At 44.0% G+C, this 57,671-nt stretch carries 48 protein-coding genes (1 of these 48 running past the window's edge); 29 read left to right on the forward strand and 19 right to left on the reverse strand.

Annotated features, from left to right (window positions below; translation table 11 throughout):
• Positions 1-314: 314 nt before the first annotated feature.
• Positions 315-611 (reverse strand): hypothetical protein, encoded by a 297-nt coding sequence (locus tag A7D14_RS09250; protein WP_067033158.1) that lies wholly within the window; start codon positions 609-611, stop codon positions 315-317.
• A 214-nt stretch (positions 612-825) separates the two neighbouring features.
• The gene (locus tag A7D14_RS09255) at positions 826-9,135 is read right to left on the reverse strand and encodes a T9SS type B sorting domain-containing protein (protein WP_067033160.1); all 8,310 of its coding nucleotides are present in this window, start codon (positions 9,133-9,135) and stop codon (positions 826-828) included.
• Positions 9,136-9,291: 156 nt separating this feature from the next.
• Here A7D14_RS09255 and A7D14_RS09260 point away from each other — a divergent pair, with 156 nt between their 5' ends.
• Positions 9,292-10,410 (forward strand): PQQ-dependent sugar dehydrogenase, encoded by a 1,119-nt coding sequence (locus A7D14_RS09260; protein ID WP_067033164.1) that lies wholly within the window; start codon positions 9,292-9,294, stop codon positions 10,408-10,410.
• Between the two features lie 3 nt (positions 10,411-10,413).
• Here A7D14_RS09260 and murQ read toward each other — a convergent pair whose 3' ends face one another.
• Both murQ and A7D14_RS09270 read right to left on the reverse strand, forming a co-directional pair.
• Entirely contained in the window at positions 10,414-11,226 is an 813-nt protein-coding gene (murQ, locus tag A7D14_RS09265) for an N-acetylmuramic acid 6-phosphate etherase (protein ID WP_083158046.1), read from the reverse strand.
• Positions 11,227-11,231: 5 nt separating this feature from the next.
• Positions 11,232-11,981, reverse strand: a complete 750-nt coding sequence (locus tag A7D14_RS09270; protein ID WP_067033513.1) for a DeoR/GlpR family DNA-binding transcription regulator — start codon at positions 11,979-11,981, stop codon at positions 11,232-11,234.
• 174 nt (positions 11,982-12,155) lie between these two features.
• Between A7D14_RS09270 and nagB the strand changes: the two genes are divergently transcribed.
• The 5 genes from nagB to A7D14_RS09295 all read left to right on the forward strand — a co-directional run bounded on the left by nagB (position 12,156) and on the right by A7D14_RS09295 (position 19,650).
• A complete protein-coding gene (gene nagB / locus A7D14_RS09275; protein ID WP_067033168.1) occupies positions 12,156-14,102 on the forward strand; it encodes a glucosamine-6-phosphate deaminase in 1,947 nt (648 codons plus the stop codon).
• Between the two features lie 93 nt (positions 14,103-14,195).
• Positions 14,196-15,680 (forward strand): glycoside hydrolase family 10 protein, encoded by a 1,485-nt coding sequence (locus tag A7D14_RS09280; RefSeq protein ID WP_067033171.1) that lies wholly within the window; start codon positions 14,196-14,198, stop codon positions 15,678-15,680.
• 10 nt (positions 15,681-15,690) lie between these two features.
• The gene (locus A7D14_RS09285; RefSeq protein ID WP_067033174.1) at positions 15,691-16,971 is read left to right on the forward strand and encodes an MFS transporter; all 1,281 of its coding nucleotides are present in this window, start codon (positions 15,691-15,693) and stop codon (positions 16,969-16,971) included.
• The gene (locus A7D14_RS09290; RefSeq protein ID WP_067033177.1) at positions 16,964-18,565 is read left to right on the forward strand and encodes a glycoside hydrolase family 3 protein; all 1,602 of its coding nucleotides are present in this window, start codon (positions 16,964-16,966) and stop codon (positions 18,563-18,565) included. The genes A7D14_RS09285 and A7D14_RS09290 overlap by 8 nt, the downstream gene beginning before the upstream one ends.
• Positions 18,562-19,650, forward strand: coding sequence for an anhydro-N-acetylmuramic acid kinase (locus A7D14_RS09295; protein WP_067033182.1), 1,089 nt, complete (start codon positions 18,562-18,564; stop codon positions 19,648-19,650). Before A7D14_RS09290 ends, A7D14_RS09295 begins: the two co-directional genes overlap by 4 nt.
• On the opposite strand, the gene A7D14_RS09300 is transcribed toward A7D14_RS09295, so the two are convergent.
• The 5 genes from A7D14_RS09300 to A7D14_RS09320 all read right to left on the reverse strand — a co-directional run bounded on the left by A7D14_RS09300 (position 19,647) and on the right by A7D14_RS09320 (position 24,915).
• On the reverse strand, positions 19,647-20,855 hold the full coding sequence (locus tag A7D14_RS09300; RefSeq protein ID WP_067033185.1) for a multidrug effflux MFS transporter: 1,209 nt from the start codon (positions 20,853-20,855) through the stop codon (positions 19,647-19,649). The two genes, A7D14_RS09295 and A7D14_RS09300, sit on opposite strands and share 4 nt — an antisense overlap.
• A gap of 179 nt (positions 20,856-21,034) precedes the next feature.
• Positions 21,035-21,355: a GIY-YIG nuclease family protein gene (locus A7D14_RS09305; RefSeq protein WP_067033187.1), complete on the reverse strand. Its 321-nt coding sequence runs from the start codon at positions 21,353-21,355 to the stop codon at positions 21,035-21,037.
• A gap of 77 nt (positions 21,356-21,432) precedes the next feature.
• Entirely contained in the window at positions 21,433-22,974 is a 1,542-nt protein-coding gene (locus tag A7D14_RS09310; RefSeq protein WP_067033189.1) for an acyl-CoA carboxylase subunit beta, read from the reverse strand.
• 5 nt (positions 22,975-22,979) lie between these two features.
• A complete protein-coding gene (accC, locus tag A7D14_RS09315; protein ID WP_067033526.1) occupies positions 22,980-24,422 on the reverse strand; it encodes an acetyl-CoA carboxylase biotin carboxylase subunit in 1,443 nt (480 codons plus the stop codon).
• 7 nt (positions 24,423-24,429) lie between these two features.
• Positions 24,430-24,915 (reverse strand): acetyl-CoA carboxylase biotin carboxyl carrier protein subunit, encoded by a 486-nt coding sequence (locus A7D14_RS09320; RefSeq protein ID WP_067033193.1) that lies wholly within the window; start codon positions 24,913-24,915, stop codon positions 24,430-24,432.
• A 187-nt stretch (positions 24,916-25,102) separates the two neighbouring features.
• Between A7D14_RS09320 and udk the strand changes: the two genes are divergently transcribed.
• From udk to A7D14_RS09375, 11 genes are all read left to right on the forward strand, one after another.
• Positions 25,103-25,711, forward strand: coding sequence for a uridine kinase (gene udk / locus A7D14_RS09325; RefSeq protein WP_067033197.1), 609 nt, complete (start codon positions 25,103-25,105; stop codon positions 25,709-25,711).
• Between the two features lie 2 nt (positions 25,712-25,713).
• A complete protein-coding gene (locus tag A7D14_RS09330) occupies positions 25,714-26,046 on the forward strand; it encodes an FtsB family cell division protein (RefSeq protein WP_067033206.1) in 333 nt (110 codons plus the stop codon).
• A complete protein-coding gene (locus A7D14_RS09335) occupies positions 26,039-27,448 on the forward strand; it encodes a methylmalonyl-CoA mutase subunit beta (protein ID WP_067033214.1) in 1,410 nt (469 codons plus the stop codon). Before A7D14_RS09330 ends, A7D14_RS09335 begins: the two co-directional genes overlap by 8 nt.
• Entirely contained in the window at positions 27,441-29,549 is a 2,109-nt protein-coding gene (gene scpA / locus A7D14_RS09340) for a methylmalonyl-CoA mutase (RefSeq protein ID WP_067033225.1), read from the forward strand. The genes A7D14_RS09335 and scpA overlap by 8 nt, the downstream gene beginning before the upstream one ends.
• A gap of 135 nt (positions 29,550-29,684) precedes the next feature.
• Entirely contained in the window at positions 29,685-30,458 is a 774-nt protein-coding gene (locus A7D14_RS09345; protein ID WP_067033231.1) for a ParA family protein, read from the forward strand.
• Entirely contained in the window at positions 30,459-31,364 is a 906-nt protein-coding gene (locus A7D14_RS09350; RefSeq protein WP_067033235.1) for a ParB/RepB/Spo0J family partition protein, read from the forward strand.
• Positions 31,357-32,013, forward strand: a complete 657-nt coding sequence (locus A7D14_RS09355) for a DUF5683 domain-containing protein (protein ID WP_067033241.1) — start codon at positions 31,357-31,359, stop codon at positions 32,011-32,013. The genes A7D14_RS09350 and A7D14_RS09355 overlap by 8 nt, the downstream gene beginning before the upstream one ends.
• A 3-nt stretch (positions 32,014-32,016) precedes the next feature.
• The gene (gene dapB, locus A7D14_RS09360) at positions 32,017-32,718 is read left to right on the forward strand and encodes a 4-hydroxy-tetrahydrodipicolinate reductase (RefSeq protein WP_067033280.1); all 702 of its coding nucleotides are present in this window, start codon (positions 32,017-32,019) and stop codon (positions 32,716-32,718) included.
• Positions 32,719-32,766: 48 nt separating this feature from the next.
• Entirely contained in the window at positions 32,767-34,509 is a 1,743-nt protein-coding gene (lepB, locus tag A7D14_RS09365) for a signal peptidase I (protein WP_067033288.1), read from the forward strand.
• Between the two features lie 21 nt (positions 34,510-34,530).
• Positions 34,531-35,163 (forward strand): WbqC family protein, encoded by a 633-nt coding sequence (locus A7D14_RS09370; RefSeq protein ID WP_067033292.1) that lies wholly within the window; start codon positions 34,531-34,533, stop codon positions 35,161-35,163.
• Positions 35,156-35,464, forward strand: coding sequence for a DUF6122 family protein (locus A7D14_RS09375; RefSeq protein WP_067033295.1), 309 nt, complete (start codon positions 35,156-35,158; stop codon positions 35,462-35,464). Before A7D14_RS09370 ends, A7D14_RS09375 begins: the two co-directional genes overlap by 8 nt.
• Here A7D14_RS09375 and A7D14_RS09380 read toward each other — a convergent pair.
• The 7 genes from A7D14_RS09380 to A7D14_RS09410 all read right to left on the reverse strand — a co-directional run bounded on the left by A7D14_RS09380 (position 35,453) and on the right by A7D14_RS09410 (position 41,701).
• The gene (locus tag A7D14_RS09380; RefSeq protein ID WP_176712396.1) at positions 35,453-36,364 is read right to left on the reverse strand and encodes an endonuclease/exonuclease/phosphatase family protein; all 912 of its coding nucleotides are present in this window, start codon (positions 36,362-36,364) and stop codon (positions 35,453-35,455) included. The two genes, A7D14_RS09375 and A7D14_RS09380, sit on opposite strands and share 12 nt — an antisense overlap.
• Positions 36,365-36,493: 129 nt before the next feature.
• Positions 36,494-37,357: a rhomboid family intramembrane serine protease gene (locus tag A7D14_RS09385; protein ID WP_067033299.1), complete on the reverse strand. Its 864-nt coding sequence runs from the start codon at positions 37,355-37,357 to the stop codon at positions 36,494-36,496.
• Between the two features lie 9 nt (positions 37,358-37,366).
• A complete protein-coding gene (locus A7D14_RS09390; RefSeq protein ID WP_067033302.1) occupies positions 37,367-38,101 on the reverse strand; it encodes a rhomboid family intramembrane serine protease in 735 nt (244 codons plus the stop codon).
• Complete coding sequence (gene mutL / locus A7D14_RS09395; protein WP_067033305.1) at positions 38,102-39,952, reverse strand: DNA mismatch repair endonuclease MutL; 1,851 nt, start codon at positions 39,950-39,952, stop codon at positions 38,102-38,104.
• A complete protein-coding gene (locus A7D14_RS09400; protein ID WP_067033308.1) occupies positions 39,952-40,236 on the reverse strand; it encodes a riboflavin synthase subunit beta in 285 nt (94 codons plus the stop codon). The genes mutL and A7D14_RS09400 overlap by 1 nt, the downstream gene beginning before the upstream one ends.
• Positions 40,237-40,453: 217 nt before the next feature.
• Positions 40,454-40,936, reverse strand: a complete 483-nt coding sequence (gene ribH, locus A7D14_RS09405) for a 6,7-dimethyl-8-ribityllumazine synthase (RefSeq protein WP_067033311.1) — start codon at positions 40,934-40,936, stop codon at positions 40,454-40,456.
• Between the two features lie 3 nt (positions 40,937-40,939).
• Positions 40,940-41,701: a tetratricopeptide repeat protein gene (locus A7D14_RS09410; protein WP_067033314.1), complete on the reverse strand. Its 762-nt coding sequence runs from the start codon at positions 41,699-41,701 to the stop codon at positions 40,940-40,942.
• 126 nt (positions 41,702-41,827) lie between these two features.
• Between A7D14_RS09410 and recF the strand changes: the two genes are divergently transcribed.
• Genes recF through A7D14_RS09425 form a run of 3 tightly spaced genes read left to right on the forward strand, consistent with a single transcriptional unit; the run spans position 41,828 to position 43,627 of the window.
• Positions 41,828-42,907 carry a DNA replication/repair protein RecF gene (gene recF, locus A7D14_RS09415; protein ID WP_067033322.1) on the forward strand — a complete coding sequence of 360 codons (1,080 nt, stop codon included), beginning with the start codon at positions 41,828-41,830 and terminating at the stop codon, positions 42,905-42,907.
• A gap of 1 nt (position 42,908) precedes the next feature.
• Positions 42,909-43,331, forward strand: coding sequence for a hypothetical protein (locus A7D14_RS09420; RefSeq protein ID WP_067033326.1), 423 nt, complete (start codon positions 42,909-42,911; stop codon positions 43,329-43,331).
• Positions 43,331-43,627 (forward strand): DUF721 domain-containing protein, encoded by a 297-nt coding sequence (locus A7D14_RS09425; RefSeq protein ID WP_067033338.1) that lies wholly within the window; start codon positions 43,331-43,333, stop codon positions 43,625-43,627. Before A7D14_RS09420 ends, A7D14_RS09425 begins: the two co-directional genes overlap by 1 nt.
• Positions 43,628-43,680: 53 nt before the next feature.
• On the opposite strand, the gene A7D14_RS09430 is transcribed toward A7D14_RS09425, so the two are convergent.
• Both A7D14_RS09430 and A7D14_RS09435 read right to left on the reverse strand, forming a co-directional pair.
• On the reverse strand, positions 43,681-44,100 hold the full coding sequence (locus A7D14_RS09430; protein ID WP_067033341.1) for a nucleoside-diphosphate kinase: 420 nt from the start codon (positions 44,098-44,100) through the stop codon (positions 43,681-43,683).
• A 50-nt stretch (positions 44,101-44,150) separates the two neighbouring features.
• Entirely contained in the window at positions 44,151-45,164 is a 1,014-nt protein-coding gene (locus A7D14_RS09435) for an alkaline phosphatase D family protein (RefSeq protein ID WP_067033344.1), read from the reverse strand.
• Positions 45,165-45,239: 75 nt separating this feature from the next.
• Between A7D14_RS09435 and A7D14_RS09440 the strand changes: the two genes are divergently transcribed.
• The 6 genes from A7D14_RS09440 to A7D14_RS09465 all read left to right on the forward strand — a co-directional run bounded on the left by A7D14_RS09440 (position 45,240) and on the right by A7D14_RS09465 (position 53,429).
• Positions 45,240-46,256 (forward strand): DHH family phosphoesterase, encoded by a 1,017-nt coding sequence (locus tag A7D14_RS09440; protein WP_067033347.1) that lies wholly within the window; start codon positions 45,240-45,242, stop codon positions 46,254-46,256.
• The gene (gene gldI, locus A7D14_RS09445) at positions 46,253-46,801 is read left to right on the forward strand and encodes a gliding motility-associated peptidyl-prolyl isomerase GldI (RefSeq protein WP_067033350.1); all 549 of its coding nucleotides are present in this window, start codon (positions 46,253-46,255) and stop codon (positions 46,799-46,801) included. The genes A7D14_RS09440 and gldI overlap by 4 nt, the downstream gene beginning before the upstream one ends.
• 14 nt (positions 46,802-46,815) lie before the next feature.
• Positions 46,816-47,922 (forward strand): peptidylprolyl isomerase, encoded by a 1,107-nt coding sequence (locus A7D14_RS09450; protein ID WP_067033353.1) that lies wholly within the window; start codon positions 46,816-46,818, stop codon positions 47,920-47,922.
• Positions 47,923-47,996: 74 nt separating this feature from the next.
• Positions 47,997-49,061: a DUF3810 domain-containing protein gene (locus A7D14_RS09455; RefSeq protein WP_067033358.1), complete on the forward strand. Its 1,065-nt coding sequence runs from the start codon at positions 47,997-47,999 to the stop codon at positions 49,059-49,061.
• Between the two features lie 63 nt (positions 49,062-49,124).
• On the forward strand, positions 49,125-52,064 hold the full coding sequence (locus A7D14_RS09460) for an amidohydrolase family protein (protein ID WP_067033361.1): 2,940 nt from the start codon (positions 49,125-49,127) through the stop codon (positions 52,062-52,064).
• Positions 52,065-52,154: 90 nt separating this feature from the next.
• Positions 52,155-53,429: an amidohydrolase family protein gene (locus tag A7D14_RS09465; RefSeq protein WP_255307426.1), complete on the forward strand. Its 1,275-nt coding sequence runs from the start codon at positions 52,155-52,157 to the stop codon at positions 53,427-53,429.
• A gap of 59 nt (positions 53,430-53,488) precedes the next feature.
• Here the strand turns inward: A7D14_RS09465 and A7D14_RS09470 are convergent, their stop codons facing one another.
• Positions 53,489-54,292: a DUF6503 family protein gene (locus A7D14_RS09470; protein WP_067033364.1), complete on the reverse strand. Its 804-nt coding sequence runs from the start codon at positions 54,290-54,292 to the stop codon at positions 53,489-53,491.
• Between the two features lie 68 nt (positions 54,293-54,360).
• Here A7D14_RS09470 and A7D14_RS09475 point away from each other — a divergent pair, with 68 nt between their 5' ends.
• The 3 genes in view from A7D14_RS09475 to A7D14_RS09485 are tightly spaced (at most 44 nt apart) and all read left to right on the forward strand, a layout consistent with a single transcriptional unit that may run on beyond the window.
• Positions 54,361-55,161 (forward strand): TrmH family RNA methyltransferase, encoded by an 801-nt coding sequence (locus A7D14_RS09475; RefSeq protein ID WP_067033367.1) that lies wholly within the window; start codon positions 54,361-54,363, stop codon positions 55,159-55,161.
• Between the two features lie 3 nt (positions 55,162-55,164).
• On the forward strand, positions 55,165-56,397 hold the full coding sequence (locus A7D14_RS09480) for a M48 family metallopeptidase (protein WP_067033371.1): 1,233 nt from the start codon (positions 55,165-55,167) through the stop codon (positions 56,395-56,397).
• 44 nt (positions 56,398-56,441) lie between these two features.
• Positions 56,442-57,671: the 5' portion of a RelA/SpoT family protein gene (locus A7D14_RS09485; protein WP_067033374.1), read on the forward strand. 975 nt of this gene lie beyond the right edge of the window; 1,230 of the gene's 2,205 nt are visible here — the first part of the coding sequence; the start codon lies at positions 56,442-56,444; the stop codon falls past the right edge of the window.

Consider the following 57,671-nt stretch of genomic DNA (forward strand, 5'->3'; position numbering starts at 1 on the left):
AATTAGTTCATTGGTTTTCAGAGGTAAAACATAGCACCCCATGCGCGTACGCTACCAGACTGCGCCACATCCCGAAATCAGCTAAATGCTGATAAAAACTCAAAAAAACAATACCCAAATTTCAATTCCGCCTACTGCTAAGCAGTATGGGTACCAGACGGAGTCCCTTCCTACCGGCTGGCAGGTATCCCGACCCGAGCGTGGCCGAAGGGCCACATCCCGAAAACGGACTGCAAAAATATAAATTTTAGCAAAACTATATCTCCATTTTCAATAAATATAAATGTTGGAGATAAAAAGAGTGGTATACCTTTCTAAGATCCCGAAAGGAACTCCCTGATTTCCATACAAAAAGCTTCTCTGGCCTCTGCGGAATCATTGGATGGATTCAATAAAAAATAACCTATGGTCTGATCTTGGCAAAATTCATCAATATCGCCACCATTCCATTGACGAAAACTCATCAACAATACATTATAATCAATCTTGTAAGGCTTTTGACCCTCACTGTATGCGTTGAGGAAGAGATTCAGTTGAAAAATGGAGTAATCAAGATTTTCAAATTCGGGTGCCAAAAATGATGAAGCGTTAGTAGGTTTTAAGTTATCCATTAAGGTAGTTTGTTTAAGATTTGGTGATTAATCCTTTCTATTTTCAGCCTTCGCAGGAATTGATTTCCATTGACTTTCACCTAAGTCAACTCAATTCCATCGTTACGTATTGGCTTATTATTTGAAACTCCATGGTGGGGGAAGAAGGTTGAATTTTCAAATAATGGTAACCCATACATCGTCCGAGTAAATATAAACAAAAAGCCTTAAAATACTATCTATACAATGTAAAATGACCTACATATCGCTGCTTCTCTCGGTCATTGGCGTTGACCACATACCAATAGTCACCAGTGGGCAAGGGACTTCCTTCGTAGGTTCCATCCCACTTTTTGACTTGGTCTAATCGTGCCACCACTCTTCCATATCGGTCATAGATGATCACATCTATATCTGGGAAAAACTCACGGTTGTTAGGATACCAATAATCATTGAGGTTGTCCCCATCAGGGGTGAAGAAATCGGGCATTTCTGGCATTCCCTCAAAGTTAAAGGGCATGACCAAATTGGCCACACAGCCATTCTGATCTCGTACCATTATATTGACATTGGCATCTACATTGATGTTAAATGTATTGGTCTCTCCATAGGATTCCCCTTGAAAGAAGTATTCGTACCCTCCAAACCCTCCTGTAGCGACTGCAGTGACCTCGTTGGGTCCCGTTTTCATTGCCTCAAGGGTGAGTGGTTCATAGGCATCAATCTCAAATTCCACAAAGGTGACACAACCATTTTCATGATAAATGTATACGGTGTGTTCACCCGGAGGAAGATCGCCAAAGGTTCGCTGTTCTGTTGCCTGCTGAATGTCCTCAACATCCAATGCGAACAATAATTGTGGTATCAATGACTGGTCTGAAATGGAAACCGTAGCGGTACTATTCGGGAATATGCCTTCACAACCGTACTGCACAATCGGCTCGGCCAAAAGTTCTATACCCACACCTATTTCGGCTACTACACTGGTTTGACATCCATTGGCATCCCTAATAAAAATCACGTAGGTTTCACCACCCAACAGGTTATCAAAGAACATGGTGTCATTTTGAACAAAATCGGCATCATCAGCTGAGTTCACACTGGTGTAATAGGGTGCCGTACCTCCTGAAACCTCCAAGGTAAGGGTACCGTCACCATCTCCCATACAAACTTCGGGAGTGGTAGATGCAATCCCAGCCACCAATTCCATGGGCTGGGTAATTTCAACTGTTCTGGTTATGGTACATCCCAAATCATCCTGAATAATGATATCATAAGTTCTAGGGGACAAATCCGTAAATGTTTTTCTATTGGGATTATTGGGGTCATCACCTTCAAAGAATTCGCTCAAGGTGTCCGAAATGGAATATCTGATAGCTCCAGTTCCACCACTGGCCTCGATAATAATTTGACCGTTGGTATCCCCAGCACACATTACAGGAACTGCTTCCAAGTAATCCAAGACCAATGGTGGCTTTGGTTCTATGACAATGGGGTCTGAAATGGCCTCACATCCCCCACTCTGGGCATATACGTAGTAGGTGCCTGGGTTCAACTCCCTAAAAATCCCTGAGCCTTGTGCAGGACGAACAGTACTGGCCGGAGTTACGGGCAACATATCTGAATTCACCAAGGTGTACATATAACTTCCAATACCTCCAAAAGCTTCGGAGCGAATAATCCCTGTTGCTTCCCCAGCACAATTAATGGTAGCATTGGTCAAATCCAAAGCAATAACCAAAGGCGCTGCAGGATCCAATGAAATTTGGTTGGAACGCTCGTAGGGACATCCATTGGAATTTTGAACATCATACTGGAACGGTCCGGGATCTAACGTTATATCAGCAGCAATTTCCACACTGGTCATTCCTGCTCCAAAAGATGTGAAAGGGTCCGAAGTTCCCGATCTACGGTAGAAATAATCCACGCCCGGCTCAGGATTCGTCACAGAAAGTTCCATTCTACCCAAATCCCCACAACCCGGAGGTTGCAACTCTACCAGTTCGGCCACTACAATTTCTGGATCCTGAACGGTAATAGGACTTGTGGTAAAACTACAGTTCCATCCATCAAAAATGGTGATGGTATAATCTCCCGCTGAAAGGTTGGCAAAGGTTGGTGTGGTCTGAAGTCCACTGTTGGTACCATCTGTAATTCGGTTCAATTGATACAGATAGTTGCCCGGGCCTTGTCCTCCAGCTACATTGTACGCTTCAATAATGCCATTATTATCGTTGTTACACGCTAATTGTTGCACCACTTGTATATCTGCGGAAATTGGGACAGGCAATGGCAAATTGATGGTATTGCTGGCCTCACAACCTCTTATATCCCTTACATTAACGGTATAGGTTCCGGTGGAAAGGTCCTCAAAGATTGGGGTGGTATTGGGATAATCAACCAATACGGTGCTACCGTCAGGAGCAATCAATTGGTACTCATACGTGCCCCAACCACCATCTCCAGCTACTGTAATTTCACCATAACCCGGCACATTACAGGTTACTGGAGAGGTTTGGATGGCATCAATCGTCAATGGCCTATCTGGTGATCGTACTGTGGTAACGTTACTGACCACATCGCAGAAAGGCGAATCCAATGCTTCAATATGCACCACAAGGTTACCCGCAGGTAGCCCTGTAATGATTTCAGGAGAATTTATCGGTGCGTTGGTATCAAAACTACCGGTTACCCCTGTTGATGTTTCAACGCCGCTATTATCCCTTGAGAAAACCTCATAATTGTAGGTTCCACTGTAATTGTTGATTTCGAGACTGATCTCGCCATCATTGCCATTGAAACAAGTTACCGGTTGTACTTCTGCAATCAAGGCCTCAATGTTGTTATATTCGGGCATATTGATGGTGGTCGTTAAATACGAACAGCCTCCATTGCCTATATCGGTCACGGCAAAAATGTAGTCCCCAGGTGTGGCAATATCCCAGGTTACACGGTCTGTACCACCAGAATTTCGGGCTGGCTCCGATCCCAAAGGCAAAATCTCGACTTCATAATTTCCAGGCCCTTCATTTACAATGATATCGATGGTTCCCGGGCTAACCCCTGTTCCTGATGCATCGCATGTGATTTGGTTCACAGCATAGCTGAAGGTGATATCCGTTGGGCTGTTGATGGTCACCGTTGAGGTTTCCTCGCATCCATTTTGATCGCGCGCCGTTAAGATAATGGTCTGATTGGTCCCATTATCAATCACTTCAAAAGTATTACTGGTCTGGAAGTTGGTCCCATCAAATTGAGGGGTACCATCATTCATACTATAGGTGTAGGGTCCAGTTCCCGTAGCGGTTCCCGTACCGTCGCCATTATCATCCGTATAAATGGTAATGGTAGCCGTACTGAACTGATTGCTGGATGGATTACAACTGAATTCTGTATTCACTGCGTTAGCTTGCAGTACCGAAGGCTCCGCAATGACAATTCCTCCCACTTGGTCGGTACATCCCCTATCCGAAACCACCTCCACTTGATAGGTGTCTGGTGGCAAATCATCAAATACGGGAGACCCTTGTGGCCCAGCAAAAATTGCAGAACTGCTATCATACAGAATATAGCTCAAAGGGGTATCCGTGTCCGTTCCGGGTTGAAGCTCCACAGAAATAGTTCCATTATCGGCACCATTACAGGTGACATCGCTGCTGGGTGTCGCCGTGATCACAGGCGTATTAACGGTAGATACATTCACAATGGCTTCGTCAGAACATAATGGAGTTGTATTTGAACTTAAATCTGTTACCAAAATATTATAATCTCCGGGCAACACATTGTTGAAGGTATTAGTACTCTGTGCTGGACCAATGTTTGCTAAAGTACCTGCATCCCGCAATTGATATTCAAAATTTCCACTACCTCCGGTGGTGTTTACGGTAATTGTTCCATCCCCAGCATTACAAGTTGGCAATGAGGTGGCATCTGCGGTTATGGCAAAGAAGTTGAACACATCGGCGGTGACCGTATTGGTACATCCGTTGCCATCACGAACGGTGATTACGTAACTGCCCGGATTGGGAACGATAAATGTTGTTCCTGTCTGAAAGCCACTTCCTATATCGTATTGGAAGGTTTCTTCGGGAAGTCCTGAGCCAGTAGATAAAGGCGAAACAATATCAATTTGATAACCACTGGTGGCTGTACACTGATTCACCACATCTATGACCGGATTGGGCACACCGGCTTCTTGGGTAACGGTCAACGTGGTTAAAGCGGTACACCCATTGGCATCCTGAACGTAGAAATCGTAATCTGTTGGATAAGGCCCCGGTATTTCAAAAGTAGTTTCCGAAGCAAACACGGTTGGAGCTGGGTCACCAGTTGGGACATACGCATAGTTGAACGGCCCTGTTCCTCCAAAACCTCTTACTGTTACCAAAGCACCTGCATTACAGGTAGCCTCAACAAAGTTGTCGATGGTGATGGATGGGGAACTAAAGCTGATAAAGACCAACGTACTTGAGCTACACCCTGTGGAATCGTCCGCTACAATAATCTGATAATTTCCAGGAGCCAACCCCGTGAACGTTCCACTATAAGGAATGGTTTGTCCGGTTAAGGTGGTTGGACCAGATTCGATAGCACCGGTATCCGTATTTTGAAGGGTAACCGTAAAGTTACCGGGGGCAGACACCCCAGAAATAGCATAATCAATACTTCCGCTACCTGAAACGTTACAGGATGCAGTGGTAGCCGTGGCTGTTACCGCAACTGGATTAAGGGGACCTATGGGGTCAATTTCTTCAACATAAATACATCCAAGAGCATCCCTGACCTCAACAAAGTAAGTCACTCCAGGTACCACTTGACCCGTAAAGTCATAGGTATCTCCTCCTGAAGTTGCTGGATTGAACGTTGGGTCACCCACCAATCTAAACTCGTAAGGCGCTGTTCCTCCAGTGGCCCTGACCCGGTATGGGAATGAAGTATCTGAACACAACCCTGGGTCGGCATCCAAAGGAATCAAATCCAAAGTGTTCTGGTCGATAATCACCTCATCGCGATCCTCACAACCTGATGCATCTGTAGTGACCACTGTGTAATTTCCGGGAGGAAGGTTGGGAAAATTCACGGTAGTACTCGGAGTTCCTATTGAGTTGGACACAAGATTTCCTGCCACATCCAAAAGGACATAATCAAAAGGAGCCACTCCGTTGTTGATGGTGGTTGAAATGGAACCGTTCACCGCTCCTGAGGAGCAAACCGCATCGGTAGGTGTGGCCGTTGCATCCAATGGAGTGCTTGCGGCAATGGTAACATCATAGGCTGGGCTCACACATCCCCTGCTATCACGAATAACAAAGCCACCATGGGTGCCAGGACCGTATCCTGAGAAAATATTTTGGGAACTAAAAGTTGCTCCATTATCGTTACTAAACTCATACGGCGGAATACCTTGGGTGGTATCGGGAATCAATGTTACAATTCCGCTGGTATTGTCCCCACATTGGGTATCCGTGGCCACCGCTGAACCGGCAATGGTCTCCGGAGGAGAAATGGTCACCACATTGGATTCTGTGGTACATCCTCTGCTATCAGTGATCAAAAACTGATAGGTGGTATCCGTAATAATGGAACCATCATTGGGGATGCTGTACACAAATGAGTTTCCAGTGATATTGTTGTTGTCCGATGTATACGGCGCTCCATTGATACTGACTTCGTAAATATCGTAATTGCCACCAGAAGTGTAGCCATTGCTGATATTCACCTGAATCTGTCCGGGAGGGCCTGCACAATCCAATTCCTGAATGGTAGTGGCATTGGCCACCACCTGAGGTTCGATGGTAGCTGTAACCGTATCCCTACAGTCATTGGCATCCACCACCTGAATGGTATAGGTTCCCGGGGTAAGCCCCGCAAAACTGTTGCTGGCACCCAGAGCACCCCCATTGATTCGGTATTGGTATGGTGCCAAACCTCCGGAGGCATTCACCACCAAGGTAGCAGCTGTAAAATTGTCATAGCAAAAATCGGAAGCACCGTTGTCCAAAGTCAAGGTGGGCGCATCCAAGCTGGTCAAGGTAAAGCTATCTGTAACGGTACATCCATTGGCATCGGTAACACTTACTTGATAGGTTCCATCTTGGGACAGGTTGGAGAACGTACTGCCATTTTTAGGCCCTCTTGTGGAACCATCAGGCTGGGTCAAGGTATATCGGTTACCACCCCATCCTCCTACGGTATTGATACGAACCGCTCCAATATTTCCATTTTGACAGCTCATATCGGTAACATCCAAACCGGAAATTGCAAAAGCGGTAGAAGGCTCCTCAATCACCAAAGTGGCGTTATCGGTACAATTGGTTTCCTCATCGGTCACGGAAATCACATAGCTTCCAGCAGTCAGTCCGGTCAATGGAATGATGCTTCCACTCTGTCCGGTTGAAACAGGACCTCCATCAATACTATAGCTATAGGTAGTGTTGAAACCATCCACCAAAAAGCGTCCTTCTCCATCAGAATCGCCAACACAAGTGACCACTTTGGTCTGTTGGGCCTGCACTCCAATGGAACTGATATCGGTTATGGCGTAGTTTTCATCATAAGAACAGCCTTCATTGTCCGTAACTCTAAAGGTATAGGTTCCCAATCCCAATCCGCTGAAGGTATTATTGTTCCCATTGTTCACAGCACTGGCCGAAGGTGCAATAATTTCATAGGTATAAGGGCCAGTACCTCCGGTAACGGTCAACCCTACGGAAGCCGTTGTGGTAATACAATCCAAACTGGAAATGGCAAAATCCAGATTGGTCGGTTTGTTCAGCGAATTAAATACAATATCCGGAAGCGACTGAACACATCCATTGGCATCCCGAATCATGGGTGTGTAGGTTCCCACTCCCAAATTGGTGAAAACAGGATTGGAACTAAATCCGGCTCCTACACTGTATTCATACGGAGCAGTTCCTCCAGAAACCCCGGAAATGGTGATTTGCCCCCCATTTTCATTGGTACAGTTGGGCACAGTATCCGGTGTGGCCGTTGCTGTAATGGTTGAAGGCGTACCAATGGTCGCCGTTTGTGGTGTTGTGGTACAGGTGAAGGAATCCTGCTCATATCGCAATACCACATTATAGGTACCGGGCGCCAAGTTGGAAAAGGTATTGCTTATTTGGAAACTTGACCCATTGTTGATGCTGTATTCGATTTCATAACCAAATCCATTGGTTACATTGATAGTGATTCTACCATCATTGGCTCCTCCACAGTTGGCATCTTCTTCGGTAAAATTGAAAATGGGCGGCGGAATGTCCGGAACATCCACAGATGCACTGCGTTGGCATCCATTGGCATCTTCCACCAAAATATTGTAGGTGCCCGCTGAAGTCACCGTAAAAGTGGTGGAACCCGTATACGTTGAGCCAAAAGGCCCTCCGTCCACGCTAAAGCGGTAAGGAGCGGTTCCACCCGAAGTGGTCAGGTTCACATCCACCGAAGTGGCCCCACATCCAAAACTAGCAGAAGCTGTTGCAGAAACCGCCAACGGGCTGATTCCGTTTCCAATGACTATAGGGTCGCCATCAATATCTGTGGTTATGGTTTCAGAGCAGTTGTTGGTCTCTACGCGAATACTATAAGTCCCGGGGCTTACATTGGCAAAAGTATAGGTATCGGCACCATTGGGCCCGAAGGTATCCACAGTAACCCCATTTTTTACCAATCGATACGTATAAAATCCGGGGACACCCGACACCTGAACGTCGATACTCCCCAATTCACTGCTACAAAGAATATCATTTGCTGTTACATCCACATTGATGTCCAAATCATCTATGGTAACTTCATTGGATGGAAAAACACAGGCCGTAGCAGATACATTTTTCAATCGCACATAGACTCTGTAATCGCCAGAAGAGGTAATATCAAAGAAAGGAGCATCTTGGTAAGGTCCCGCAGCACTGTTCAAGCTATACTCATATCCTGCAGGAACATTGGTCACCTCTACCCTACCCGGATTGCCACATACAATATCTTCCTTGATCAATTGGGGGTCCAATGGGTTCAAGGAGGATTTGAAATAGTAGTATTGTCCAGAATTCACACGTACCCTAAACTCTCCTGCTGTAGACAGATCATAGGTAGACCCTGTTCCAACCGTATTCCAGGTACAGGCCCCATTGATTGTGGGGCAATCATCAACCACAGTGGGCGCACAGGTATTTGGGTCCAGCTTTTGCCACTGGTAACTACTGCCAGATTGACTTAGGGATATAGTTCGGATATCGCTGGTACCACAGAGAAAGAACTTGGCAAGTGTGCTACCGTCGTTGGGGCAAACCACTTCTTCATTGGCCCCTTGTATAATGGTCATGAACATGCTGCTGCTTGCAGCAAAAGATGCATCCGCTTGAGTTGCTGAAGCTTTTTCGGAGGAAATCTCCGCCTTTTCATCAGCACTTGGTTCGGAAACGGAGGACACTATTTTGGTTAGTATCCGATTGACCTCTGTCTTTGCTAATACCGTGGAACAAAATATGGATATGAACACCATCAACACGGCATATAGCAAATGCCTTGTTTTTTGAGGGAGCATAGGTTAAGTCTTGTTAGGGCAGAATATTCAGATTTGGGACCTTAATATTCTTACATAGTAATTGTCTATACTTATAAAAATCTCTTTATCTTCAACACACTCAACTACCAAAAAGTAGCCGTTTATCTATAAAATATACTATTTCAACGTAAAATTATGAAAAAAAGTGTGGTATCTCAGTATTTTTTCGTTGTACTGCTAAGTACATCCTGCGCCCAAACGCCCGATAAAAACATAAATCTTCCCAAAACCATTGATTTTACTGTGGAATCCGTTGTACCCGGTCTACAAAACCCTTGGGGCATGGCATTCCTTCCGGATGGCAGTATGCTGATAACGGAAAAATCAGGGGAACTCATACATTACTCATCAGGAAAAACTTCTGAAATCAGTAATGTGCCCGAAATTTATGTGCGTGGCCAAGGCGGTTTGATGGACATTGAACTCCACCCCAACTACAAAGAGAATGGATGGCTCTACCTCTCCTACGCCTCCGAAGAAGGTGATGGAAAAGGCGGCAACACGGCCATTATGCGGGCTAAACTCTCCAATAACAGACTGGTGCAAAAACAATTGCTCTACAAGGCGGAGCCCAATTCAACCAGGGGGCAGCATTTTGGCTCCCGACTGGAATTTGACAATGACGGATACCTCTACTTTTCGGTTGGGGAACGTGGAAACAGGGACGTGAATCCACAGGATATTACTCGTGATGGCGGCAAAATATACCGAATCCATGATGATGGCCGCATTCCCAATGATAATCCCTTTGTGGGCAAGTCTGGGTCAAAAACTGCCATTTACAGCTATGGCCATAGAAACCCACAAGGATTGGCCAAGCACCCCGAAACCGGAAAAATCTGGGAACACGAACACGGCCCAAGAGGTGGCGACGAAATCAATATTGTCCAAAAAGGAAAAAACTACGGCTGGCCCGTTATCACCTACGGCATCAATTACAGTGGCACCAAAATCACCGACGAAACTTCAAGACCGGGCATGGAGCAACCGCTCTATCAGTGGACACCTTCCATTGCGCCCTCGGGAATGACCTTTGTCACTTCGGATAAATATCCCAAATGGAAAGGGAATTTGCTGGTAGGGTCACTTTCATTTCAGTATCTGGAGCGATTGGAGCTAAAAAATAACAAAGTTACCTATCGGGAAAAACTACTGGATGGCATGGGACGGGTACGCAATGTTCGCCAAGGACCGGATGGCTTTATTTATGTGGGGATTGAAGGTAAGGGGATTTATAGACTGGTTCCGAAATAGCACCTACTTGAGGGCGTCAATGGCTTGTTTAACCGAACCATATTGTTTCAGGGCCTTTTCAGCTTCTTGGTAATTCAACCCCAATTCCTCCATAATATATCGGGTACCACGATCCACCAATTTGGTGTTGCTCAACTGCATGTTCACCATTTTGTTGCCTTTTACCCGGCCAACACGTATCATAAGGGCGGTGGAAATCATATTCAGCACCATTTTCTGACTGGTACCACTCTTCATTCGGGTGCTTCCCGTCAAAAATTCGGGACCCACATTGATTTCTATAGGAATATCGGAACTCGTGGCTAAGGGCGACCCAGGGTTGTTGGTAATTCCTGCCGTCAAAATGCCTTGTTCTTTGGCTTTGGCTATGCCACCCAGAACATAGGGAGTGGTTCCTGAGGCAGCAATTCCAACCAGTACATCGTTGGGGTTGATGTCGAATTCCTGCAAATCTTTCCAAGCCTGATCCAAGTCATCCTCAGCGAACTCCACTGCTTTTCGGATGGCCTTATCACCACCCGCTATTAATCCAATGACCCTGTCATGTGGCATTCCAAAGGTTGGTGGGATTTCCGAAGCATCTAAAATGCCCAAACGCCCGCTGGTGCCGGCACCTATATAAAATAAACGCCCTCCTTTTTCAAAGCGTTCCGTCATTTCATCCACCAAAGCTGCCACCTTGGGTAATACCTTTTTTACAGCGTCCGCCACTTTTTTGTCTTCATTATTGATATTGCTTACAATATCCAAGCTTGACATTTGTTCCAACTGATTGTACAAGGAAGCTTCTTCTGTTATCTTGATGTGTTTTTTCACTGGGGTTACAATAATTGTATGTTCATATTCTTGAATGCCTCGAGTTTTTCATCCCAAGGTTCCAATTCCGTGACCATGGTATTGATCACATTCAAATCGCAAGTCTTAAACCGGTGTTGGGAATTCAATTTCTCAGAAATGCACAAAAGCACGGTTTTCTTCGAGGCATTTATGACCGCTTTTTTGGTCTGCACCACATCCCAATCAAATTCCGTCAAACCAAATTCAGCATCCACATATCCTGTTCCGATGAAACTATAGTCCACTTTAATCTGCGACAATGCATGGATGGCACTGGATCCCATGGCAATTTGGGAATCCCGGGAAAGGGTTCCTCCTATAAATATGGTTTCAATATTGGGTTTGGTCAACAATTCCATGGCAACGGGAAGGCTGAGCGTAAAACAAGTGAGTTTGAGGTTTGCTGGAAGCAAGCGGGCTAGTTCCAAACAGGTGGTTCCGCCATCGATCAGCACAACACTGTTTTCCCTGATCAAGGACATGGCCTTTTTGCCTATGGCTATTTTCTTGTCCAGTGCATATACATTGTTGCGGCTTGGGCTATAGTTGGCAAAACCCAATGATACGGCACCGCCATGCACCTTTACCAACATGTCTTCCGCATCCAGTTCCTTTACATCGCGCCGAACGGTATCAATGGACACATCCAATTTCTCCGCCAAATCAGTCAATAAAACCCGATTATGGAGCTCCACTTCATTAAGGATGGCGTGTTGTCGTTCTTCTTTGAGCATCAAAGCTGTCATTATAATTCAAATTCAAAAGTAGAAAACTATTCCAGATTATGCCGTTTATAGGAGAACCATTGTTGTCCGTCGATTAAAAACGCATAAAACGGCAAATATATTGCAAAATACTGCAAAAATGAATTATATTTGTGCTGTTTTAACTTTTAATCCTGACAAATCATGCAAGAATTGGTCAAAAATCCGTTGAAACCAGAGGCCTTGGATACGGAAACTGTGAAGTTTGAAAAAATCAATACGCACATCTATCAAGATTCAGACAGCGCATCTTGGTATGTTGCCAACGAGATTGCAAGTCTTATCAAACAAAAAGAAAAACAGGGGAAAAAAGCGGTCCTTGGTTTGGCCACCGGGTCCACTCCCACCAAAGTGTATGATTACTTGGTCCAATTCCATAAAGAAGGAAGGTTGAGCTTCAAGAACGTGGTCACCTTTAATTTGGATGAATACTTTCCCATGGAACCCGATTCCATCCATAGCTATGTTCGTTTTATGAACGAACACCTATTTGATCATATCGACATTGAACCCTTCAACATTCATATTCCCGATGGAAGCTTGCCCAAAGACGACATCAGAAAATATTGCATGGATTATGAAGAGAAAATTCAAAATGTGGGAGGCATTGATATACAGGTTTTGGGAATTGGTAGAACCGGACATATTGGTTTCAATGAACCTGGATCTTCCCTCAGCAGCAAAACCCGTTTGGTTCGTTTGGACCGTGTGACCCGACTTGATGCGGCCAGCGACTTTTTTGGTGAGGAAAATGTTCCGAGAAGGGCCATCACCATGGGAGTGGGCACCATTATGAATGCCAGAAGGATCATTCTTATGGCTTGGGGCGAAGGAAAGGCACCGATTATCCAACAAGCGGTTGAAGGTGAAATCAAAGAGTCAGTACCGGCCACGTTCCTGCAACATCATGAAAATTGCGACTTTGTCCTCGATGATGCCGCTTCTTCCTTTTTGACCCGCGTAAAAACACCATGGTTGGTCACTGAATGCGAATGGGACGAAAAACTCATCAAAACAGCGGCCATCTGGTTGTCCGAAAAATTGGGGAAGGCCATATTGAAGCTCACCAATGAGGACTACAATGAATATGGCATGGGAAACCTGATTGCCGAAGTAGGCTCCGCAGAGCAAATCAACCTATCGGTGTTCAACCAGTTGCAGCGTACCATCACAGGATGGCCGGGCGGAAAACCCAATGCAGATGACAGCCAACGCCCGGAAAGGGCACAACCCTACCCTAAAACATCCTTGATATTCAGTCCGCACCCTGATGATGATGTTATTTCCATGGGAGGCACCTTGTTGCGATTGGTGGACCAAGGACACAATGTCCATGTGGCCTATCAAACTTCGGGAAATATTGCCGTTTTTGATGATGAGGTCATTCGCTTTTTGGATTTTGCCACCGATGTGCAAAAAGAAAACAAAGAGCTCAAAAAACAGTTCAAACAGGTTCGGGAGTTCCTCGCTTCAAAAAAACCTGGGGAAATTGATAGCGAAGAGGTGCAACATTTTAAAGGACTGATCCGAAAAGGAGAGGCACTTTCTGCTTGCCGTTATTGCGGAGTTAAAGAGGAAAACGCCCACTTCTTGAACCTACCCTTTTACGAAACTGGGGCTGTGCGAAAGAAACCCATCTCCGAAGCAGACGTGGAGATTACATATAAGTTGCTCAACTCGATAAAGCCACATCAAATTTTTGCCGCAGGTGACCTTTCGGACCCACACGGCACCCACAGGGTTTGCTTGGATGTGATTTTCAAGGCCATTCAACGCCTGCTGGACGAGGGATCCGACTGGATCAGGAATTGCTACGTATGGCTCTACCGTGGTGCTTGGCAAGAATGGGACATCGCTGATATGGAAATGGCAGTACCCATTGGCCCAAAGGATATGGCCCGAAAAATCAATGCCATATTCAAGCACCAATCCCAAAAAGACAGTGCCATGTTCCCCGGAAATGACGAAAGGGAGTTCTGGCAGCGTGCCGAGCAACGAAACAAGGATACCGCCAACCGATACAATGCTTTGGGCATGGCAGAATACGAGGCCATGGAAGGTTTTGTGCGTTATCGATTTGATTCAAAATAATAGGGCACAATGAAAATTTCCATTAAGTAGTTAATTGTTCAATTCAATCAAAAAGGCCTACATTTAATCCAGAAGTAGGCCTTTTCAGCTTATATGCGCAACGTTTTATTCTTTTCGATTTTCCTTGTTCTTTTATCCTCTTGTGCGGTCTCCAAAACACCTCACAAAGAATTTAGGGGCGTATGGATTGCCACAGTGGCCAATATTGACTGGCCCAAAAACCCAAATGATTCGCCTGAGAAAAAAAAGGAGGACTTTATTGCTATTCTGAACTTTTATCAAAAGTTGAACTTCAATGCGGCCATAGTACAGGTGCGAACCGCTGGTGATGCCTTCTACAAAACCGAATTGGCGCCTTGGTCCAAATATCTTTCTGGTAAAGAAGGTGCGGCACCCCAAGGATTTGATGACCCATTGCAATGGATGATTCAGGAAACCCATAAACGCGGTATGGAATTCCATGCTTGGCTCAATCCCTACCGAGCCACTTTTGATTTGGATACCCTGGCCCTCTCCAAAGAGCATGATTTTTACCAACATCCTGATTGGATGGTCAAATACGGTAAAAAATATTACTACAACCCCGGAATACCTGCGGTTCAGGAAAAATTTGCCAAAGTTGTGGAGGAATTGGTCACCCGCTATGAGCTGGATGCCATCCATTTTGATGATTATTTCTATCCCTATAAACTGGAAGGCGAAGCATTCAATGATTCCATAACCTTCCAAACCTACGGTTTGCCCAATCAATCCGTGGAGAATTGGCGACGTAGCAATGTAGACTCTTTGGTGAAAAACGTACACCACACCATCAAGAAAAATAAGCCATGGGTGCAATTTGGCATCAGTCCGTTTGGGGTTTGGAAAAACAAAAGCACCGACCCCATGGGTTCCGATACCCGTGCCGGCCAGACCACGTATGAAGATTTATATGCCGACCCCGTACTCTGGGTAAAAGAAGGCTGGTTGGACTATTTGGCACCCCAAGCCTATTGGAGCATGGACTATCCCCCAGCTTCCCACAAAGCCGTAGGCTCTTGGTGGAACAACGCCACGCCCAATACCAATCTATACCTTGGAAACGGAGCCTACAAGATTAAAAACAACAGTGACAAGGCTTGGGAGAGAAAGAATGAGATTCCTAAACAGTTGACTTTTGCTAGGGAACAGGGAAATATTGATGGCAATATCTTTTTCAGTGCCAAATCACTTATTGGTCAGCATGAAAACGTGACCAAAACCCTAAAGAAGAAGTTTTATCGGCTTCCAGCAGAAAATCCAACAACACTGAACAAAAATCCAAGATCAATTCAACTGCCCGGTATTGAATCAATCGAAAAGAAAAACGAGATGTTAAACATCTGCATCTCACATACCGATTCCGTTCCCAGATTTCTGAATTACTATCAACTGAATGGCAACGGAAAACAACTCATTGGAAAGAATTATCTTTCCGAAAGCGAAAATTCTGGGTGTTTTCAACTCAAATTGACCAAAAAACAACAAAGAAGCGAGGTGGGCATTTCTATATCAGATGCATACGGTAATGAAACTGCAACACTACCTTTGAATTTTTAAAATCACGCAAATGAGTGTCGCACCAAAAGACAAAAATGCCTGGCTATGGATTCCCTTCCTTTATTTCACCCAAGGAATTCCCTATATTTTGGTGGTCACTGTATCCGTAATCATGTACAAACGACTTGGAATTGGCAATGCTGAAATAGGACTCTACACCAGCTGGCTATACCTTCCGTGGGTGCTAAAACCACTTTGGAGCCCCATTGTGGATTTGAACGGCACCAAACGCAAATGGTTTTTGGCCATGCAATTGGTCATCGCATTGGCATTTTTGGGCATAGGCATTTTTGTTCCCTCCAACTCGTTTTTCATCATTACCCTGGCCTTCTTTTGGATGGCTGCCTTTGCATCGGCCACCAATGATATTGCTTCGGATGGATATTATATGATTGGGCTTACCCAAAAAAAACAATCCTTTTTTATTGGGCTACGGAGTACTTTTTACCGACTGGCCATGGTGACCGGTCAAGGACTTTTGGTGATTTTTGCCGGATTTTTGGAAAACAAATATGGAGACAATACCAAAGCATGGTCCTTAACCATGGTAAGCGCCGCCGCACTTATGCTCCTGTTGACCATTGCCAACTTTTTCAGTACGCCCAAATTTGAAACCGCTCAAAAGGAACTGACGGAAAAACCAGTCAGTTTTTTGGAAGTTTTTGCATCATTCTTCAAAAAAAACCAAATAGGAATTGCGCTGCTGTTCATCCTAACCTATCGTTTGGGCGAATCACAACTGGTAAAAATGGCCTCTCCTTTTCTGTTGGACAAATTGGAAGTGGGCGGCCTGGCGTATTCCACCGAAGCAGTGGGTACAATCTATGGAACCGTCGGCATAATTATGCTTTCCCTTGGAGGAATTGTCGGCGGCATCTTGATATCTCGGGACGGGCTAAAAAAATGGATGCTGCCCATGCTCCTCGCCCTTAATTTACCAAACGCATTGTACGCTCTATTGGCTGTGACACAAACCACCAGCATCTATGCCGTAACAGGGACAGTGGTATTGGAACAATTTGGTTATGGATTTGGGTTCACTGCCTTTATGATGTACCTTATCTATATTGCCGAAGGCATTTCAAAAACATCACATTATGCCATAGCCACTGGGTTTATGGCGCTGGGCATGATGCTACCTGGAATGGTCAGTGGATACATTCAAGAATGGTTGGGGTACGATGGTTTCTTTATCTGGGTGGTGATAGCTGCCCTACCTGCCTTTTTGGTGCTCAAATTCCTAAAGTATCCCGCCGACTTCGGCAAAAAGACAAATGAATCAAATGTCTAAAGAAATTGTTCCGTATTCCATATCACAAAAAGAACTGAGCCTCCAAGAAAAGGTTGGGCAATTGTTCATGCTGGCTGCTTTTATTAACGACACCGAAGCGGCAGTTCAAAAAACGGAACAATTGATTCGTGAACATCATATAGGAGCACTCTGCTTTTTTCACAGCAGAGCCAGTGCCGCCACCAATTTTGAGGGCAAAAAAGCGGTTGTTCACAATGAAAACAGCTATGACCGCTTAAAACAGCTCATTGCACGTTATCAAAAAGCGGCTAAATATCCACTATTGATGGCGATGGATGCCGAGTGGGGCCTTGCCATGCGAATTGAAAACACCCCACAATACCCCTATGCCATTACATTGGGAGCTCTCCAGAACAACAGTGATCTTATTTTTGAGGTGGGACAACGAATAGGATTGGATTGTAGGGAAGCGGGAATCCATTGGAACCTTGCCCCTGTGGTGGACATTAACAGTAACCCAGAAAATCCAGTGATCGGGTATCGTTCATTCGGTGACAACAAAAAAAGTGTGCTTTCCAAAGCGGAAGCCTATTTAAAAGGAATGGAAAGTTCGGGAACCTTAAATTCCATTAAACATTTTCCTGGGCATGGCGATACGGCCACTGATTCCCATTTGGGGCTTCCTGTTATCGATAAATCTATGGAGGAGCTAAGGCAAAATGAACTGTATCCTTTCCAAGAGTTGATCAAAAAAGGGGGCGATTCCGTCATGGTGGGGCATTTATTGTTGCCGCAATTGGATGATACGGAACCATCCACCACCTCATCAAAAATCATTACGGGCCTGCTTCGGAATGAAATGGGTTTTGAAGGTGTGATCATTTCCGATGCCCTGAACATGCACGCCGTTTCCAAAAAATATCTTGAAAAGGGAAAACTGGAAGCCGCAGCTTTTACTGCGGGAATGGACATGCTCTGTTTTAGTGAGCATGTAGCCGAAGGCATTGAACGTATTTTGAACAGTGCCCCTGAAAACAGAATTGAGGAAAGTTTCAAACGAATATGGCAGCTTAAAGAAAAAGTTTTCATGAATAAAGCTCCCCGAGTGAATGAGGCTGAAAATCCCTCAGACTTGAACAGAACAATTGCTCAAAATACATTAACCGAGCTTTTTGGTAATCCTGAAAAAAAGGATGAAATCAAAAACGCTACTTTTTTGAACCTTTCTTTTGCCCCAAATAACAACAATATTTTTTCCAAAAAACTGGAAGATGATTATCAACAAAGAGCATGGGAATTGTCTTCCCAAATGGCAGAAATAAAACTTGGACTGGGCAAGCATCAAAATGTCGTGCTGGCCATTTTTCCACCCACGATGAAGCCTAAAAATCAGTTTGGCCTTGATTCGGTTTTGTTGGATTTCATGCAAAAGCTGATAGCGGAAAAAAATGTGTTGGTCTACCTTTTTGGAAATCCCTATGTTTTGGATATTTTGGGATTGCAATCAAACTCAAATGCGGTAGTGGCCTATCAAGATTTTGTGGAATTTCAAGAAGAGGCCATTTGTCATTTTAAAGGAGAAATGACTGCCACAGGGAAACTACCCATTACACTAAAAACCTTTCAGCCATGAACACAAGTGTTTATAAAGTATTGGGATTGATGTCCGGCACCTCCTTGGATGGACTGGATATGGCCTATTGCCATCTTTGGGAAGAAAAAGGCCGTTGGCAATTCTCCATTGAGCATACCAAGGAAATTCCCTATGCTGATGCGATGCGGAATTATCTGAAAAATGCCATTTATCTTTCGGAAAAGGACCATGCCCAACTCCACAAGGACTATGGCAAATGGTTGGGAGAACAAGCTAAGATTTTTATTGAAGAGAGTAGTATTGAAGTTGATTTTATCGCGAGCCATGGACATACTTCCCACCATCGACCCGAAGAGGGCATCACCTTTCAGTTGGGAGACGGACAACTTTTGTCCAACGCAAGTGGCAAACAGGTCGTGTGCGATTTTAGGACCAAAGATGTTGGCCTGGGGGGACAAGGTGCGCCTTTGGTCCCGATTGGAGACCGACTTTTGTTCCATGACTATGATTTCTGCCTGAATTTGGGGGGAATCAGTAATATTTCCTTTGAAAAAAATGGTGAACGGATTGCCTATGATATTGGAATGGCCAACATGCCTTTGAATCATATCACCCACAAAATGGGATTGGATTATGATGAAAACGGAAAGCTGGCCCGAAGCGGGAAATTGGACGATGACTTGTTGAAAAAACTCAACCAACTTGAATATTATCGACTACCCTATCCCAAATCCACAGGATATGAATGGTTTACTGGAAAAATTGTTCCATTGATTGAAGCTTCCAACAGTTCAGAAATCGATTTGCTAAATACTTTTATCCACCATAACTGTGAACAGATTGCTTTGAGTATCCACAAGCACCAAAACAAATCAAAAAGCAAATTATTGGTCACGGGTGGTGGGGCTCTTAACCAATTCTTTATGGATGTGCTCCAAGAAAAACTAGGATTCGATACCGAAGTGGTTGTTCCCAACAAAACATTGATTGCCTATAAGGAAGCCTTGGTTTTTGCTTTAATGGGCGTGCTTCGGTTGAAGGGCATTACCAATGTTTTGAAATCTGTTACCGGAGCACGAGAGGATTCCTGTAGTGGCGAAGTCCATTTTCCGGAAACCGGTTAAGCTGTTGCCAATCGATTAGGTCTTTTCACCATCATCAAAATAATGAGGGAAAACAAGCCACAAATACCCAACCCAACAAAAAGGGGCCAAACACTGTGTTCCACAAATTCACCAATGAAGGTTGCAATGGGAATGGCAACTATCGTTGAAACACATCCATTGATGGCTGCGCCTATTCCAGCAATATGACCGATGGGTTCCATAGCAATGGAACGGAAATTTCCCCACATAAAGCCCAAACAAAAGAACTGTGCCGAAAGAAATGGCACCAATACAAAAATGCTGGGATTTGGGGAGTTCAGGAACAAAATGGTATACATCAATCCAATGATGGTAAACGCCAAAGTGGCCATCCATGACAATTTTCGCATACCAAAACGCATCACCAAAGTCCCATTTAGGAATGTGGACAGGCCTATGGAAATGGCCAATCCCGCAAAAATGTATGGGAAGACCTCTTTCATGCTATAGATATCTTCAAAAATATGCTGGGCCGAACTTAGATAAACCAAAAAAGCCCCGGTCACCAAGCCCGAGACAATGGTAAAAGCAACCGTTTCCCTATACTTTATAAATTCCTTCAACCCATCGATGAAAACGTGACTTGAAAAGGGAATTTTATACTCAGGGTGCAAGGTTTCAGGCTGTCTTTTCCAAAACCATACCGCTATGATCAGTGCAAAAATGAGCTGTGCATAAAAAATAGCTTCCCATCCAAAGCCATCCAGAATGACTTTCCCGATAGCCGGTGCCACCACGGGCACCAAAATAAAAAAGGCTACCACAAAAGACATGATTTTGGCCATGTAATCACCCACATACGTGTCCCGAATAATGGAAATTGCCATGGTTCTCGGGGCGGAAAGTCCAATTCCCTGCAAGATCCTTCCAACAATCATTATCACTAATGATGGCGCAAACAAACAAATCAAACTTCCTATCAAGAAAAGGCCAAAACCTATATAAACAATGGGTTTTCTTCCATAACAATCGGAAAGAGGCCCAAAGAACAACTGCCCCAAACCAAGTCCTAAGAAAATCATGGTCACCAGCAGTTGGTTATCGGTAGAATCCAAGCTGTTTATGGCCACGCCAATATTGGAAATGGCGGGCAAAAGGGCATCAATGGCCAACGCTACGATGGACATCAAAGCGGCCATAAGCGCAATAAATTCGAAGTTGGGTTTCTGATTTTCTTTTTGCATGGCGCAAAATTAGGCATACCCTATAGATCGGTAAAGCTTTTAAGAAAGTATTAATGTTATGTTCAAATAGGTTTTCTTTATTGTTCTTTTTTTAGCTTGGATGTCAGGTCGAGCGCAATCGAGACCTATACCACAACATCTTCATTAAACATAGTGTCAGGTCGAGCGCAGTCGAGACCTCAATCTTGGTCAGGATTATACTTATAATGCGAAGCATTTCTGCATTCAGCCAAAATCTGCAATAAATCAACATCTCCTTTTGACAATGCTATTTTCTTTTTGGCACTCCATTTCTTTATCTTCTTTTCAAAGGAAATAGCTTGAAGCACATCATTGAATTCTTGCTGGAATACAAGTTCAACTGGCCTTCTGCGATAGGTGAAAGCATTTTTGCTCAACCCATTTTGATGTTCATTGATTCTACGGGCAACATTGTCCGTGATTCCCGTATAGGTCAACCCATCGGAACATAATAAAATGTATACGTAGTATAATTTCATGGTTAAAGAGGTCTCGACTGCCTGCCCGTCCAGCAGGCGGGCGCTCGACCTGACAACTTCTGTAGCCTACAATAAACTTACAACGGAATATTCCCATGCTTCCGTTTGGGAGGCTCCACATGCTTCTTCTCCAGCATGGCAAAGGCCTTGAGTAATTTTCGCCGGGTGTTCTTGGGCAAAATCACCTCATCAATAAAACCACGTTGGGCCGCACGATACGGATTGGCGAACTTTTCTGCGTACTCGGCTTCTTTTTCTTTCAATTTGGCCTCAGGGTCTTCCGCAGCGGCTATTTCCCGCCTGAAAATGATCTCACTGGCTCCTTTGGCGCCCATTACCGCAATTTCGCCAGATGGCCATGCAAAGTTGAAATCGGCACCAATGTGCTTGGAGTTCATCACATCATACGCACCTCCATAGGCTTTTCGGGTAATGACCGTTACGCGGGGTACTGTAGCTTCACTCAATGCATACAGCAATTTTGCACCATGCATAATGATACCACTCCACTCTTGATCGGTACCGGGCAAAAATCCGGGAACATCCACCAAGACCAACAACGGAATATTGAAAGCATCACAAAATCGGGTAAAACGAGCAGCCTTTCGGGAACTATTTACGTCTAAAACCCCGGCAAGGAACATAGGTTGATTGGCTATAATGCCAATGCTCCGCCCCCCCAATCGGGCGAAGCCCACAATGATGTTTTCAGCGTAGTCCTTGTGAATCTCATAGAACGAATCCGAATCAATAATCCCATTGATCACATCGTGCATGTCATAGGGCTTATTGGGGTTGTCGGGAACGACAGAGGACAATTCTTCCCGAAGTTCCTCTCCCAATTCATAGTCTTGAATCGGAGGAAGTTCAGTGTTGTTTTGGGGTAGATATTCCATCAATTTTTTGATGTCGTCCAAACAAGCGGCATCATTTGACGAGGTTTTGTGGGCCACTCCAGATTTAACGGCATGTGCACTGGCACCCCCCAATTCTTCCGAAGTCACCTCCTCATTCGTCACGGTTTTTACCACATTGGGCCCAGTCACGAACATATAGCTGGTCTCTTCCACCATAATGATAAAATCCGTCATGGCTGGGGAGTACACAGCCCCACCGGCACAGGGCCCCATCACCGCGGATATTTGCGGAATGACTCCAGAGGCCTGCACGTTCCTGTAAAAAATATCAGCATAACCGCCAAGGGATCTCACCCCTTCCTGAATCCGTGCACCACCGGAATCGTTCAACCCAATGATGGGTGCTCCGACCTTCATGGCCAAGTCCATCACCTTACAGATTTTCTCGGCATGGGTTTCGGATAAGGCTCCACCAAAAACCGTAAAATCCTGCGCATACACATACACCAACCTGCCGTTGATGGTTCCGTAGCCAGTGACCACGCCATCCCCATAATAGATTTCCTTGTCCATACCAAAATCCGTGGTACGGTGGGTCACCAAAATGCCCATTTCCTCAAACGAACCTTCATCCAAGAGATAGTGGATGCGTTCCCTTGCGGTAAGTTTTTTCTTTTGATGCTGTTTGTCTATCCGCTTTTCCCCACCACCCAAACGGGCCTGGGCCATTTTTTCTTCCAGTGCTTTTATTTTGGGGTCCATTGAACTCAATTTATTGGGATTTGAATTGTTTTCTTGTCTTCTAGGTATTGGTAAAGGGCAACCAAAGCCGCTATCTCTGCTTCCTTGGCATTGTTTTGATGGATTTTTTCCGGGGAATACTGATTCTTCACAAAATGCGTGTCAAAATTCCCGGACCTAAAGGCTTCGTGTGCAAAAACATAACTTCCAAAGGGCAAGGTGGTCTGCACGCCTTTCACCTTATAATTTTGAATGGCCTCCAACATCAACGCTATAGCTTCCTCCCGGGTTTTACCGTAGGTAATCAATTTGGAAAGCATGGGGTCGTAATAAATGGGAATGTCCATTCCCTCCCGAAAACCGTTATCGACCCGTATACCCTCTCCAACGGGTAATTGATAGGTTTCCAAAGTGCCCACACTGGGCAAAAAATCGTTCAAGGGGTCCTCTGCATAGACCCGAAGTTCCACAGCATGTCCTTGAATCTTTAAATCTTCCTGCCGCATGGGAAGTTCTTCTCCCCGTGCCACCCGTATCTGCAATTCTACCAAATCGACTCCTGTAATCAGCTCGGTAACGGGATGTTCCACCTGCAAGCGGGTATTCATTTCCAGAAAATAAAAGTTATGGTCGGCATCCAATAAAAATTCAACCGTACCGGCTCCCACATATTCACAAGCTTGGGCCACTTTAACGGCAGCAATACCCATTTCTTCCCGAAGCTCCGGGCTAAGAATGGATGAAGGTGCTTCTTCCACCACTTTTTGGTGGCGTCTTTGGATGCTACACTCCCGTTCAAAAAAATGGAGCACGTTGCCATGGGTGTCGGCCATGACCTGCACCTCGATGTGTCGTGGTGAAGTCACATATTTTTCCACAAAAACAGAACCGTCGCCAAAGGCTGAAGTAGCCTCACTGATGGCGCGTTTCATGCCAGATTCCAAATCCTGTTCTTTTTCTACAATCCGCATACCCTTTCCACCACCACCTGCTGATGCCTTGATCAAAATGGGATAACCTACCTCCTTTGCAATTTCATGGGCCTTGGCTACATCGGTAATGGCCTCATCGATTCCGGGGACCATGGGAATGTTATACTTTTTAACCGCTTCCTTGGCGGCCAATTTGCTTCCCATAATACGAATGGCTTTGGATTTTGGCCCGATGAACGTCAATCCATTTTTTTCAACCGCTTCCGCAAAATCAGCATTTTCACTCAGGAAACCGTAGCCGGGATGGATGCCATCCACATTGAGCTTTTTGGCCACTTCAATGATTTTGTCCCCTTTTAAATAGGATTGATTGGAAGGTGCGGGGCCGATACAAACAGCTTCATCGGCAAATAGTACGTGGGGTGCATTTCGGTCCACTTCAGAAAAAACAGCAACAGTACGGATACCCATTTTTTTGGCGGTTTTCATAACACGAACCGCAATTTCTCCCCGGTTGGCTATCAATATTTTTTTCATGGTGTTTTTATTGAAATTCAATCAAAAGCTGTTTTTTGTCCACTGCATCACCTTGGTTTACGGTAATTTTTTTGATGACCCCATTTCTTGGCGAGGTAATGATATTTTCCATTTTCATGGCCTCCAAGACCAAAAGCTGCTCATCTTCCTTCACTTCTTGACCTTCTTCCACTGAAATATCCAGAATCAATCCCGGCATGGGAGCGGAAATGGAATCAATGTTCTTGGCCCCATTGGTGGCAAATCCCATTTTCTGGATAAGTTCATCCAAAGGGGTTTGAATGGAGACCTCATGTTCGTTCCCATTGATGCTTATCGTATACAATCCTTTGTTAAAATCCGAAGAAACAATCTGAACAAGATAGGACGTGCCCTCTTTCAACACATGAAAACTGTCCTTGCCGGATTTGATAACATCCAACGTGGAAATAGCATCTGTGGAGAGCGGAAAATCAAAGTTGCCATCAACCTTGACCGTATATGAATTATCCATAAAAAGTTGCCATTGGTTAGCTAGATAAATATAAGGTTAATGATCAAACCTTCACAAAGCTACTGCCATTAACTTTCAGGGTTTATGATAAGTGCCATTCCTTTTGATTGGAATCAGTGCCAACTAAGCAAAAGCGATTGATGGCAAATCTTCTCAAATGCTTACTTTTGGGATTAAATTAATCAGTATGCTGATCCTAGGGATAGCGGGTGGCACAGGGTGTGGAAAAACCACGGTTGTCAACCAAATTGTGGACCAATTGCCGGAGAACGAAGTAGGTGTGATCTCCCAAGATTCCTATTACAACGATCTTTCATATCTGCCCCGGGAAGAGCGGGGCAAAATCAATTTTGACCACCCCAACTCCATAGATTTTGACCTTTTGATCTCGCATTTGGAACAATTAAGGAATGGAAAAACCGTGGATATACCCAAATATTCCTTTGTTGAAGAAACCCGTTTGGAAGAAACCATCCCCACACCACCCAGAAAGGTCATGATCGTGGAAGGGATTTTGGTATTGGGCAATCCGCAGTTGCGGGATATGTTCGACATTAAAATATTTGTACATGCCGATTCGGACGAACGATTGATCAGAAGGTTGCAACGCGACATTCGGGAGCGGGGCCACGATCTGGAAAAAGTATTGACCCGCTACCAAACTGCCGTTAAGCCCATGCACGAGCAGTTTATTGAGCCATCAAAGGAATTTGCCGACATCATCATCCCCAACAATCACTACAATACGGTTGCCGTGGATATTGTACGGACCATCATCAACAATAAATTGGTGTAGGTATGGGTCTGAAGGAATTGAGAAAGAAAAAGTGGTTCAAGATCATGACCAATACGTATATTTTGGTCCTGACCATTTTTGTCATTTGGATGGCCTTTTTTGATACAAATTCACTACTGATCCATCTGGAACTCCGAAGAGAGATCAAAAAGCTTGAAGAACAGAAAGAATTTTTGAAAAGCGAGATTGAAAAGGACAAAAAAGTACTGGAAACCTTGTCCGATGAAGAAGAACTTGAAAAATTCGCCCGAGAAAGGTATTATATGAAAAAGGAGAATGAAGAGATTTTCCTCATTGAATATGAAGACAGTTTAAAAAACAAGGAAGATGAGTAATATCGGTTTGTTTGACGAGTTTTCCCCAGTTACCGCAAAACAGTGGAAACAAAAGATTCAATTTGACCTAAAAGGTGCAGATTACAATGACACCTTGGTCTGGGAATCCTTGGAGGGCATCAAGACAAAGCCGTTTTACCATTCCGAGGATTTGGAAGGACTAAAAACCTCCCATCTTCCTAAAAACCATGGTTGGAACATTGCGCAGGGCATTTACGCTGCTGATGCGGGAAAAGCCAACATCAAAGCTCTGGATGTCCTAAAAAAAGGGGTGGAAAGCTTGGTTTTTACCATTCCCAACGAGAAAACCGACTTCGCCAAGCTACTGAATGGGATTGATCTGGAAAACACCCCACTTCACTTCAATTTTCAGTTTTTGGCTGTGGAACCCATCAAAAAACTGTTGGCTTATCTTGGTGATAAGACCTGTCAGGTTCACCTCAATATTGACCTAATCGGAAATCTGGCCCGTAGTGGAAATTGGTTCCATACGTTGGAGAAAGACCATGCTGTTTTGGAAGAAATCAATGCGATTACTTCTCAAAAAACCAGTATCGGCACCATTGGCGTGGACCTATCCCTCTACCAAAACGCTGGTGCCAATAAGGTGCAACAATTGGCCTATGGACTTGCCCAAGCCAACGAATACTTGAATCATTTTGTCACTTCGAGCGCCCGCCTGCTGGACAGGCAGGCAGTCGAGAAGTTCCCAATCACCTTTAAAGTGGCCGTTGGAGGAAACTATTTCTTTGAAATAGCCAAATTGAGGGCCTTACGTTGGCTTTGGAACAGTTTGGCACAAGAGTATGGCATTGAAAGTGACTGCCATATCCTTGCCATGCCTACTAAACGGAACAAAACGGTGTATGATTACAACGTAAACTTGCTCCGAACCACTTCAGAATGTATGTCGGCCATTTTGGGAGGAGCGGACACCGTTTGCAATCTTCCGTATGATGCCATCTACCACAAAGACAATGAATTTGGGGAGCGTATTGCACGAAATCAATTGTTGCTGTTGAAGGAGGAAAGCTATTTTAAGGAGGCTTCCCAAATTTCCGAAGGAACCTATTGCATCGAATCACTCACGGAGCAATTGGCGGAAAAGGCACTGAACCTTTTCAAACAAGTGGAAAAATCGGGAGGATTTTTGGATGCCCTGAAAAAGGGAACCATCCAACAAAAAATCAAGGAAAGTGCAGCAAAAGAGCAGCAACTTTTTGATGAGGGCAAAATGGTGCTGTTGGGCACCAACAAGTATCAGAATCCGCAGGACAGAATGAAAGATGATCTGGAACTCTATCCTTTTGTAAAGACCCAGCCCAGAAAAACTTTGCTAGAACCCATTATCGAAAAGAGATTGGCTGAAACATTGGAACAAAAAAGACTGAACGATGAGTAGAAAAGACCTTCAACAAATGGAATTGAGTTCAGAGTTCAGAGTTCAGAGTTCAGAGTCCAAAAATACTGATTACTCATCACTCATAACTCATAACTTTCGCTACGCCAATTTTGCCGCAGGTATTCCTCCCTTTCTCCGGGGCCCCTACTCCACCATGTACGTCCGCAGACCTTGGACCATTCGCCAATACGCCGGATTCTCCACTGCCGAGGAAAGTAATGCCTTTTACCGAAGAAATCTGGAAGCGGGACAAAAAGGGCTTTCCGTGGCTTTTGACCTTCCCACCCACCGGGGTTATGATTCTGACAATGAACGTGTTGTGGGCGATGTGGGCAAGGCCGGGGTCGCCATAGATTCTGTAGAGGACATGAAAATTTTGTTCGATGGTATTCCATTGGACCACATGTCCGTTTCCATGACCATGAACGGAGCGGTTATTCCCATTATGGCTTTTTATATTGTGGCTGCCGAAGAGCAAGGGGTTTCCATGGAACAACTCTCGGGCACCATTCAGAATGATATTTTAAAGGAATTTATGGTGCGGAACACCTATATCTATCCGCCTAGCCCTTCCATGCAAATCGTTGCCGACATTTTTGAGTTTGCCAGCCAACACATGCCCCGATTCAACAGCATCAGTATTTCGGGGTACCACATGCACGAAGCAGGCGCCCCTGCTGCCATGGAATTGGCCTATACCTTGGCCGATGGCATTGAATATATTCGAACCGGAATCAAAGCTGGGTTAAAAATCGATGAATTTGCCCCACGGCTATCCTTTTTCTGGGGTATTGGGATGAACCATTTTACCGAAATTGCCAAAATGCGTGCCGGACGGATGCTTTGGGCCAAGTTGGTGAAGCAGTTCAACCCAAAAAATGAAAAATCATTGATGCTCCGTACCCACAGCCAGACCAGCGGTTGGAGTTTAACGGAGCAAGACCCCTTCAACAATGTCGCTCGGACCACCATTGAAGCTATGGCTGCAGTTTTTGGTGGAACCCAAAGTTTGCATACCAATGCTTTGGATGAAGCCATTGCACTGCCCACGGATTTTTCAGCTCGAATTGCCCGGAACACCCAAATTTATCTACAGCAAGAAACCCATATCACCAAAACGGTGGATCCTTGGGCTGGAAGCCACGTAGTGGAAAAACTCACCCAAGAAATTGCCGAAGAAGCTTGGAAATTGATTGAAGAAGTGGAAAAACTCGGCGGAATGACCAAGGCCATCGAGAAAGGCATTCCCAAAATGCGGATTGAGGAAGCCGCCGCCAAAAAACAGGCTCGCATTGATAGCAGTCAAGATGTAATTGTTGGCGTGAACAAATATCGATTGGACCATGAGGACGACCTTCAGATTTTGGAGGTGGACAATGCGAAAGTCCGTCAGCAACAAATGGCTCGTCTTGACCAAATCCGAAGCAGCAGGGATTCCAAAGCTGTGGAAAAAGCACTTGAAGAAATCCGCATCGCTGCCAAAAAAGCCATTCAGAATGAAACCAACCGTGGAAATTTGTTAGCTTTAGCGGTACAAGCAGCCAAAGCACGTGCTACTTTAGGTGAAATCAGCGATGCCATGGAAAGTGCCTTTGGTCGTTATAAAGCCAAAATCCAATCCTTTACCGGAGTGTATTCCAAAGAGATCAAAAACGACGAAAGTTTTAAAAGGGCCCAAAAAATGGCCGATGAATTTGCCCTGCAAGAAGGTCGAAGGCCCCGAATCATGGTCGCCAAAATGGGACAGGATGGGCATGATCGTGGTGCCAAAGTTGTGGCCACGGGCTATGCCGACCTTGGTTTTGATGTGGACATAGGCCCCTTGTTCCAAACCCCTGCCGAAGTGGCCAAACAAGCCGTGGAAAACGATGTGCACATCCTGGGCATTTCATCTTTGGCCGGAGGGCATAAAACCTTGGTTCCTGAAGTAATTCAAGAATTGAAAAAACAGGGCCGTGAAGACATTATGATCATTGTGGGAGGCGTTATCCCAAAACAGGACTACAAACACCTTTTGGAACATGGTGCGGTGGCTGTTTTTGGGCCCGGTAGCAAGATCAGTGATGCCGCCATTGAAATCTTAAAGATTTTGATGGATTGAACACCCATAACGATCTAATAAATATAACTTTAACTTTCTTTAACGCAGATTGCCCCAGTTATTCACCCCCTGTTAACAAAATACATTTTTTGGCATCCTAAATAATCGTATTTTTAGCACCTAACTTACTATGAAATGGGCAAGATTATTGCTATTGCAAACCAAAAGGGCGGTGTTGGTAAAACAACCACTACGGTAAACCTTGCAGCCTCCCTTGGTGTTTTGGAAAAGAAAGTGTTGCTGATTGATGCCGACCCCCAGGCCAATGCCACTTCCGGTTTAGGAATTGATGTGGATTCTGTGGAACAGGGCACCTACCAGCTTTTGGAACACACCATGCGTGTGGAAGATGTTATCATCCAGACCGATTCCCCCAATGTGGATTTGGTCCCGGCGCACATTGACCTTGTGGCCATCGAGATTGAATTGGTGGACAAGGACAACAGGGAATATATGATGAAAGAAGCCCTTAAGGGCTTAGGGGATCGGTACGATTTTGTACTGATTGATTGCGCCCCATCTTTGGGATTGCTTACCCTGAACGCACTTACCGCAGCAGATTCAGTGATGATTCCCATTCAATGTGAATACTTTGCGCTTGAAGGTCTCGGCAAATTGTTGAACACCGTAAAAAGCGTACAGAAAATACACAACAACGATTTGGATATTGAAGGCATGTTGCTGACGATGTACGATTCAAGATTGCGACTTTCCAACCAAGTCGTGGAAGAAGTGAAGAAACACTTTGCCGATATGGTGTTCGACACCATCATCCAAAGAAATGTTAGGCTGAGTGAGGCACCAAGTTATGGAGAGAGCATCATTAAGTACGATGCCAGCAGTAAAGGAGCCTCCAATTACCTTAACTTGGCCAATGAAATTTTAAAGAAAAACAAGGAGAAAGTTTAGATGGCGAAAGCAACCAAAAAACAGGCTTTGGGAAGAGGCCTGTCCGCTCTATTAAAAGACCCCGAGAACGATATTCAATCCGTTTCGGACAAAAATGCGGACCAGGTCATTGGGAATGTGGTGGAACTGGATATTGATTCCATTGAAACCAATCCTTTTCAGCCGCGTTCCAATTTCAATGATGAGGCCCTCGAAGAATTGGCCAGTTCCATCCGGGAATTGGGCATCATTCAGCCCATAACCGTTCGTAAACTCGATTTCAACAAGTTTCAACTGGTGTCTGGGGAACGAAGGTTCCGTGCTTCCAAATTGGTGGGCCTGGAAACCATTCCTGCCTACATTCGAATCGCCAACGACCAAGAATCCTTGGAAATGGCTTTGGTGGAGAATATTCAACGCCAAGATTTGGATCCCATTGAAATAGCGCTTTCCTACCAGCGACTTATTGATGAAATCCAGATTACCCAAGAAAAACTGAGTGACCGGGTGGGGAAAAAACGCTCCACCATCACCAATTATCTCCGATTGTTGAAATTGGACCCCATCATCCAAACCGGAATGCGGGATGGCTTTATCAGCATGGGACACGGACGGGCCCTTATCAATATCGATAAGAAGAAAGAACAGATCTCCGTTTACGAAAAGGTCGTTTCAGATGGTCTTTCCGTGAGGGAAACAGAACAATTGGTTAAAGCCTTAAAAGAGCCAAAAAGTGAATCTGGTTCTGGAAAAAAGGAGGCCAAAAAAGTCCCAAGCTTTGTCACAAAAGGGGTCGATGCCCTGAAAGAACATCTTTCCGCAAAAGTGGACATTACCGCTTCCCCAAACGGAAAAGGCAAAATTGTGATTCCTTTTCACTCCGAAGAGGAATTCCAGCGTATCAAAAAAATAGTGACAGGTGAATAAAAACCTTTTCTTGTTGTTCTTTTTTTTGCTGTTTCTTCAGGTTGGCCTTTCCCAAGAGGATGACGAAAAAGAAGAAGAGGCACAACCCCAACCCACAGCAGTGGATTCCTTGGCGCAAAATCTGGAAGGTGAAGGTATCACCGTTCAGGAGGTCACCTTTGAAAAGAAAAGAATCAACCCATTGGCTCCCAGTAAGGCCGCTTTCTACTCTGCAATACTTCCCGGGTTGGGTCAAATCTACAATAAACGCTATTGGAAAGTTCCCATTGTTTATGGTGCAATAGGAACCGGAATCTATGTATATTCCTATAACAACACCCAATATAAGAGTGCCCGAAATGCCTTTAAAAGAAGGCTTGCCGGCTTTGAAGATGATGATTTTTTTGACATTAATGGGGACGGACAAGGCCCGGATGTATCTGATGAGGCCTTGCAAGACGCCCAAGAAAGAACGCAGCGGGACAGGGATTTGGCCTTGGTCATTACCATTGCCATGTACGCTTTAAATATTATTGATGCCAATGTGGATGCGCATCTAAAACAATACAATGTGGACGATAATCTATCGGTTGATTTTAAACCGTATCTGGATTTGAACCCGCTGACCAACCGGCCCAATTACGGAATGGCCCTGGTCGTAAAATTTTAGCATATGAGGATAGGTTTGTTTGGTTATGGCAAAATGGGCAGGATGATTGCGGAAATTGCCCAAAAAAGAGGCCATGACATTGTTGCAAAAGTGGATGTGGATACTTCGGAAATCGATTATGCCTCCATGGATGTTGCCATCGATTTTAGCACACCCGATGCCGCTTTTGACAACATCACCGGTTGTTTTAAGAATGGAGTACCCGTGATTTGTGGTACAACGGGTTGGTTGTCCCAATACAGCGAAGTCGTGGACCTGTGCAACAAAGAAAACAGTGCCTTTATCTATGCTTCCAACTTTAGTTTGGGCGTCAATATTTTTTTCCAATTAAATGCTTATTTGGCCAAAATGATGTCCAGCTTGGAACAGTACAAGGTGTCGATGGAAGAAATCCACCATACCCAAAAATTGGATGCCCCCAGCGGAACCGCCATTACCTTGGCCGAAGGGATCATCAAAAACACGGCGTATACCGAATGGAAATTGGAGGAATCTGGCGATAAAATCATACCCATTACATCAAAACGGGAGGGAATGGTCCCGGGAACGCATAGCATTTTTTATGAAAGTGATGTGGACAGTATTGAAATAAAACACACAGCGCACAATCGGGAAGGCTTTGCCTTGGGAGCAGTCATTGCCGCAGAATGGATTCAAGGAAAAACAGGGGTTTACTCCATGAAAGATGTGTTAAACCTAAGCTAAAAAACGTAACAACAATTTAGACGAACAGTCTAACCAAGAAACTTTCACATGAACGGTACACAGTGGATCATTTTTATCTTGATCATCCAGGTCATCCATTTTCTGGGAACTTGGAAGCTTTATATAAAAGCAGGACGAAAAGCATGGGAGGCTGCAATTCCAATTTACAATGGCGTTGTTTTAATGAAGATCATCAACCGCCCATGGTGGTGGGTGCTATTGCTATTCATTCCCATCATCAATTTATTGATGATTCCCGTAGTATGGGTAGAGACCATCCGAAGCTTTGGAAAAAACACCCTTCTGGACACATGGCTGGTGATTTTGACCCTTGGCCTTTATACATACTATATAAATTACGCCGAGGATGTAACCTATATTGAAGACCGAAGCCTAAAGCCCCAAACAGGATTGGGCGAATGGGTAAGCTCCATTGTCTTTGCCATTGTGGCGGCAACATTGGTACACACTTATTTTATTCAACCGTATGTGATTCCCACGGGTTCCTTGGAGCGCACGCTAAGGGTTGGGGATTTTCTCTTTGTGAGCAAATTTCATTATGGAGCGCGTGTTCCCATGACCACCTTGGCCGCTCCCATGGTGCATGATACGCTTCCCATCTTCAAAACAAGATCCTATTTGGCCGATGTAGACCCAGAAACCTACAAAACCTCTTGGATCAATAAATTGCAGTTACCCTATATGCGATTACCGGGCTTTGAAAGGGTCAAGAAAAACGATATTGTGGTGTTCAGCCTTCCTTCCGATACGCTATACCAGTTCTTCAAGGCGCAAAAGGCGGTGATAAAGCCCATTGATAAAAAATCCAACTACGTTAAACGTTGCGTGGGCACTCCTGGCGATTCCCTTGCGGTGATTGATGGTTACGTTCACATTAATGGAACACGATTGAAATTATCAGATCGGGCCAAACCCATGTATGACTATGAGATTTATGCCAAAAATGGGGTGTCCAGCCGATTGTTGGAAGAGGTAGACGCTTCGGATTATTTGAGAACCTACATTTCAGGAGCTCTAAATCAAAGTCAGTATAATGCCCTTGCTCCTTATGTGCTCGGTGCCAATAGGACCCCAGATGGCAAAATAGAACTTTTGGCTGATGAAGATGGCATCCCCATTGATGTCATACGACAATTACGACTTTCCCTCACCGAAGAAAAACCACGTTCCAGAATTGCAAACATGACGGATGAAATGGTGGCAAAACTTCGGGAAAACTCCACCATAGATTCTGTGGTCAAAACCGAAGAGCCCAAAGGCATGTATGCTGGGGCGTTCCCGCAAAAACCGAACCTCTACCCTTGGAACAATGATAATTTTGGGCCCATTTATATTCCCGAAGCAGGTGCTACGGTTGACATCAATTACAAGACCATTCCACTTTACAAGAAAATCATTAGGGATTATGAGCACAATGATGTAAAGGTAAGCGGGCAAAAAGTATTTATCAACGGGAAAGAAGCCAACTCCTACACCTTTAAACAGGACTATTATTGGATGATGGGCGACAATCGCGACCATTCGGAAGACAGTAGAACCTGGGGGTATGTGCCTGCGGACCATATTGTGGGCAAGCCAGTTTTCCTTTGGATGAGCTTTGACAACTTTAATAAAGGGATTACCAATTGGAGACCCCGTTGGGAGCGTGTTTTCACCACTGTTGGCGGAAGCGGGGAGCCAGTGTCCTACCGATGGTACTTTGTTGCTTTAATTGTTGGCTGGTTTGTGTTTGATTTTATCCGAAAACGTAGAAAGAAAAAAGCTGAATAAGAATCCCTAAAGTTTTGTTCATTGAAAATATTGGTTCATCCTACCTATTTTCCAAGTATAGCCACTTTTACCACTTTAGTGCAAAATGATGTTGTTTGGGAGGCCCATGACAATTTTCAAAAGCAAACCTATCGCAATCGGTGCTATATCTGTACGGACAAGGGAAAACACATGCTCAATATCCCCATAAAACATGTTGGTGGGAATGAAGGACGTCAAAAATACAGCGATGTTGAAATTGAAAATGAATACAATTGGAAAAAAGTACATTGGCGCACCTTGGAAACTGCCTATAGAACATCCCCCTTTTTTGAATTTTATGAAGACGATATAAGACCGTTGTATGAGGGGAATGAAGCATCATTGTATGAGTTCAATATGAGGACAGTACAAACCGTTGCAGATATCATTGGGGTTGAAATTCCTGTGGAAAAGACTTCAACGTATGAGCTTCAACCAGAGAAACATTCCGATGCCCGGTTTTTGGTGGAAGCCAAAAGGGAGCTTCCCATAAAAATGGAACCCTACACCCAGGTTTTTGGGGAGCGCCATGGCTTTATCCCCAATCTAAGTGTTTTGGATTTACTCTTCAATGAAGGGACCAATACACTTTCCTATTTGAAAAATCAACCTTTGGAATTTTTGGATGTATAGGCATATCCTACATTACGGCATCCATTTTTTGGTGCCCATTCTCATTGCCATTTTCTTTTTTAAGGAGAATAAAATCAAAATAGCACTTATTCTTTTAGCTGGGATTATGATTGATGTAGATCATTTGTGGGCGGAGCCCCTGTTTGATCCCAGTCGTTGCAGCATTGGTTTTCACCCCCTGCATTCGTACTGGGCCATATTGGTGTATAGTGTTCTACCCTTCTTTAAAGTAACCCGGGTTATTGGTTTGGCCCTTATTATCCATATCGTTGCCGATATGGTGGATTGTTTATTGCTCTGATGTAAGCCGTAAAGTGGCCATAACAGGGTAGTGATCGGACAATTTTTCGTCGAAATTTGTATGGGAGACCACTTCAAAAGCAGGGTCAGTTAAGATATAATCGATTCTCAATGGAATTTTCCATAATTTGTATGTTCTGCCAAAGCCAGTTCCTTTTTCCAAAAAAGTATCATTTAAATTGCCCTTTACGATTTTATAGACATTGGAAAATTGGGTATTATTGAAATCACCACAAACAATATTGGTATGGGTGCTTTGTCTCAGGTGCGCATCAAAAATTTTTGCCTGCTCCAACTGTTTCTCAAAGGTACTGACCAATCGTCTGTAGTTTTTCTCTGATTCCTTACCATCTGAAAATGTCCTTGTGGACGGGATTATCCGAAAAGATTGTAAATGTATATTGTAAACCCTTATCGTATCCCCATTGTAGAGCATATCGGCATACACAATATTATTGGCCGTATTGGGAAGGTCCAACGAACCATGACCTACTATGGGATATTTTGAAAGTATGGTCTGAACAGATTTACCCGCAGTGGAATATCGAATTTCCCTTCCATATGGATATTGATTCAATTGTTTGTAGCGCCTACTATCATGCTCTTGAATACAGATAATATCGGGGCTTTCTTTTTTTATGAACTCTATGATTCGTTCTCCTGTATTCAATTCCTTACTCCAACCATATTTATCAAATCCCCGCACATTGTAAGTCATAATTTTCAAATCTGATGGCTTTGCCTCCCCAGCTTCGTTTCCCATTCCATAAAAAGAACCAAAAACAAAATATCCAATAATCAAAGTGACCAAGGACAACAAGAATTTCTTTTTCCTTTTATAGATCCAGTATCCCGCAAACAAAAGATTAAGGGCAAAGAGCAGGGGTACAAATAAGTTCAACACAGAAAACATTGGGATTACCTGAAAGGTCAAATATGAGGACACACAGGTAATAAATAAGAAAAAGGCAATCAATATATTGATTGCAAAAATGATTCCGTCAACTATTGAGGCTGTTTTTCCCACAAATCAATCTTCCTTACCTGCTTTGAACAAAAAATCCTTTTCTGCTTTGGACAGACTTTCGTAACCAGATTTACTGATCTTATCCAAAATGGTATCTATTTTACGCTGACGGGCTTCCTTGTCATACTCCGCCGCACTCTTTTTTGATGTATTTTTCCGATATACCGTTTTTAGAGGTGCTTTTTTTTCTTTGGGCTTAAAGAATTGCGCGATGGCATCCCTGAATTTGGTAAAACCGGAACCGATATCCCTTCCGTTCAACAACTGTCTAGCATACATATAGCCTAAAAAAGCACCGCCCAAATGGGCCAATCTGCCTCCAATATTTCCGCCGTAGGGAATCTGAATTAAATCCACCAACACAAAAAATGCCCCTACGTACCAAAGTTTTACATTAAAAAAGATGATTCTCACCTCTTGGTTGGGGATATAGGCGCAAATAAAGATAAGTACGGCCGTAACCCCGGCCGATGCCCCTATCAGAGCGGTATTGGCATTTAAAAGAGTGGGAAATACATTATAACTGAGGAGAAATACCAATCCACCAACAATGACCCCTAAAAAATATACATTGATAAATCGCTGACTATCAAATAGGTTTAGAAAAATTCTTCCGGTAAAATACAGCATCAGCATATTCCAAAAGATATGGCCCAACCCTCCATGAAAAAAGGAATAGGTCACCAGGGACCATGGCTGACCAAAAAAATCCATAAAATCCTTGGGCAAATGGAACCATTGGGATACAGAATATCCCAAAAGTGCCTTGGATAGGCCATCCAAAATAAAAATCAGCACATTGATGGCTATCAGCTTTTCAGCGACATTCATCCGTGCCATATAGTATCGTATCCCTCCGCTCGCCATAGCCATAGATTAATCCCAACGCTTATTGTTAAACTGGTTCTTTTTCCAATACCACATCATAATAAATCCAATCAATGCGCCACCGATATGGGCAAAGTGGGCCACGCCTGTGTTCACATTGCTGATGCCAAAAATCAAATCCCCTGCAATCAATAAGGGCACAAAATATTTGGCCTTAATGGGGACAGGGAGAAAGATGAGCATCAGTTTCGCTTCGGAATATACAAAAGCGAAAGCTACCAACACCCCATAAATTGCCCCTGACGCTCCAACTGCCGGGGTATTGAAAGCCGTTAGCATGGTGTCAACAGTACTTTTTGGCACCACATTGTACCAATCCGGGCTATATTGTCCGTTAGAGATGATGTCCAATACTTGGGCCTTGGCCACACCAGCACTCTCCAAAGCATTCAAACCTTCGTTAAAAAAGTAATAATTAACCCCCGTATGAAGCAAAGCCGAGCCCAATCCCGCAGAGAAATAAAAGAAGAGGAACTTATTTTTGCCCCACATCCGCTCCAGAGGGGTCCCAAAGGCCCACAACGCATACATATTGAACAAAATGTGCATAAGTCCACCATGCATGAACATATGGCTCACTACCTGCCACCATTCAAAGTTGCCATTTTTTGGGAACCAAAGCGCCAGCCATTGGAACATTTGCTCTCCGTACAATTGTGTGGCAAAAAACAGGATCACATTAATGATCAATAGATGCTTTACTGCCTCGGTCATTCTACCCATCTAGCTAAATTTTTTATCGATATCCCCTTCGGAGATAATGGTATATGTCAATTTTTGGAATGGGCTCAAGGTAGGCTCCTTACAGGCGAACAAATTGTTCACCAAAGCCTGCTGCGATTCCTGATCAAGAATTTCACCGGTCCGTACCGCCAAGTTTTTGGACAAAACCTTGGCCAAAACTTCGGCCTGTGAAATGCTCCCATCTTCAAACCCTTCTTTATAATCCGCTATCAGGCGATCCAATACCGTGCCAATACCACTTTCAGGAACCACCAACGGCACACCTGTCACTTTTACAGTTTCTTCCTCCAAACTTTCAAAGGCAAAACCAATGTTTGTCAGGCTATCCTTAATTTCCTTCAAGATGGCCAATTCCTGTTTGCTGAAGGAAAGTTCCAAAGGAAACAAAAGTTGTTGACTCACGCCTTCTTTTACGGTTATTTCTCCCAAGAATTTTTCAAAAAGGATACGCTCATGAGCCCTTTTTTGATGAATCACCAACATTCCGGATTTAACCGTGCTCACTACATATTTTCGCCGCAATTGAAAAGTCGTGGCCAGGTGGTCTTCCAACTGGTCATCATCAGAATAAAAAGTTCCCTGCACCGCTCCTTCCGATTCAATGGCCAGACTGCTGAACTCCTCCATGTCCACATCTTTTTCAAGACCTTCATACAGCCCTTCCCACCCTTTGCTACTCTTTTTTTGAAAATTGCCTCCCCCACTTCTTCCCGAAGGAACCTCCTGAAATGGATTAAAGGTCGGATCCACCGTAACTTTGGGCAAGGTCGCCCCTTTTTCCTTGTACGCATAGGGGGTGTCCAGATTGGGGTCGTGGTCAAAATCCAACACCGGAGCCACATTAAATTGCCCCAGACTGTGCTTTATGGTCGACCGAAGAATGGCATACAGCGTATTCTCATCATCAAATTTTACTTCGGTCTTTGTAGGGTGAATGTTGATATCGATGGATGACGGGTCCACATCCAAATACAGGAAATAGCCCGGGTACATATCCTGTTTAATGAGTCCCTCAAAAGCAGCTACCACCGCATGATGCAAATACGGACTTTTTATGAATCGGTTATTGGCAAAGAAAAACTGCTCTCCCCTACTCTTTTTGGCGTATTCCGGTTTGCAGATGAACCCAGATATTTTCACTACTTCGGTTTCCTCGTTAACGGGAACCAAACGCCCTTCCATGCGACTTCCAAAAATATGGGCGATACGTTGTCGGTGTTTGGTCTTGGGCAAATTGAAAATCTCCGAGCCATTATTATAAAAATGAAACTCAATATTGGGATGCACCAAGGCCACCCGATGGAATTCATCCGTAATATGCCGTAACTCAACCTGATTGGATTTCAGAAAATTACGCCGTGCCGGAATATTAAAAAAGAGGTTCTTGACTGATATGGAAGTTCCAACTGGCGTTGCCACCACATCTTGGGAGACAATCTTGCTGCCCTCAATCTTAATATGGGTCCCTACCTCTTTGGATTTGGGTCGGGTCTGCATATCCACATGGGCAATGGCCGCGATGGAGGCCAACGCCTCGCCCCGAAACCCCTTGGTCTGCAAATTGAACAAATCCTGTGCAGAGGCAATTTTTGAGGTGGCATGTCGCTCAAAGGACAATCGGGCATCCGTTTCACTCATCCCAATACCATCATCCACCACTTGAATCAGTGCCTTCCCCCCATCCTTCACAATCAATTTAATGGCAGTGGACCCTGCATCAATGGCATTCTCCAACAATTCCTTCACCACGGAGGCTGGCCGTTGAACCACCTCCCCTGCTGCAATTTGATTGGCAACATGGTCCGGTAAAAGTTTAATGATGTCGGCCATTAGGGATTCAGGAATATCGATAAATCAAAGTCAATCACAAAAAGGAACAACAAGACCAAAATGGCCACGATGATGACAAAACGAAGTTTTAGGTTCCTGTCCCCTTCCACTTTTAGATCATCCATGGCTGAGCTAAACTTGTTTTTGATTCCTTTATTTGTATTTGCAGTACTTCTGAATTTATCTAGTTTGTGTTCTATTTTAAAAGGATTGCCCTCACCCTTGTAATAGCGTGGCGAATAATTGAACGACTTATTTTTCCTGAGCTTTAAAGGGTTTCGCATGGTATCCTCTTCCGTATAGCTTCAAAGGTACTTAAAATAGAAAAAAGGGATAAAGGGCTACTCCCAAAAAATGTTAACAGGGGAAACAGGGACAGGTGCAAGTACAAGTTTCAAGTTCAGAAAAACCAACTGCCCAAAAGTAAGAGGTAGCCCAATATCTGTTCTTGTTTCTTGTTTCTTGTTTCTTGTTTCTTGGCTCTTGAACTTGAGCTTCAGATTACTTGCCCAACACCGCCATTTGTATCGCGGCAATAGCTGCTTCCGTTCCCTTATTGCCATGCTTCCCACCACTGCGGTCTTTGGCTTGTTGCATGGTGTCATCCGTCAATACACAGAAAATCACCGGAACATCATGGACCACGTTCAAATCTTTGATGCCCTGCGCCGTGGCACTGCACACAAAATCAAAATGACTGGTTTCCCCACGGATTACACTTCCAATGGCGATGACCGCATCCACTTTTTGGGTCTTGATCATTTTTTTGCACCCAAAAGTGAGCTCAAAACTACCGGGCACATCCCATTTCAGGATATTTTCTGCCTTGGCACCACAATCCAAGAGCGCATCAAAAGCGCCTTGGGAAAGTGCAGAAGTAATCTCTGCGTTCCATTCAGAAACAACAATCCCAAACCGAAGGTCCTTCGCATTTGGGATTTTGGTCTTATCGTAAGTGGATAAATTCTTGTTCTCTGTGGCCATAGTTTAATTTTGGGCCAATCCAATAAGTGCATCTATTCCAATGCCCTCAGGGGATTTTGAATAGTCTTCCTTGATACGTTCAAAATATCCCAAAGCCTTTTCCTTTTGTTCCATTTCCAGGGCAACAACCCCAGCTTTGTACAAAAATCGTGGCGTTGTGAATTCATTATCGCTATGGGCAACCGCTTTTTCATAATACTCCAAAGCATCTTCAGGTTGGTTCAATTGCGAAAACGCATCACCGATACCGCCTTTTGCCATGGCGCCCATAATGGCATCATCCGAGGAGAAATTTTCCAAATGGGAAATGGCCTCGTCATATTGTTGGAGGTTCAAATAGGTCATTCCTGCAGAATATTCGGCCAAATTGGCTGCCTTTGTACCGCTATATTCCTCAATAATGTCCAAAAATCCATATTTTCCTTCAGCTCCGTTCAAAGCCAACGTAAATAGGGAATCCTTGGCAGTTTCACTGGCCAAGGCTTGGTCAAAATATTGCTGTGGATAAAAAAGTTCATTGGCTGCTGAAGCCTCTTTGGGCTTTTGAATGAATTGATGGTAAGCCAAGAAGGCCAAAACCCCAATGGCTACAGCTCCAATAACCCCTAGAATATAGTTCTGGTTCTTCTGAACCCATGCTTCAGTCTTGGAAGCACTCTGATCCAAGGTATTGAAAACCTCCGCCGTTGTGCTGTCGTGTTCTTCCTGTTGAGCTTCTTCTGCCTTATTCTTTGGCTTAAAGCCTCTCTTCTTGTATGTTGCCATCCGTCATTTAATTGGTCGCGCAAAAATAAAGTTTTTATCCAAAACCAAAAGGCAATTTATTCGTTATTTTTGGAAACTTTAATCGGTTCCCAAACCACAAAAAACCCTTTGTCCCACTAAGTTTTTATGTTTTTAAAGCATTTATCTTTAGTCAATTACAAAAATTTTGACTCCAAAACTTTGGATTTTGACCCCGTTATCAACTGTCTTGTGGGCGATAACGGCGTGGGAAAGACCAACATTTTGGACGCCATTTACCACCTTTGTTTTGGTAAAAGCTATTTTAATCCGGTTTCCACGCAAAATATTAAGCATGATACCGATTTTTTTGTGGTAGAAGGTGAGTTTGAGAAGGAAAATCGTACCGAAAAAATACTTTGCAGCTTTAAAAAGGGTACCAAAAAGGTCATCAAACGCAACGGGAAGGCCTATGAAAAGTTCTCCGAACACATTGGATTTTTGCCTTTGGTGATCATCTCGCCTTCGGACCGTGATCTTATCCTTGAGGGCAGCGACACCCGCAGAAAATTTATGGACGGGGTTATATCACAGTCTGACAAAGCCTATCTACAGGCCCTCATCAAATACAACAAAGTGCTGGTGCAGCGCAATTCGCTTTTGAAATATTTTGTGGCCAACCACACCTTCGACCCGAATACGTTGGCCATTTACAACGAGCAGTTGCACCTTCTGGGCACAGAAATCCATAAAAAGCGAACTGCGTTTATTGCCTCTTTTGTTCCGATTTTTCAAGAGCAGTATGCCCATATTTCGGATAAGGATGAGGAGATTATGCTTTCCTATGACAGTCAACTTTCCGAAGGAAACCTTTTAAATCTTTTGAAAAGTAATATCGATAAGGACAGGGCTCTGCAATATACTTCCGTGGGCATCCACAAAGACGATTTGAATTTTACCATCGCTGGCCATCCCATTAAAAAATTTGGAAGTCAAGGGCAACAAAAATCATTTTTGATTGCGCTGAAACTGGCCCAGTTTCATTTCATCAAGGAACTCTCCAGTACTACGCCCATTTTGCTGTTGGATGATATTTTTGACAAGCTGGATGAAAACCGTGTCTCCCATATTGTGGGATTGGTAAAGAACGACAACTTTGGACAGATTTTTATCAGCGACACCCATGCCGAGCGCACGGAAAATGTTGTTAAAACCATTCACCAGAGTTATAAAATCTTTACCTTGTAGCATGTCTCGAATTCTTCCTTTTTTCATTTTTTTGATGGTGTTGGGCTGCAAAAAAACCGCTGTGGCCGAAGCAGACCTCCATTACCTGAACGGCTATTGGGAAATTGACGAAGTGGAATTCCCCGATGGCAGTATCAAGGAATATGGGATGAATCCCAGTATTGATTTTATTCACTTGCAGGAAAATGAAGGGTATCGCAAAAAGATGCAGCCCAAATTTGATGGGACCTATTCCACATCAAATGACCTTGAAACGTTCTCCATTAGTGAAGTGACCGATGGTTTTACCCTACAATACCAAAACGATTTCAGTGAGTGGGAGGAAAAATTGGTGCAGTTGGATTCCACTTCGTTCGCTGTCATCAATCAAGAAGGGGTTACGTATTCGTACAAACGATTTGAACCCATTAAAATCCCAAAATAATGGCCAAGCGACACAATTCCCATTTGCCCTTAAGTGAAGCACTGAACGAGTTTATCAAAGAAAATAAACTCCAAAAGGGCATGGACAAGGTGGATACCCGGCAGGCATGGGTCAACTTAATGGGCAATGGGGTGAACAATTACACCACTGGTGTTGAACTAAAAAACGAGACTCTTTTTGTCTCACTGTCATCTTCGGTACTTCGCGAAGAATTAAGTTTAGGCAAGACCAAGATCATTGCCATGATCAATGAGGAATTGGGAAGGGAATTGGTCAAGAAATTGGTGTTACGGTAAATAAAAAAAGCCACTCAAATTGAGCGGCTTTCCCCTATAATCTTCATTTTCAATTAAAATACTTCCCTTCCTGAAAAATGGAAAGCACTTTCAATGGCTGCATTGTCATCGCTATCTGATCCGTGAACGGCGTTCTCAGCAATGTCGTTTGCGTATAATTTACGGATGGTACCTTCGGCAGCCTCGGCTGGGTTGGTAGCACCGATCAATGCACGAAAATCGTCAACGGCATTGTCCTTTTCCAAAATGGCGGCCACAATGGGACCTCGGGTCATAAACTCAACCAACTCCCCAAAAAATGGACGCTCCTTGTGGATGGCATAGAATTCCTCGGCATCCCTTTTGCTCAACTGCGTGTACTTCATGGCCACAATCTTGAATCCAGCAGCCGTTATTTTTTCCAAAATCGCACCAATGTATCCATTCTCAACGGCATCGGGCTTGATCATGGTAAACGTTCTATTTCCAGTCATTTACTTTAAATTTTGCGCAAAAGTACGTTTTTTCAAATAACGGGCAAGGCTTAATAGGTCTGTTTTAATTCCTGTAGCACCTCTCCATCGTCGCCCATTATCTTGAAATCAACTTCTTTATTTTTAAGATTCAAGCTTATGGTTCCGTAACTTTTGCTGGAAACCACTTCTCCCACCCGATATTTGTTAGGTTCTCCACTATAACTAAAATAGGAATGGGTAAGCCCACTGCTCGTGAAATCCACCAATGGATAGGACATACCGGGAAGTTGTTTTTTGGAAAATTCTGAAATATGCCGATCTCCTGACAGAATCATAACCCCTTTTGCATTGGAATCCACAATCATTTTTTCAAGTTTTTCCACCTCTTTGGGAAAATTGCCCCATGTTTCAAATCCATGCTCACCGGATAAAAATTGGATACTGGACACAATAAGGTTAAACTCGGCATCGGAATGGTCCAATTCGTTTTGCAGCCATTCCCACTGGGCAGCACCCAGAACCGTGGCATCTTCGGTGGTGTTGGGCTGGTAACGTCGGTTAGGATCTTCATCCTTCACCAATTCACTCCTAAAATAACGGGTGTCCAAAATCAGAATCTTCACTTTCCCATTTGGAGTTTCATAGTCGTGGGAGGTGTACACGCCTTCCTGATTCCTTCGTTCACTGTCTTTGGGAACCCCCATAAAATCCAAAAAAACCTGTTGACTTTCCGCCTTCACGGCAAACTCGGAACCGCCATCGTTCACGCCAAAGTCATGATCATCCCATGTGCCGATGATGGGTACCTCCGCCTTCAACTCGGCATACCCCTTCACCGTATCCTGCTGGGCATAAATGGTCCTTAATCTATCAATATCGTCTGTATCAGCATAGACGATATCGCCGCCCCAAATCCAAACATCAGGGTTTTCCGCCAGAATATCATCCCAAAACGGATTGGGCTCCTGTGACATATTGCAAGAACCAAAAGCCACCACAAAAGTGGAATCCTTGGGTTCCTCTTTCTTTTTGCACCCCAAAAGGAGTAGCATCAAGCACATTAAAAATGAAAAAAGTCGCATTAAATTGATTTCACAAAAAACAAAAATAGGGCATGACAAGTTACCTCTATATTATATTATTGTATATTTGGCCGCATGAATTTAGCGGATATCACGACAGTTAAGTCGATTCTTTCCCAGCCTCAAAAAATCGTAATCGTCCCCCACAAAAACCCCGATGGTGATGCCATGGGAGCTTGTTTGGGACTTTGTCTTTTTTTGAAGGAAATGGGGCAGACGGCCCATGTGATTTCACCCAATGATTATCCCAAATTCTTAAAATGGATGCCCGGAAACGATGAGGTCATCAATTTTGAATGGGAGAATCAAGAGGCTAAAAAGCTTCTGGACGAAGCTACCGTAATTTTTACCCTTGATTTCAATGAACTCTCCCGAACCGGACAGATGGAATCTGTTCTTAAGGAGAGGGAAGTGGATTTCATCATGATCGACCATCATCAGCAGCCCGGCGATTATGCCAAGGTGACCTATTCTGATGTTTCCATGAGTTCCACCTGCGAAATGGTCTATAATTTTATTGGATATTTGGGATATGTCGATAGTATCACTTCGGATATTGCGACCAATCTTTACACCGGCATCATGACGGATACGGGCTCCTTTAAATATAGATCTACCTCTAGCAATACCCATCGAGTGGTTGCCGACCTTATTGACAAGGGAGCGGACAACATGGAAATCCACCAACAGGTTTTTGACACCAATTCCCCATCGCGACTACATTTATTGGGCGTGGCCCTGAGCAATATGGTCATTCTACCGGAATACAAAACTGCATACATTACGCTGACGCAAGCGGAATTGGACCAGCACGATTTTAAAAAAGGGGACACGGAGGGGTTCGTAAACTATGGTTTAACGCTGGAAGGGATTATTTTTGCCTTGATTTTTATTGAAAACAAGGACGAAGGCATCATCAAGATTTCGTTACGTTCCGTTGGAGATTTCTCAGTGAACCAGTTTGCCCGTGAACATTTTAGTGGTGGTGGACATGACAACGCTGCCGGAGGAAAAAGTGATTTGCCTATGAAGGAAACCATTGAACGCTTCAATGAAATCCTGAAAACCTATAAAAGTGAATTGAATCCATGAGACCAGCTTTGATTCTTTTAGTCGCATTGCTATACGTGAGCTGTGGAGGACCTGAGCCGCGAAGACCCGTGGAGGTGAAATCCGGAAGTTTTTTTAAGGAATCCGTGGAACGGAACAAAGCATTGTTGGCCAAAGAGGAAAAATTGATACAAGAACTGATTTCAAAGGATACCATCCATGAATATCAGACCAGCTCCAATGGATTTTGGTACTATTATGAGACCAAAAACGATACGGCCACATACCTACCACAAACCGGTGACCAAATATTGTTCTCGTACAACGTAATGTCTTTGAACAACGACACCATTTACAGTGCCGAGGAGATTGGACCAACATCCTATGTGGTGGACAAACAACAATTGTTCCCTGGGTTGCAGAATGCTGTAAAACTGCTCAAAATCAGTGAAAAGGCCACTTTTGTGTTTCCTTCATTGCAAGCGTATGGGTATCAAGGGGACAACAATGCCATTGCGCCACAGACCCCTATAAAATCGTCAGTGGAACTGCATACCATCATCATAAATAAAGACAGTATAAATTAAAATCGTATAGAAAAATGAAACAATCCCTATTGATAATCACTTTGTTTTCCATGGTTCTTTTTGGGTGCAAATCCAGCAAGTATGCCGAATTGGGAGATGGTATCTTTGCTGATATCCAAACCACCAAAGGAGACATCATTGTAAAATTGGAGTTTGAAAAAACTCCGGTTACCGTTGCTAATTTTGTATCCCTTGCTGAAGGCAACAGTCCTTTTGTAAGCGAAGAATTTAAAGAAAAGAAATTTTATGACGGTGTTGCCTTTCACCGAATCATTAAAGATTTCATGATTCAAGGTGGCGATCCCTCCGGAACAGGAAGTGGCAGTATTGGGTATACCTTTAAGGATGAATTCAACGATTCGTTGTTGCATTCCAAAAAAGGAATCCTTTCCATGGCCAATCGTGGTCCAAAGACCAACACCAGTCAGTTTTTCATCACCCATAAAGCAACGCCTTGGCTCGACGGTAAGCATACAGTTTTTGGAGAAGTGGTCCAAGGCATGGACGTGGTCGATTCCATAGCCAATGTGGAAACTGGTCAAGGGGACAAACCCAAAGTGGATGTGGTCATGAACAAGGTTGAAATTGTACGCAATGGAAAAGAGGCCAGAAAATTTGATGCCGTACAGGTCATGAGTGCCTATTTTGAAGAGGCAAAAGCAGAAGAAGCCGCCTTCAAGAAAATGAAGGAAGATCTTGTGGCGGAATTTGCCCAACAAAAAGAAGAAGCCGAAGAAACGCCAACCGGGTTGAAAATATTTACCTTGGTTAATGGAGAAGGAGAACAACCCGCTGAAGGGCAGCAAGTATTGGTCAACTATGCCGGTTATCTGCCCAGTGGTGAGCTGTTTGACAGTAATATTCAAGAAATTGCCGAGAAATTCAATCAATTGAATCCAGCCCGGAGAGATCAAGGAGGGTACACTCCGTTCCCTATGGAGTACGGCCCGGAAGCACGGTTGATCCCCGGCTTCAAAGAAGGACTCCAAACCATGAAAGTGGGAGACAAAGTGCGTTTGTTCATCCCTTCACATTTGGGATATGGAGCACAAGGTGGTGGGCCGATTCCACCAAACTCCGACCTTATTTTTGATTTGGAAATCACAGGAATCCAAGAATAGGCTAAATTGAGAAAACATAGAAAAAGCCGTACTTTTCCGTGCGGCTTTTTTTTTTATGGCCCAACCGTGAACGAATGGGACAAAGAACCAAAACTAGCATTGCCCTTGCACTCCCCCTGCAAATCATATTGGTGAAATGGATAGGGAGTTATCCCAATTTTGTGGAGGAATACTACAGTAATGGTCTATACTTGCTTATTTCAAAGACACTTCGACTTCTTTTGGGTTGGATTCCTTTTTCATTTGGAGACCTACTCTATACTGTCTTGGTCTTTCTTGCTATACGCTATATGTACAAGCATTGGAAATCCATTAAAACAAAACCATTGTTTTTCCTAAAGGACATTGTTGTGGTACTATCCATCGCTTATTTTGCCTTTCATTTGTTGTGGGGCATGAACTATTACCGCCAGCCCATCACCTGGAAATTGGGCATTGAAAAAGAGTATACCCTGGAGGAGTTGATTGACTTCACCCAATACCTTGCCGAAAAGACCAATTCCTATCAAATGCGGATTACCGGAGATAGTATGTCCGCTGTTGAAGTACCTTATAAACGAGGCGAAATTTTTCAAAAAACAGAGAAAGGCTATATCAAACTACAAAAAATTTATCCCGATTTTGAATACCGAAATCGTAGCCTGAAATCATCAATCTATAGTATTCCTCTGACCTATATGGGATATGGGGGCTACCTGAATCCGTTTACCAATGAGGCCCAAGTGAACGGCATCATGCCATTTTTTAGATTACCTGCGGTAAGTGGGCACGAAGTGGGACATCAACTGGGCTATTCTGCCGAAGATGCCACCAATTTTATTGGATTCTTGGTGACCTCCAACAGTGATGATGTCTATTTTAAGTATTCTGCCTACAATCATGCTTTGGGGTATTGTCTTGCAGATTTGGCCCGGAAGGATGAAGAAAAATCAAAGGAAATCATTGCCCAATTGAATCCCGGGGTCAAAAAGAACTATCAAGAGCTGCGGAGTTTTTGGGAGAGCTATCAAAATCCGATGGAACCCGTGTTCAAGTCCATCTTCAACACTTTTTTAAAGATTAACAATCAAAAAGACGGCATTTTAAGCTATCACTCCGTGGTTGGGCTCATGATCAATCACCACAAAAAAAGCAGTTGAATCCAACTTGTGCAAAACCCCTGCTTCCGTTACCTTTAGTCCGACTAATTCAATACTGGATATATGAAACTTAAACTAACGGCTCTAATCCTATTTTTAGGGAGTGCTTCCCTGTTCGCCCAGGAGTATTTTCCAAAGAATGACGGTGTCAAAGCCAAAAACAACAACTACAGGGCGTTCACCAATGCCAAAATTTATGTGACCCCTTCGGAGGTGATCCAAAACGGAACCCTTCTCATTCAAGATGGAAAAGTGGTTCAAGCAGGAAAATCGGTCAATATTCCCAAGAATGCCATTGTTGAAGACCTACAGGGCAAGTCCATCTACCCTTCTTTCATTGATATTTTTTCCGATTTTGGGGTAAAGAAGCCCGAAAAAGCTGATTCACAGGGTAGATCGGCCCAATATAAACCAACTCGTGAAGGATTTTATTGGAACGACCACATCATGCCTGAAAACAATGCCCTCAACCGTTTTTCTTATGATAGCAAAAAAGCTGAGGAGCTTAGAAAGGCTGGTTTTGGTGTCATCAATGCCCACATTCAGGATGGGATAGCCCGGGGAACCGGGGTCTTGGTCGCCCTAAATGATGAAGGGAGTGAGGCAAAACGAATTCTCGAAGATAAATCCGCACAGTACTTTTCATTTGATAAGAGCATTGCAAAAACCCAATCCTATCCCACTTCAATTATGGGTGCCATCGCCTTGATGCGCCAATTGTATTACGATATGGATTGGTATAGCAAGGGCAATGTGGAGACCAAGGACCTTTCTTTGGAAGCCTTGATCAATAATAAGGGACTTACCCAGATTTTTGCGGCTGGTGACAATGGAAATGTACTCCGGGCCGACAAAATAGGCGACCAATTTGGAATACAATACGCTATTTTGGCCGGAGGCGACGAATATGAGCGCATTCAGGATATTAAGGCCACCAATGCCAAATTGATCGTTCCCCTAAATTTTCCAGATGCCTATGATGTGTCCAACCCTTATGAAGCACAATATGTGTCTTTGAAGGATATGCGACATTGGAATTTGGCCCCATCCAATCCAAAAACTTTGGAAGACAATGGTATTCAATTTTCATTCACTTTGCATGAATTGAAATCGCCCTCGGACCTTAAATCCAAAGTACAGAAGGCCATTTCGTATGGACTTTCCAAGACCAAGGCTTTGGAGGCACTTACCACTGTTCCAGCTTCAATTTTGGGGAAATCAGGGGAAATTGGTTCTTTACAACCCGGCAGTCAGGCCAATTTCTTGATTGCTTCTGGAGATATTTTTGACAAAGAGACCATACTCTATGAAAACTGGGTGCAAGGTTCCAAAAACGTTATCCAATCCAAAGACCAAAAAGACATCCGTGGCGATTACAATCTTTCCGTAAATGGTCAAACCTATTCCGTTTCCATTACGGGCGAGGTGGGCAAACCAAAGGTTGAGGTAAAAAAGGGTACGGAGAAATTGGAGTCAAAAATCGATTACAGCTCAGATTGGTTGAATTTGGCCTTTTCAGAGAACGATACTAATTCCTATCGTTTAATCGCCCAAGTTCTTCCATCTTCGGATACTATAACAGCCAAGGCAGTACTTTCCAATGGAACTGAAACCACCGCAAATCTGACCAAAACAGCTCCGTTTGAAGAAAAATCGAAACAAACCCCTTCCGAAAAACCAAATTTGATGGCAGTCTCCTACCCAAATGTGGGATACGGTTATAAAACCAAACCCAAGCAGGAGAACATCCTCTTTACAAATGCCACGGTCTGGACCGGAAACAGCATTTTGGAAAACACCGATGTTTTGGTGAAAAATGGGAAAATCGCCAAAGTGGGGAAAGGACTCAACGCTGGTGGAGCTACCACCGTGGATGCCACTGGAAAACACCTTACTGCCGGAATCATTGATGAACACTCGCACATTGCAGCGGTCACGATCAACGAAGCTGGCCATAACTCTTCAGCTGAAGTGCGAATGAAGGATGCCATCGACCCAGAGGATATGGATATCTACAGAAACCTGGCGGGTGGTGTCACTACCATTCAACTCTTGCACGGTTCAGCCAATCCCATTGGGGGGCGTTCTGCCATCATGAGATTGAAATGGGGTGAAAATTCGGATGGCTTGGTTTTCCCCGATGCACCCAAGTTCATAAAATTTGCCTTGGGTGAGAATGTAAAGCAGTCCAATTGGGGCAGTTTTTCCCGTTTCCCACAGACGCGTATGGGTGTGGAGCAGGTCTACACAGATTATTTTCAGCGCGCCAAGGAATATGAGGCCAAAAAGAAAAGTGGACAATCCTATCGCTATGATGAGGAAATGGAGGTTTTGGTTGAAATTCTCAATGGTGAACGCTTCATTAGCTGTCACTCCTACGTGCAAAGTGAAATCAACATGATGATGAAGGTGGCGGAGAAATTCAATTTTAGGGTGAACACCTTCACCCACATTTTGGAGGGATACAAAGTGGCCGATAAAATGGCGGAGCATGGTGTGGGCGGTTCCACCTTCAGTGATTGGTGGGCCTACAAGTTTGAAGTAAACGATGCCATTCCCTACAATGCCGCCATCATGGCCAGTCAAGGCGTTACGGTTGCCATTAACAGTGATGACGCCGAAATGTCCCGAAGGTTGAACCAAGAGGCTGGAAAAATTGTTAAATATGGAGGTATGTCCGAACTGGAAGCTTGGAAGATGGTTACCCTTAATCCCGCCAAATTGTTGCATATTGATGACCGTGTTGGCAGTGTGGAAGAAGGCAAGGATGCCGATTTGGTGCTGTGGAGCAACCATCCCCTTTCCGTGTATGCCAAAGCAGAGAAGACCCTGATTGAAGGTGCTGTCTATTTCGATTTGGAAAAGGACAAAATGCTTCGCGAATCGGTTCAGCAAGAGCGAAATCAACTCATTGACATGATGTTGAATGAGAAGGAAAAAGGGGAAAAGACCCAAACCCCTGTCCAGAATAAAAAAGAACGATTTGAATGTGAAACCCTTTAATGTAAGATGATGAAATTTTTATATATAAATTCAAACAATCATTGTCCCCTTGAGGGGACTTTAGGGGTGTTGTTGAGGCACCTCACCTTCATGGTTTCAGTAGTGTTTAGTTTTACAACTTTCGCACAACAGACCCCTGCTCCACCCCAAACCGAACAAGTTGCCATTTTTGGGGCAACGGCGCATATTGGAAATGGAGAGGTCATTGAAAATTGCACCATCATTTTTGTGGACGGAAAAATCACCGCGATTGGAGCAGACCTTATGGCCCCAACCATTGGAACCATGATTAATGCCGAAGGGAAACATGTCTATCCTGGTTTTATAGCCCCTGTAAAATCATTGGGATTGGTAGAAGTTGACGCGGTACGAGCTAGTAAGGACGAAGATGAAATTGGAGATTTTATCCCACATATACGTAGTATTATTGCATATAATGCCGAATCCAAAGTAGTGGAAAGCATGCGGCCCAATGGGGTATTGTTGGGACAGGCCACGCCACAGGGCGGAAGAATCTCAGGAACCTCATCCATAGTTCAGTTTGATGCATGGAACTGGGAAGACGCCGCGGTTAAAACCGATGATGGTGTCCACATGAACTGGCCCGCGCTCTTCAGAAAGGGAAATACCTATCAAGGTGAACCCGATGCTTTCATTCCAAATAAAAAATATGGGGAGCAGGTAGGTGAAATCAAAACCTTTGTTGAAAATGCCAAGGCTTATGGCAAGGCAGCTTCAAAAGAAATCAATCTGCCTTTTGCAGCCATGCAAGGCCTTTTTGATGGGACTCAACGCTTATACATCCACACCAATGGCGAAAAGGAAATGATTGATGCGGTTACCTTGGCAGAAAAAGCAGGAATCCAGCATATTGTGATTGTCGGCGGATACCGTGCCCATAAAATCACGAACTTCCTAAAAGAGCACAACATTCCTGTTTTGGTCAGCGAAACCCATGCGTTGCCCAAATTTGATGATGATGACTATGACTTCCCGTATAAATTGCCCAAGCTGCTGGTGGATGCCGGCTTATTGGTAGGCTTGCAAAACGAATCCATGGCGAATTTTCAAACCCGAAATCTGGCTTTTTATGCCGGACAGGTTGTAGGTCAGGGATTGGATAAAGAGAAAGCCTTGCAGTTGATAACAGGCAACACGGCCAAAATTTTGGGTATCGATTCCGATTATGGCACCTTGGAAGTAGGTAAAAGTGCCACCTTGTTCATTTCGGAGGGTGATGCACTGGATATGCGTACCAACCAACTTTCCAAAGCCTTTATTGACGGACGGGATATTTCCTTGGAAACCCATCAAACCAAATTATGGAAACGGTATATGGGCAAATACGAAAGAGAAGGTAAATAAAATAAAAAACAGAGCGGCGTTCCTTGGAACGCCGCTCATCATATAACTCCCTTTTTCAATTAATTTATTTTCGGTTCCACAACCATTGCATCTTCTGGTTTGGCATAAAACCCATCAGGTTTTGGTGTGGTGCTTACAGCGACATCCCCAAAAGTAACGGTACTCCTTGCATCCAAAATTGTACTGCCTTCATAATTGTACCATGTAATTGACTTTGGCAATACAACCCCATTTAAGGTTTGCCAGTCGTCATATCGAATCCATTTTACATTATCTGATTTTTCGCCAGTTCTATAGGTCACCGTATACCCCAACCAAGCCATTTGATGGGTCTCGGGGTCATAATGGATATAGTATTCATCCTCCGAAGAAACTCCAACCCCAGAATTATAGCTTATATGGATTCCAGGGTAGCTTTTGCCTTCAAAAATTAAATCGTCTGTTTCACCGTACACAATGCCATCATCAGCAAGCAAAAAGGGCATTCCGTAAAAATAGAACATCAGGTTGTGGTAAAAGGCGGCATCACCTTCGTAATTTTCATTTGAGTCTTGTAGCCAAATTTCATTGCCATCATACCCCATTGAAAACTGCTCCGTATCCACTCTATCCTTTCTGGACCAAAGGTCAACGGTATGGTTTTCAGGATTCTCGGGATTGGGCAGCACAAAACTCAAGGTACGCTGTTCTTTCCATTGCTGTAATCCGCCATGGGCATCAAAAACTTTGTCCAACGCTTCTGGATATTCCGATTGCGATTCCGCAGTTTTTTGTGGCTCAGCTTCTTTGGTTTCTTCTTTTTTGGCGTTAGGTTTACAGGCCCCAATGGCCAAGGTGAGTAAAATGATGGTTATTTTTTTCATGGTATGTTGTTTGTCACTTGGTCGAAAACCTCTTTTTTAAATTACAGGAATCTCTATTTTTGATTTGTATGGAAGCCAAAATCATCAGCAGTATCCAAAATCCTTTGGTCAAAAAAATACTGCTCCTTAAAGAAAAGTCCAGGGAGCGAAAGAAAACCGGGCTCTTTGTTTTGGAAGGACAGCGTGAGTTGGAACTGGCACAAAAAGGGGGGTATGTCTTTGAGACGTTGCTGTATTGTCCTGATATTTTGGCTGATTCGGAATTCAAACTAATTTCAAAAAGTATAGGTGCCGAAATCATACAAATTTCCAAACAAGTGTATGAAAAAGTGGCCTACCGGGAAACTACTGAAGGTGTGTTGGCCATCGCAAAAGCAAAAAGGCACGCCTTGGAGGAAATTCAGTTTAAAAACAGAAATCCTCTTGTTTTGGTTGCAGAAGCTCCTGAAAAGCCCGGTAATGTTGGTGCTCTGCTAAGAACTGCTGATGCCGCTGCCGTGGATGCCGTACTAATTGCCAACCCAAAATCGGACCTATACAATCCCAATATCATCCGGTCCAGTGTGGGCTGCGTCTTCACCAACCAGATTGGTATGGGGAGTTCTGAGGAGATTATCAATTTTCTAAAAGAAAACCATATAAAAATCAACTGTGCGGCCCTTACCGCTTCAAAAAATTATGTGGAGTGTGATTTTACAGGCCCCATGGCCTTAGTTGTGGGCACCGAAGCAACCGGACTTACAGCGGATTGGCTCCAAAATTCCGACCAGAACCTGATTATACCGATGCAGGGCGAAATCGACTCCATGAACGTTTCCGTATCGGCGGCAATACTTATATTTGAAGCGAAGCGGCAACGCGGATTTTAAGCTATGGAAAAAACTTCCCTATTTTATGTCATCCTCATAATTTTGGTGGTTCAATATTTGATTCATCAGATATTGGAATATTTGAATGCCAAACGGTTCAAATCTACGGTTCCCGCTGAACTTACCGATGTATTTGATGATGTCGAGTACCGAAAATCCCAAAAATACAAGTTGACGAACTATCGATTTGGATTGGTTTCAGATGGTTTTTCGTTGATTCTCACCATTGGTTTTTTGTGGTTTGGCGGCTTTGAATGGGTTGACCAAATTACCCGTTCCATATCCACTGACACCATCCCCATGGCATTGCTGTTTTTCGGTCTCATAACACTGGGCAGTGCAGTGTTGGGCATTCCTTTCTCCTACTACAAAACTTTTGTAATCGAAGAACAGTATGGGTTCAACAAGACCACAAAGAAATTGTTCTTTTTGGACAAGATCAAATCAGGGATTCTTACAGCCGTTTTGGCCGGAAGCCTATTATCCCTGTTTATCCTGTTTTATGAGTGGGCTGGCCCCCAGTTTTGGATCTACACCTGGATTTTGGTAGGGGTGTTTATTCTTTTCACCAATCTGTTTTACAGCCGACTCATTGTTCCGCTGTTCAACAAACAGACTCCCTTGGATGATGGCAGCTTAAAAAAGGCCATTGAAAATTACGCCCAAAAAGTGGGTTTTGAGTTGAAGAATATATTTGTAATCGATGGTTCCAAACGTTCCACCAAGGCCAATGCCTATTTTTCAGGATTGGGCAAAGAAAAACGAATCACGCTGTACGACACCTTGATCCATGATTTGAGTGAAGAGGAAATTGTGGCGGTTTTGGCTCATGAGGTAGGGCATTACAAACGAAAGCACATCATTTTTAACCTTACCGTCTCCCTTGCCTTGACCGGTTTTACCCTCTACATCCTTTCTTTGTTCATTAACCATCCCGATATTTCATTGGCCATTGGTGTTTCCACACCTAGTTTCCACGCGGGCTTGGTAGGGTTTGCCCTCTTGTACAGCCCCATTTCCGAAATAACTGGGCTCGCCATGAATTATTTGTCCAGAAAATTTGAGTTTCAAGCAGACAACTATGCCAAAACCACCTTTGCGGCCGCACCTTTGGTGAATTCGCTGAAAAAGCTGTCAAAGAACAGTTTGAGCAACCTTACCCCACATCCAGCTTACGTATTTGTACATTACTCCCATCCTCCCCTTGTGGAACGGATAAGAAACTTAAAGGCATAATTTTTGTTGTTTACCAATAAAGATTGTGGTAAATTTAATATGCTATGACAGAGGCTGCCATTGAAAAAGAGAACAAGGAGATTGCAAAGCAGTACAAGGAATTGCTTCGCATCAGCTATCAAACCTTGACCGATGAGGACAAGAAGTTGATACGCTCTGCCTTTGATGTGGCCGTAGATGCCCATAAAGATCAAAGGCGGAAATCAGGGGAAGCTTACATTTTCCATCCCATTGCCGTGGCCAAGATTGTGGCGTCCAAAATTGGGCTGGATGCCGTTTCCATTGCCTCCGCCCTACTCCATGATGTAGTTGAGGACACCCCTTACACCTTGGATGACATTGAACGTATGTTCGGGGAAACCGTTGCCCGGATTGTGGATGGCCTTACCAAGATTGCCCACTTGAAAAAGGATAAGGACATCAGTCAACAAGCGGAAAATTTCCGAAAAATGCTGTTGACCCTCCATGATGATGTGCGGGTGATCATCATTAAAATTGCGGATCGCTACCACAATATGCTCACCATGGATTCCATGCCAGAGCACAAACAGGTCAAAATCGCTTCGGAAACGCTTTATATCTATGCACCCCTGGCCCACAGGATTGGCCTCTACAACATAAAAACGCATCTAGAGGATCTCGCCCTAAAATACACCGAGCCTGATGTCTATTACGATATTCAGGCCAAAATTGAGGATACCGAAGAGGAAAACCTCGCTTACATTGAAGCCTTTTCCGATGTCATCCGGAATTCGTTGGACAAGGAAGGGCTCAATTACCACATTAAAGGACGCATGAAGTCCATTTTTTCCATCCGAAGGAAAATGAAGTCCCAAAATGTGCCCTTTGATGAGGTCTATGACAAATTTGCGATTCGGATCATCTACAAATCGGACAGGAAAAACGAAAAATTTCTCGCCTGGAAAATCTATTCCATCGTAACGGACCACTTCACCCCAAACCCCATTCGCCTTCGGGATTGGATCACTTCTCCCAAATCCACTGGGTATGAAGCATTGCACATCACCGTTATGGGCCCCAAAGGAAAATGGGTAGAGGTACAGATTAGAAGTGAGCGGATGCATGAAATTGCCGAAAAAGGTTATGCGGCTCACTTCAAATACAAGCATGGTGACCAAAAAGAACAGGGTATTGAGGAATGGCTGAACCGACTTCAAGAGGCGTTGGAAGGTGCCAATGGGAATGCTGTGGATTTTGTGGAGGAGTTCAAACTCAACCTCTATTCCAAAGAAATTTTTGTCTTTACGCCCAAG

Source organism: Allomuricauda sp. CP2A, assembly GCF_001683915.1.
GTDB lineage: Bacteria > Bacteroidota > Bacteroidia > Flavobacteriales > Flavobacteriaceae > Flagellimonas.

Excerpts from the sequence above, each read along its gene's own strand:
- A7D14_RS09250 (WP_067033158.1), bottom strand. The coding sequence starts at position 611 with ATGGATAACTTAAAACCTACTAACGCTTCATCATTTTTGGCACCCGAA.
- A7D14_RS09255 (WP_067033160.1), bottom strand. The coding sequence starts at position 9,135 with ATGCTCCCTCAAAAAACAAGGCATTTGCTATATGCCGTGTTGATGGTG.
- A7D14_RS09260 (WP_067033164.1), top strand. The coding sequence starts at position 9,292 with ATGAAAAAAAGTGTGGTATCTCAGTATTTTTTCGTTGTACTGCTAAGT.
- A7D14_RS09270 (WP_067033513.1), bottom strand. The coding sequence starts at position 11,981 with ATGCTCAAAGAAGAACGACAACACGCCATCCTTAATGAAGTGGAGCTC.
- nagB (WP_067033168.1), top strand. The coding sequence starts at position 12,156 with ATGCAAGAATTGGTCAAAAATCCGTTGAAACCAGAGGCCTTGGATACG.
- A7D14_RS09280 (WP_067033171.1), top strand. The coding sequence starts at position 14,196 with ATGCGCAACGTTTTATTCTTTTCGATTTTCCTTGTTCTTTTATCCTCT.
- A7D14_RS09285 (WP_067033174.1), top strand. The coding sequence starts at position 15,691 with ATGAGTGTCGCACCAAAAGACAAAAATGCCTGGCTATGGATTCCCTTC.
- A7D14_RS09290 (WP_067033177.1), top strand. The coding sequence starts at position 16,964 with ATGTCTAAAGAAATTGTTCCGTATTCCATATCACAAAAAGAACTGAGC.
- A7D14_RS09295 (WP_067033182.1), top strand. The coding sequence starts at position 18,562 with ATGAACACAAGTGTTTATAAAGTATTGGGATTGATGTCCGGCACCTCC.
- A7D14_RS09300 (WP_067033185.1), bottom strand. The coding sequence starts at position 20,855 with ATGCAAAAAGAAAATCAGAAACCCAACTTCGAATTTATTGCGCTTATG.
- A7D14_RS09305 (WP_067033187.1), bottom strand. The coding sequence starts at position 21,355 with ATGAAATTATACTACGTATACATTTTATTATGTTCCGATGGGTTGACC.
- A7D14_RS09310 (WP_067033189.1), bottom strand. The coding sequence starts at position 22,974 with ATGGACCCCAAAATAAAAGCACTGGAAGAAAAAATGGCCCAGGCCCGT.
- accC (WP_067033526.1), bottom strand. The coding sequence starts at position 24,422 with ATGAAAAAAATATTGATAGCCAACCGGGGAGAAATTGCGGTTCGTGTT.
- A7D14_RS09320 (WP_067033193.1), bottom strand. The coding sequence starts at position 24,915 with ATGGATAATTCATATACGGTCAAGGTTGATGGCAACTTTGATTTTCCG.
- udk (WP_067033197.1), top strand. The coding sequence starts at position 25,103 with ATGCTGATCCTAGGGATAGCGGGTGGCACAGGGTGTGGAAAAACCACG.
- A7D14_RS09330 (WP_067033206.1), top strand. The coding sequence starts at position 25,714 with ATGGGTCTGAAGGAATTGAGAAAGAAAAAGTGGTTCAAGATCATGACC.
- A7D14_RS09335 (WP_067033214.1), top strand. The coding sequence starts at position 26,039 with ATGAGTAATATCGGTTTGTTTGACGAGTTTTCCCCAGTTACCGCAAAA.
- scpA (WP_067033225.1), top strand. The coding sequence starts at position 27,441 with ATGAGTAGAAAAGACCTTCAACAAATGGAATTGAGTTCAGAGTTCAGA.
- A7D14_RS09345 (WP_067033231.1), top strand. The coding sequence starts at position 29,685 with ATGGGCAAGATTATTGCTATTGCAAACCAAAAGGGCGGTGTTGGTAAA.
- A7D14_RS09350 (WP_067033235.1), top strand. The coding sequence starts at position 30,459 with ATGGCGAAAGCAACCAAAAAACAGGCTTTGGGAAGAGGCCTGTCCGCT.
- dapB (WP_067033280.1), top strand. The coding sequence starts at position 32,017 with ATGAGGATAGGTTTGTTTGGTTATGGCAAAATGGGCAGGATGATTGCG.
- lepB (WP_067033288.1), top strand. The coding sequence starts at position 32,767 with ATGAACGGTACACAGTGGATCATTTTTATCTTGATCATCCAGGTCATC.
- A7D14_RS09375 (WP_067033295.1), top strand. The coding sequence starts at position 35,156 with ATGTATAGGCATATCCTACATTACGGCATCCATTTTTTGGTGCCCATT.
- A7D14_RS09385 (WP_067033299.1), bottom strand. The coding sequence starts at position 37,357 with ATGGCGAGCGGAGGGATACGATACTATATGGCACGGATGAATGTCGCT.
- A7D14_RS09390 (WP_067033302.1), bottom strand. The coding sequence starts at position 38,101 with ATGGGTAGAATGACCGAGGCAGTAAAGCATCTATTGATCATTAATGTG.
- mutL (WP_067033305.1), bottom strand. The coding sequence starts at position 39,952 with ATGGCCGACATCATTAAACTTTTACCGGACCATGTTGCCAATCAAATT.
- A7D14_RS09400 (WP_067033308.1), bottom strand. The coding sequence starts at position 40,236 with ATGCGAAACCCTTTAAAGCTCAGGAAAAATAAGTCGTTCAATTATTCG.
- ribH (WP_067033311.1), bottom strand. The coding sequence starts at position 40,936 with ATGGCCACAGAGAACAAGAATTTATCCACTTACGATAAGACCAAAATC.
- A7D14_RS09410 (WP_067033314.1), bottom strand. The coding sequence starts at position 41,701 with ATGGCAACATACAAGAAGAGAGGCTTTAAGCCAAAGAATAAGGCAGAA.
- recF (WP_067033322.1), top strand. The coding sequence starts at position 41,828 with ATGTTTTTAAAGCATTTATCTTTAGTCAATTACAAAAATTTTGACTCC.
- A7D14_RS09420 (WP_067033326.1), top strand. The coding sequence starts at position 42,909 with ATGTCTCGAATTCTTCCTTTTTTCATTTTTTTGATGGTGTTGGGCTGC.
- A7D14_RS09425 (WP_067033338.1), top strand. The coding sequence starts at position 43,331 with ATGGCCAAGCGACACAATTCCCATTTGCCCTTAAGTGAAGCACTGAAC.
- A7D14_RS09430 (WP_067033341.1), bottom strand. The coding sequence starts at position 44,100 with ATGACTGGAAATAGAACGTTTACCATGATCAAGCCCGATGCCGTTGAG.
- A7D14_RS09435 (WP_067033344.1), bottom strand. The coding sequence starts at position 45,164 with ATGCGACTTTTTTCATTTTTAATGTGCTTGATGCTACTCCTTTTGGGG.
- A7D14_RS09440 (WP_067033347.1), top strand. The coding sequence starts at position 45,240 with ATGAATTTAGCGGATATCACGACAGTTAAGTCGATTCTTTCCCAGCCT.
- gldI (WP_067033350.1), top strand. The coding sequence starts at position 46,253 with ATGAGACCAGCTTTGATTCTTTTAGTCGCATTGCTATACGTGAGCTGT.
- A7D14_RS09450 (WP_067033353.1), top strand. The coding sequence starts at position 46,816 with ATGAAACAATCCCTATTGATAATCACTTTGTTTTCCATGGTTCTTTTT.
- A7D14_RS09455 (WP_067033358.1), top strand. The coding sequence starts at position 47,997 with ATGGGACAAAGAACCAAAACTAGCATTGCCCTTGCACTCCCCCTGCAA.
- A7D14_RS09460 (WP_067033361.1), top strand. The coding sequence starts at position 49,125 with ATGAAACTTAAACTAACGGCTCTAATCCTATTTTTAGGGAGTGCTTCC.
- A7D14_RS09465 (WP_255307426.1), top strand. The coding sequence starts at position 52,155 with ATGGTTTCAGTAGTGTTTAGTTTTACAACTTTCGCACAACAGACCCCT.
- A7D14_RS09470 (WP_067033364.1), bottom strand. The coding sequence starts at position 54,292 with ATGAAAAAAATAACCATCATTTTACTCACCTTGGCCATTGGGGCCTGT.
- A7D14_RS09475 (WP_067033367.1), top strand. The coding sequence starts at position 54,361 with ATGGAAGCCAAAATCATCAGCAGTATCCAAAATCCTTTGGTCAAAAAA.
- A7D14_RS09480 (WP_067033371.1), top strand. The coding sequence starts at position 55,165 with ATGGAAAAAACTTCCCTATTTTATGTCATCCTCATAATTTTGGTGGTT.